General features: G+C 41.2%; 45 protein-coding genes and 2 tRNA genes (2 of these 47 cut by a window edge). 4 read left to right on the forward strand and 43 right to left on the reverse strand.

Going from position 1 to position 57,671, the window contains the following annotated elements:
- From ACWJAF_RS01550 to ACWJAF_RS01600, 11 genes are all read right to left on the reverse strand, one after another.
- Window positions 1-77 carry the beginning of a polysaccharide deacetylase family protein gene (locus ACWJAF_RS01550; protein WP_448861761.1) on the reverse strand. Its footprint begins 1,363 nt before the window's first position, so only the first 77 of its 1,440 coding nucleotides appear in the window; its start codon is at window positions 75-77; its stop codon lies off the left edge, out of view.
- Window positions 78-175: 98 nt separating this feature from the next.
- Window positions 176-1,339: a phosphoglycerate dehydrogenase gene (locus ACWJAF_RS01555; protein WP_296030954.1), complete on the reverse strand. Its 1,164-nt coding sequence runs from the start codon at window positions 1,337-1,339 to the stop codon at window positions 176-178.
- Window positions 1,340-1,341: 2 nt separating this feature from the next.
- Window positions 1,342-2,424, reverse strand: coding sequence for a 3-phosphoserine/phosphohydroxythreonine transaminase (gene serC / locus ACWJAF_RS01560; protein WP_296030952.1), 1,083 nt, complete (start codon window positions 2,422-2,424; stop codon window positions 1,342-1,344).
- Between the two features lie 39 nt (window positions 2,425-2,463).
- Window positions 2,464-4,149: a biosynthetic-type acetolactate synthase large subunit gene (gene ilvB, locus ACWJAF_RS01565; protein ID WP_448861763.1), complete on the reverse strand. Its 1,686-nt coding sequence runs from the start codon at window positions 4,147-4,149 to the stop codon at window positions 2,464-2,466.
- Window positions 4,150-4,186: 37 nt separating this feature from the next.
- Window positions 4,187-5,860 carry a dihydroxy-acid dehydratase gene (gene ilvD, locus ACWJAF_RS01570; RefSeq protein ID WP_448861764.1) on the reverse strand — a complete coding sequence of 558 codons (1,674 nt, stop codon included), beginning with the start codon at window positions 5,858-5,860 and terminating at the stop codon, window positions 4,187-4,189.
- A 38-nt stretch (window positions 5,861-5,898) separates the two neighbouring features.
- The gene (gene leuB / locus ACWJAF_RS01575; protein WP_296030943.1) at window positions 5,899-6,984 is read right to left on the reverse strand and encodes a 3-isopropylmalate dehydrogenase; all 1,086 of its coding nucleotides are present in this window, start codon (window positions 6,982-6,984) and stop codon (window positions 5,899-5,901) included.
- Window positions 6,985-7,264: 280 nt separating this feature from the next.
- Window positions 7,265-8,005, reverse strand: coding sequence for a pyruvate formate-lyase-activating protein (pflA, locus tag ACWJAF_RS01580; RefSeq protein WP_296030940.1), 741 nt, complete (start codon window positions 8,003-8,005; stop codon window positions 7,265-7,267).
- 159 nt (window positions 8,006-8,164) lie between these two features.
- Window positions 8,165-10,417, reverse strand: coding sequence for a formate C-acetyltransferase (gene pflB / locus ACWJAF_RS01585; RefSeq protein WP_296030937.1), 2,253 nt, complete (start codon window positions 10,415-10,417; stop codon window positions 8,165-8,167).
- 417 nt (window positions 10,418-10,834) lie between these two features.
- Window positions 10,835-11,140, reverse strand: coding sequence for a preprotein translocase subunit YajC (gene yajC / locus ACWJAF_RS01590; RefSeq protein ID WP_448861768.1), 306 nt, complete (start codon window positions 11,138-11,140; stop codon window positions 10,835-10,837).
- Window positions 11,141-11,230: 90 nt separating this feature from the next.
- Window positions 11,231-12,364: a tRNA guanosine(34) transglycosylase Tgt gene (gene tgt / locus ACWJAF_RS01595; RefSeq protein ID WP_296030932.1), complete on the reverse strand. Its 1,134-nt coding sequence runs from the start codon at window positions 12,362-12,364 to the stop codon at window positions 11,231-11,233.
- A gap of 31 nt (window positions 12,365-12,395) precedes the next feature.
- Entirely contained in the window at window positions 12,396-13,964 is a 1,569-nt protein-coding gene (locus ACWJAF_RS01600; RefSeq protein WP_448861770.1) for a peptidoglycan binding domain-containing protein, read from the reverse strand.
- Between the two features lie 208 nt (window positions 13,965-14,172).
- Between ACWJAF_RS01600 and aroC the strand changes: the two genes are divergently transcribed.
- Window positions 14,173-15,270, forward strand: coding sequence for a chorismate synthase (gene aroC / locus ACWJAF_RS01605; RefSeq protein ID WP_448861772.1), 1,098 nt, complete (start codon window positions 14,173-14,175; stop codon window positions 15,268-15,270).
- A 98-nt stretch (window positions 15,271-15,368) separates the two neighbouring features.
- Here aroC and ACWJAF_RS01610 read toward each other — a convergent pair whose 3' ends face one another.
- The 10 genes from ACWJAF_RS01610 to ACWJAF_RS01655 all read right to left on the reverse strand — a co-directional run bounded on the left by ACWJAF_RS01610 (window position 15,369) and on the right by ACWJAF_RS01655 (window position 25,380).
- Entirely contained in the window at window positions 15,369-17,081 is a 1,713-nt protein-coding gene (locus tag ACWJAF_RS01610; protein ID WP_296094011.1) for a nucleoside kinase, read from the reverse strand.
- A gap of 53 nt (window positions 17,082-17,134) precedes the next feature.
- On the reverse strand, window positions 17,135-17,929 hold the full coding sequence (locus ACWJAF_RS01615) for a Nif3-like dinuclear metal center hexameric protein (RefSeq protein ID WP_296094015.1): 795 nt from the start codon (window positions 17,927-17,929) through the stop codon (window positions 17,135-17,137).
- A 19-nt stretch (window positions 17,930-17,948) separates the two neighbouring features.
- Window positions 17,949-18,644 (reverse strand): tRNA (adenine(22)-N(1))-methyltransferase, encoded by a 696-nt coding sequence (locus tag ACWJAF_RS01620; RefSeq protein ID WP_448861775.1) that lies wholly within the window; start codon window positions 18,642-18,644, stop codon window positions 17,949-17,951.
- A gap of 14 nt (window positions 18,645-18,658) precedes the next feature.
- Entirely contained in the window at window positions 18,659-19,768 is a 1,110-nt protein-coding gene (rpoD, locus tag ACWJAF_RS01625; RefSeq protein WP_296030918.1) for an RNA polymerase sigma factor RpoD, read from the reverse strand.
- A 39-nt stretch (window positions 19,769-19,807) separates the two neighbouring features.
- On the reverse strand, window positions 19,808-21,583 hold the full coding sequence (gene dnaG, locus ACWJAF_RS01630) for a DNA primase (protein WP_296094020.1): 1,776 nt from the start codon (window positions 21,581-21,583) through the stop codon (window positions 19,808-19,810).
- A gap of 125 nt (window positions 21,584-21,708) precedes the next feature.
- Window positions 21,709-21,793: transfer RNA gene (locus ACWJAF_RS01635), tRNA-Leu, on the reverse strand.
- Between the two features lie 45 nt (window positions 21,794-21,838).
- Window positions 21,839-21,923 (reverse strand) — tRNA-Leu (locus tag ACWJAF_RS01640).
- A gap of 144 nt (window positions 21,924-22,067) precedes the next feature.
- The gene (locus ACWJAF_RS01645) at window positions 22,068-22,613 is read right to left on the reverse strand and encodes a DUF5662 family protein (RefSeq protein ID WP_296032134.1); all 546 of its coding nucleotides are present in this window, start codon (window positions 22,611-22,613) and stop codon (window positions 22,068-22,070) included.
- A complete protein-coding gene (locus tag ACWJAF_RS01650; RefSeq protein WP_296032135.1) occupies window positions 22,573-24,330 on the reverse strand; it encodes an alpha-amylase family glycosyl hydrolase in 1,758 nt (585 codons plus the stop codon). The genes ACWJAF_RS01645 and ACWJAF_RS01650 overlap by 41 nt, the downstream gene beginning before the upstream one ends.
- Before the next feature lie 30 nt (window positions 24,331-24,360).
- Window positions 24,361-25,380: a substrate-binding domain-containing protein gene (locus ACWJAF_RS01655; protein WP_296032136.1), complete on the reverse strand. Its 1,020-nt coding sequence runs from the start codon at window positions 25,378-25,380 to the stop codon at window positions 24,361-24,363.
- Between the two features lie 142 nt (window positions 25,381-25,522).
- On the opposite strand from ACWJAF_RS01655, the gene ACWJAF_RS01660 reads away from it, so the two are divergent.
- Complete coding sequence (locus ACWJAF_RS01660; protein WP_296032137.1) at window positions 25,523-25,837, forward strand: DUF1292 domain-containing protein; 315 nt, start codon at window positions 25,523-25,525, stop codon at window positions 25,835-25,837.
- On the opposite strand, the gene ACWJAF_RS01665 is transcribed toward ACWJAF_RS01660, so the two are convergent.
- The 13 genes from ACWJAF_RS01665 to ACWJAF_RS01725 form a co-directional block, all read right to left on the reverse strand.
- The gene (locus ACWJAF_RS01665; protein ID WP_448861779.1) at window positions 25,820-27,661 is read right to left on the reverse strand and encodes an ATP-dependent helicase; all 1,842 of its coding nucleotides are present in this window, start codon (window positions 27,659-27,661) and stop codon (window positions 25,820-25,822) included. The genes ACWJAF_RS01660 and ACWJAF_RS01665 overlap by 18 nt on opposite strands.
- Window positions 27,662-27,670: 9 nt before the next feature.
- The gene (gltX, locus tag ACWJAF_RS01670) at window positions 27,671-29,134 is read right to left on the reverse strand and encodes a glutamate--tRNA ligase (protein ID WP_296032139.1); all 1,464 of its coding nucleotides are present in this window, start codon (window positions 29,132-29,134) and stop codon (window positions 27,671-27,673) included.
- A 124-nt stretch (window positions 29,135-29,258) separates the two neighbouring features.
- Complete coding sequence (locus ACWJAF_RS01675; RefSeq protein ID WP_296032141.1) at window positions 29,259-29,735, reverse strand: threonine/serine exporter family protein; 477 nt, start codon at window positions 29,733-29,735, stop codon at window positions 29,259-29,261.
- Window positions 29,735-30,895, reverse strand: a complete 1,161-nt coding sequence (locus ACWJAF_RS01680) for a GNAT family N-acetyltransferase (RefSeq protein ID WP_448861781.1) — start codon at window positions 30,893-30,895, stop codon at window positions 29,735-29,737. Before ACWJAF_RS01680 ends, ACWJAF_RS01675 begins: the two co-directional genes overlap by 1 nt.
- Before the next feature lie 194 nt (window positions 30,896-31,089).
- Window positions 31,090-32,085 carry a hypothetical protein gene (locus ACWJAF_RS01685; RefSeq protein WP_448861782.1) on the reverse strand — a complete coding sequence of 332 codons (996 nt, stop codon included), beginning with the start codon at window positions 32,083-32,085 and terminating at the stop codon, window positions 31,090-31,092.
- Between the two features lie 142 nt (window positions 32,086-32,227).
- Window positions 32,228-33,661 (reverse strand): adenylosuccinate lyase, encoded by a 1,434-nt coding sequence (gene purB / locus ACWJAF_RS01690; RefSeq protein WP_296032145.1) that lies wholly within the window; start codon window positions 33,659-33,661, stop codon window positions 32,228-32,230.
- 50 nt (window positions 33,662-33,711) lie between these two features.
- Entirely contained in the window at window positions 33,712-35,139 is a 1,428-nt protein-coding gene (gene purF / locus ACWJAF_RS01695; protein ID WP_296032147.1) for an amidophosphoribosyltransferase, read from the reverse strand.
- Between the two features lie 244 nt (window positions 35,140-35,383).
- Window positions 35,384-36,067, reverse strand: a complete 684-nt coding sequence (locus ACWJAF_RS01700) for an amino acid ABC transporter ATP-binding protein (protein WP_448861784.1) — start codon at window positions 36,065-36,067, stop codon at window positions 35,384-35,386.
- 12 nt (window positions 36,068-36,079) lie between these two features.
- On the reverse strand, window positions 36,080-36,730 hold the full coding sequence (locus ACWJAF_RS01705) for an amino acid ABC transporter permease (RefSeq protein ID WP_448861786.1): 651 nt from the start codon (window positions 36,728-36,730) through the stop codon (window positions 36,080-36,082).
- Window positions 36,731-36,838: 108 nt separating this feature from the next.
- Window positions 36,839-37,693: an amino acid ABC transporter substrate-binding protein gene (locus ACWJAF_RS01710; RefSeq protein ID WP_296032152.1), complete on the reverse strand. Its 855-nt coding sequence runs from the start codon at window positions 37,691-37,693 to the stop codon at window positions 36,839-36,841.
- Window positions 37,694-37,796: 103 nt separating this feature from the next.
- Window positions 37,797-38,579, reverse strand: a complete 783-nt coding sequence (locus ACWJAF_RS01715) for a hypothetical protein (RefSeq protein ID WP_448861788.1) — start codon at window positions 38,577-38,579, stop codon at window positions 37,797-37,799.
- Window positions 38,554-39,837, reverse strand: a complete 1,284-nt coding sequence (locus ACWJAF_RS01720) for a DUF5716 family protein (protein ID WP_296093118.1) — start codon at window positions 39,835-39,837, stop codon at window positions 38,554-38,556. Before ACWJAF_RS01720 ends, ACWJAF_RS01715 begins: the two co-directional genes overlap by 26 nt.
- A gap of 24 nt (window positions 39,838-39,861) precedes the next feature.
- Window positions 39,862-43,161, reverse strand: a complete 3,300-nt coding sequence (locus ACWJAF_RS01725) for a DUF5717 family protein (protein ID WP_296032157.1) — start codon at window positions 43,159-43,161, stop codon at window positions 39,862-39,864.
- A gap of 200 nt (window positions 43,162-43,361) precedes the next feature.
- On the opposite strand from ACWJAF_RS01725, the gene ACWJAF_RS01730 reads away from it, so the two are divergent.
- Entirely contained in the window at window positions 43,362-44,450 is a 1,089-nt protein-coding gene (locus ACWJAF_RS01730; RefSeq protein ID WP_448861791.1) for a pyridoxal phosphate-dependent aminotransferase, read from the forward strand.
- A gap of 65 nt (window positions 44,451-44,515) precedes the next feature.
- Here the strand turns inward: ACWJAF_RS01730 and ACWJAF_RS01735 are convergent, their stop codons facing one another.
- The 9 genes from ACWJAF_RS01735 to ACWJAF_RS01775 all read right to left on the reverse strand — a co-directional run bounded on the left by ACWJAF_RS01735 (window position 44,516) and on the right by ACWJAF_RS01775 (window position 56,601).
- Window positions 44,516-44,860, reverse strand: a complete 345-nt coding sequence (locus ACWJAF_RS01735; protein WP_296032160.1) for a cupin domain-containing protein — start codon at window positions 44,858-44,860, stop codon at window positions 44,516-44,518.
- 79 nt (window positions 44,861-44,939) lie between these two features.
- Window positions 44,940-46,868, reverse strand: a complete 1,929-nt coding sequence (locus ACWJAF_RS01740) for an ABC transporter permease (protein ID WP_448861793.1) — start codon at window positions 46,866-46,868, stop codon at window positions 44,940-44,942.
- Complete coding sequence (locus tag ACWJAF_RS01745) at window positions 46,861-47,628, reverse strand: ABC transporter ATP-binding protein (protein ID WP_448861795.1); 768 nt, start codon at window positions 47,626-47,628, stop codon at window positions 46,861-46,863. Before ACWJAF_RS01745 ends, ACWJAF_RS01740 begins: the two co-directional genes overlap by 8 nt.
- Before the next feature lie 130 nt (window positions 47,629-47,758).
- On the reverse strand, window positions 47,759-48,775 hold the full coding sequence (locus ACWJAF_RS01750) for a sensor histidine kinase (RefSeq protein WP_448861797.1): 1,017 nt from the start codon (window positions 48,773-48,775) through the stop codon (window positions 47,759-47,761).
- Window positions 48,772-49,446, reverse strand: a complete 675-nt coding sequence (locus ACWJAF_RS01755; RefSeq protein ID WP_448861799.1) for a winged helix-turn-helix domain-containing protein — start codon at window positions 49,444-49,446, stop codon at window positions 48,772-48,774. Before ACWJAF_RS01755 ends, ACWJAF_RS01750 begins: the two co-directional genes overlap by 4 nt.
- Window positions 49,447-49,707: 261 nt before the next feature.
- Window positions 49,708-50,373 (reverse strand): cell wall hydrolase, encoded by a 666-nt coding sequence (locus ACWJAF_RS01760; RefSeq protein ID WP_296093107.1) that lies wholly within the window; start codon window positions 50,371-50,373, stop codon window positions 49,708-49,710.
- A gap of 552 nt (window positions 50,374-50,925) precedes the next feature.
- Window positions 50,926-54,126: a carbamoyl-phosphate synthase large subunit gene (gene carB / locus ACWJAF_RS01765; RefSeq protein WP_448861801.1), complete on the reverse strand. Its 3,201-nt coding sequence runs from the start codon at window positions 54,124-54,126 to the stop codon at window positions 50,926-50,928.
- Window positions 54,126-55,196, reverse strand: coding sequence for a carbamoyl phosphate synthase small subunit (locus ACWJAF_RS01770; RefSeq protein ID WP_296093129.1), 1,071 nt, complete (start codon window positions 55,194-55,196; stop codon window positions 54,126-54,128). Before ACWJAF_RS01770 ends, carB begins: the two co-directional genes overlap by 1 nt.
- Before the next feature lie 259 nt (window positions 55,197-55,455).
- Complete coding sequence (locus tag ACWJAF_RS01775; protein WP_448861803.1) at window positions 55,456-56,601, reverse strand: transglutaminase domain-containing protein; 1,146 nt, start codon at window positions 56,599-56,601, stop codon at window positions 55,456-55,458.
- A gap of 285 nt (window positions 56,602-56,886) precedes the next feature.
- On the opposite strand from ACWJAF_RS01775, the gene ACWJAF_RS01780 reads away from it, so the two are divergent.
- Window positions 56,887-57,671 carry the 5' portion of a peptidoglycan-binding protein gene (locus ACWJAF_RS01780; protein ID WP_296032173.1) on the forward strand. Its footprint extends 481 nt past the window's final position, so the window shows 785 of its 1,266 coding nt (coding positions 1-785); its start codon is at window positions 56,887-56,889; the stop codon falls past the right edge of the window.

The raw sequence follows: 57,671 nt of genomic DNA on the forward strand, positions 1-57,671 counted from the left end.
GTAAGACACACACGTATGTTTCTTACTCTTCTCCGATGTCTTTTTTTGCGTCTTCGAATTTCTGACCATTCATCCATTATTATATCCCCCTGATTCTTATCAGCTAATATATTAAGGATACTCTAATTCGACACATTTCGCAATTAAGGCTTTCTTACAAAATTATTAATTTTAATTAACATATAACACGTACACGTAACACTTCTCCGATGCCCTTCAATTCTTCTACTACATTTTCTGTAACATCTGAATCAATATCAATCATTGTATACGCATACTTTCCTTTACTTTTATTGGTAAGGTCTGCGATATTCATGTTATCTTTTGCAAGAATTGCAGAAATCTGACCAATCATATTCGGCACATTATGATGCAATACCAGGATACGTGTCTTATCTCCTCTAAGTCCCATATCGCAATCCGGATAATTTACAGAATGTTTGATATTACCATTTTCCAGATAATCCATAACCTCTTTTACTGCCATCTTTGCACAGTTATCTTCAGACTCTTCTGTAGAAGCTCCGAGATGAGGGATTACGATAGCTCCCTTCACGCCCGCAATCTCTGGTGTCGGGAAATCTGTTACATAATGTTTTACCTTACCTGATACCAGAGCATCTACCATCGCTTCGGAATCTACCAGCACATCTCTTGCAAAGTTCAGGACGATCACGCCTTCTTTCATCAGTCCAAGAGCATCTTTTCCTATCATTCCCCTTGTACTGTCAAGTGCCGGCACATGCACAGTAATATAATCACAGTTTTCATAAATTTCATCTACATTTGTTGTATGATGAATGCTTCTTGAAAGTCTCCATGCAGAGTCAACAGATACATACGGATCATATCCGTATACATCCATACCAAGATGTGTTGCTGCATTTGCAACCAGAACTCCAATCGCACCAAGACCGATTACACCAAGTTTCTTTCCCTGCAGCTCCTGTCCTGCAAATGCTTTCTTTGCTTTTTCTGCATCTTTTGCAATGTTCCCGTCTTCTTCATTTTCCTGTACCCAGTTAATTCCACCAATGATGTCTCTGGATGCAAGAAGCATTCCTGCGATTACAAGCTCTTTTACACCGTTTGCATTGGCTCCAGGTGTGTTAAATACAACAATTCCCTGCTCTGCACATTTTTCCAGCGGAATATTATTTACTCCGGCACCGGCTCTTGCGATTGCTTTTAATTCCGGTGCAAATTCCATCTCGTGCATAGCTGCACTTCTTACCAGAATTGCATCTGCTGCTTCCGGTGTGCTGACCGGTGCATACTCCTGTGTAAATTCGTCCAGTCCTACCTGGGAAATTGGGTTCAGATTATGATACTTATACATGATTACAGATTCTCCTTTTCAAATTTCTTCATGAATTCTACAAGCTTTTCTACGCCCTCGACCGGCATAGCATTGTAAATACTTGCACGCATTCCACCTACGCTTCTGTGTCCCTTCAGATTCTCAAATCCGGCTTCTTTTGCTTCTTTTACAAATTTCGCATCCAGATCTTTATCTCCTGTTACAAACGGAACATTCATAAGCGAACGGTCTTTTGGTACAACCGTACCTTTGAAAAGTTTACTTTCATCCAGATAATCATACAGGATTTTTGCCTTTTTCTCATTGCGTTCTTTGATTGCTTCCAGGCCGCCCTGTTTTTTCAGCCATTTGAATACTTTTCCACAGATATAGATGCCATATGCCGGTGGTGTATTATATAAAGACTTTGCATCTGCATGTGTCTTATACTTCAGCATAGTCGGTGTTCCTTCTAATACATCATCTGTGATCAGGTCTTCTCTGATGATGGCAATCACTACACCTGCAGGACCAACATTTTTCTGAACTCCTCCGTAGATCACACCATACTTTGTGACATCAACCGGCTCAGAAAGGAAGCAGGAAGATACATCTGCCACCAGTGTTTTTCCTTTGGTATTTGGAAGTTCTTTGAATTTTGTACCATAAATCGTATTATTTTCACAGATATATACATAATCTGCATTTTCAGAAACCGGAAGGTCTGAGCAGTCCGGAATATAAGAAAATGTCTTATCTTCGGAAGATGCAATCACATGGACCTCTCCGTATTTTTCCGCTTCTTTTGCTGCCTTTTTCGCCCACTGCCCGGTAACGATATAGTCAGCCACTTTATTTTTCATAAGATTCATAGGAATCATGGCAAATTGCTGAGACGCACCACCCTGTAAAAATAATACTTTATAATTATCCGGAATATGCATCAGTTCACGGATATCTGCTTCTGCCGTCTCAATAATCTCCTGGAACACCGATGAGCGGTGACTCATTTCCATTACCGACATTCCACAGCCATTATAGTCTAACATCTCTGCTGCTGCTTCTTTTAATACTTCTTCCGGCAATACGGCCGGGCCTGCTGAAAAATTGTACACTCTGCTCATTGTAGTTCCTCCATTTTCCTTTAACTTTTTTTGCTATTCTTATTCTGCTTTCTTTGCTTCCAGGTCTTTTTCATCAAAAGCCTCGTTAATCGGCGCTCCAGGTGCAACCATCGGCCATACTTTATCGTCACTGTCAATCTGACAGTCAATCACAACCGGATGCCCACTCTTTAACGCATCCGCAAATGCTTTTTTGAACTCTTCCTGGGTTGCCACACGTATTCCTTCTGCTCCCATAGCCTCTGCAAGTTTTACAAAGTCTACTGCATCATTTAATACGGTAGCCGAGTAACGCTGTCCGTAGAACAGGTTCTGCCACTGGCGGACCATACCAAGTACATGGTTATTGATTACTACCTGGATCACCGGAATATTATGGCGTGTTGCAGTAGCAATCTCATTCATATTCATACGGAAACATCCGTCACCTGCAATATTAACTACAGTCTTTTCCGGTCTGCCAACCTTCGCTCCAAGAGAAGCTCCAAGACCATAACCCATAGTTCCAAGACCTCCTGATGTAAGGAGTGTTCTTGGCTCTGTATATTTATAATACTGTGCTGCCCACATCTGATGCTGACCTACTTCGGTAGAGATAATCGCTTCACCATTGGTCTGGCGGTAGATTTCTTCTACTACAAACGGACCACTCAGTACATCCGGATGATATGTCATCGGATATTTTTCTTTATAAGACATGATCTGTTCTACCCATGCCTTATGATCCTGCTGCTCCAGACGTTCATTCATCTTTTCAAGAACAACCTTCAGATCACCTACTACACCTTCTGTGATCAGGATGTTTTTATTCATCTCTGCAGCATCTACATCAAACTGTAAGATTTTCGCATTTTTTGCAAATTTTTTCGCATTACCTGTAACACGGTCGCTGAATCTGGCTCCTGCAACAATCAGAAGGTCACATTCACTGACGCCATAATTCGAAGCTTTTGTTCCATGCATTCCAAGCATTCCGGTATATAACGGATTGGTTCCTGGAAATGCTCCTTTTCCCATCAGGGAATCAGTAACCGGCGCATCTACCTTCTTTACAAACTCATATAACTCTTTGCTTGCTCCGGCTAATACAGCCCCGCCTCCGACAAATATATATGGTTTCTTTGATCCCTTAATCATCTGAACTGCTTTTTCCAGATCTTCTTCACATATGTCTTCGGATGGCTTTACTTCTTTTGGTGCCTTTGGCGTGAATTCTGCCTTATTGGCTGTTACATCCTTTGGAATATCGATCAGGACAGGTCCCGGTCTGCCTTCTTTTGCGATCACAAATGCTTTACGGATTGTATCTGCAAGATTATTCACGTCTTTTACGATATAGTTATGCTTTGTGATCGGCATTGTAACACCTGCAATATCAATCTCCTGGAAGCTGTCTTTTCCAAGAAGCGAAACTCCGACATTACAGGTAATTGCAACAACCGGTATTGAATCCATGTACGCTGTTGCGATTCCGGTTACAAGGTTTGTTGCACCAGGTCCGCTGGTTGCCAGACACACACCAACTTTTCCTGTTGCTCTGGCATATCCATCTGCCGCATGAGCAGCACCCTGCTCATGCGATGTGAGGATATGTCTGATTTCATCTTTATGTTTATATAATTCATCATATACGTTCAAAATAGCTCCGCCCGGATACCCAAATACGGTATCTACGCCCTGCTCTTTCAAACACTCAATTACTATCTGTGATCCTGTTAAGTGCATACCATTCATTCCCCTGTCATTTGTTTTTTTGACTACTTTATTTTACTTTTGGAACTTCAAGGATTGCTCCTCTGTTTCCAGAAGTAACCATTGCTGCATATCTTGCAAGATATCCAGTTGTAACTCTTGGCTCTCTAGGAGTCCAGTTTTCCTTTCTCTTAGCCAGTTCTTCATCTGATACATCCAGATGAATGGAAAGATTCGGGATATCAATCTGGATCAGGTCTCCCTCTTCTACCAGTGCGATTGGTCCGCCAACTGCTGCTTCCGGAGATACATGTCCAATAGATGCTCCTCTTGATGCACCGCTGAAACGTCCGTCTGTGATCAGTGCTACACTTGATCCAAGTCCCATTCCGGCAATTGCAGATGTAGGATTTAACATCTCACGCATACCAGGTCCTCCCTTAGGTCCTTCGTAGCGGATAACAACTACATCGCCGGCTACGATCTTACCGCCTTTGATTGCTGCAATTGCATCTTCCTCACAGTCAAATACTCTTGCAGGTCCTTCATGTACCAGCATCTCATCTACGACTGCGGAACGTTTTACAACACTTCCATCCGGTGCAAGATTACCCTTTAATACTGCAAGTCCACCTGTTGGTGTATATGGATTGTCAATTGGTCTGATAACTTCAGGGTCTTTATTTACAACACCCTCGATATTTTCTCCAACCGTCTTTCCTGTAACAGTCATACATTCTGTATGCAGAAGTCCTTTTTTATTTAATTCTGCCATAACTGCATATACTCCGCCGGCTTCATTTAAATCTTCCATATAAGTCGGGCCAGCTGGTGCAAGGTGACAAAGGTTTGGTGTCTTTTCACTGATTCCGTTTGCAAAATCGATCTCAAAATCCATACCTACTTCATGTGCGATTGCAGGAAGGTGAAGCATGCTATTTGTAGAGCATCCAAGTGCCATATCTACAGTCAGTGCATTCAGGATTGCTTCTTTTGTCATGATGTCTCTTGGACGGATGTTTTTCTCAAGAAGCTCCATAACCTTCATACCTGCATGTTTTGCAAGACGGATTCTTTCAGAATATACTGCCGGAATTGTTCCATTTCCACGAAGTCCCATACCAAGTACTTCTGTCAGACAGTTCATACTGTTTGCAGTGTACATACCTGAGCAGGATCCGCAGGTCGGACATACTTTATTTTCAAATTCGCACAGGTCTGCATCTGACATTGTTCCTGCCGCATTTGCTCCTACTGCTTCAAACATGCTGGAAAGGCTTCTCTTCTGCCCTTTTACATGTCCTGCAAGCATCGGTCCGCCACTTACAAATACAGTCGGAACATTGATTCTTGCTGCAGCCATCAGAAGTCCTGGTACGTTCTTGTCACAGTTCGGGATCATTACGAGTGCGTCAAACTGGTGTGCCATTGCCATTGCTTCTGTAGAATCTGCGATCAGATCTCTTGTTACCAGTGAATATTTCATTCCGATGTGTCCCATTGCAATTCCGTCACATACTGCAATTGCAGGGAACATGATTGGTGTACCACCTGCCATGGCAACTCCCTGTTTTACTGCATTTGCAATCTTATCAAGATTCATATGTCCCGGAACGATCTCATTATAAGAGCAAACAATACCTACCAGTGGTCTGTTCATCTCTTCCTCTGTAAGTCCGAGTGCGTTAAACAGTGAACGGTGCGGCGCCTGCTGTTTTCCTTTTGTTACTGTATCACTTCTCATTTTTTGTATCCTCCTCTTATCTGCGTTTCATATATAAATTAATTGATATTTGCTGCGATCAGATCCCCCATCTGGGCAGTTCCGATCTGTGTCTTTCCTTCGGACATAATATCAATTGTACGATATCCATCTTTTAATACCTTTGAAACTGCGGCTTCAATTGCATCAGCTTCTTTATCAAGATCAAAACTAAAACGAAGCATCATTGCTGCCGAAAGAATGGTTGCAATCGGATTAGCAATTCCCTTTCCTGCAATATCCGGTGCAGATCCACCACTTGGTTCATATAATCCGAATTTCGTTTCATTTAAGCTGGCACTTGCAAGCATTCCGATGGATCCGGTTACCATACTTGCTTCATCTGAAAGAATATCTCCAAACATATTCTCTGTAAGAATTACATCAAACTGCTTTGGATCTTTTACAAGCTGCATTGCACAGTTGTCTACAAGCATATTTTCAACAGTTACTTCCGGATAATCTTTCGCAACTTCTTCTACTACTTTTCTCCATAATCTCGAAGAATCCAGTACATTTGCTTTATCTACACTTGTTACTTTTTTACGACGCTTCATTGCAATATCAAATCCACGTTTTGCGATCCTGCGGATTTCTTTCTCATTATATGTAAGAGAATCTCTGGCAGTCATGACACCGTCAATTTCCTCTGTCTTTCTTTCTCCAAAGTAAAGACCACCTGTCAGCTCTCTCATGATCATCATATCAAATCCGCCTTCTGTAATCTCTTCTTTCAGAGGGCATGCACCTTTTAATTCATCGTACAATACTGCCGGTCTTAAATTTGCAAAAAGATTTAACGCTTTTCGAATCTTTAAAAGGCCTGCTTCCGGTCTTTTAGATGGTTCTAACTGATACCATGGCGATGTCTTGGCATCTCCTCCGATTGATCCCATCAGAACAGCATCACATGCTTTCGCCTGTGCAATTGTCTCATCTGTAAGTGGTACACCATGAACATCTATGGATGCACCTCCCATTAACAACTGTGTGTAATCACACTCATGTCCATATACCTCTGCAACTTTATTCAGGACTTTCATTGCTTCCGTTACGATCTCCGGACCAATTCCATCTCCCTTTATCACACCAATTTTAAGATTCATAGTTCTTCTTCCTTCCTTCGGTAAAAATCTATAAAACTAATATTATCGTATTTTTATACATGTTTCAAGACTTTAATTGACTAAATTGACAAATTGCTGCATTTTACATACTAAAAAATGGCTTTTTACTGTATTTCTTGTACACTTTGATGATATACAGAGAATCTGCCACCGATAGCTTCTCTTGCATACTTTGGTATAGGGAAAACTTACCACTGGCAACTTTCCCTGCATACTTAGTATAAAAATACGGAACACACGTTTTGTGTGTCCCGTATTTTTATGCATGATATTTTGCTGTCTCAAGAATCTTGTTCGCATTTTCCACGCGTTCTTTCGACGGAGGATCGATGCCTTCCAACTGATATGGGATTCCCAGTTCTTTCCATTTATATACTCCAAGTGTGTGATACGGAAGGACTTCTACTTTTTCCACATTATCCAATGTTTCAATAAAGTCATGAAGTCTTTCCAGATATTCATCTTTATCACTTCTCTCTGGAACCAGTACGTGACGGATCCATACCGGTTTGCCAGTCTCAGACAGATATTCTGCCATATCAAGAATATTCTTGTTCGTCTGGCCAGTCAGGATCTTATGTTGCTCATCATCAATATGCTTGATATCCAGCATTACAAGATCTGTCACTTTCATAAGTTCCTGGAATTTACTGAAAAATGGCTCTTCTCTTGTAAATGGATTTCCACAGGTATCCAGTGTTGTGTTGATTCCTCTTTCTTTTGCTTTCTGGAACAACTCCAGCAGAAAATCGATCTGCAGAAGCGGTTCGCCCCCACTGACGGTAATACCGCCCTTACTTCCCCAGTAAGTGCGGTATTTCCAGGCTTTATCAATCAGTTCATCTGCTGTGTAGAGAGTCCCTGAATTCATGTTCCATGTGTCCGGGTTGTGACAGAACTGGCAGCGCATTGCACAGCCGGTTGTAAATATCAGATACCGGACACCTGGACCGTCAACGGAGCCGAAACTTTCCAGAGAATGAATATATCCTTTGGTCATAGTTTTGCTCCTCTTCTTATATAATCCGCCATGCCCAGCTCGATTCCGCTTTGCTTCATCTCGCTGACGGCTGTCGCCGTATATCAGCTGATCCAGATACAGTAATTCAAGCGAGCTTGATTACTGTATCCGTCTCATCTGATGCATGGCTCATAGTTTTTACATATGATCGTGGCAAGTTCTTGCGATTACGTCTAACTGCTGTTCGCGAGTCAGGTCGATGAACTTAACTGCGTATCCAGATACACGGATTGTGAAGTTAGCGTATTCTGGTTTCTCTGGGTGTTCCATAGCGTCAACCAGTTTGTCTGTACCAAATACGTTAACGTTCAGGTGATGTGCTCCCTGATCGAAGTATCCGTCCATTACACGTGCAAGGTTTTCTTTACGCTCGTCATCTGTATGTCCAAGTGCACTTGGGCTGATTGTCTGAGTATTAGAAATACCATCCAGAGCCAGCTCGTATGGCAGCTTAGCAACAGAGTTAAGAGATGCAAGAAGTCCGCTCTTTTCTGCACCGTAAGATGGGTTAGCACCTGGTGAAAGTGGCTCTCCTGCTTTTCTTCCGTCTGGAAGAGATCCTGTAGCCTTACCATATACTACGTTAGAAGTAATTGTAAGGATTGATGTTGTAGGTACAGAATTTCTGTATGTGTGGCACTTGTTCAGTTTGTGCATGAATGTCTTAAGAAGCCATACAGCCATCTCATCTGCACGGTCATCATCGTTACCGTATCTTGGGAAGTCTCCTTCGATTTCAAAATCTGTTGTGATTCCGTCTTCGTCACGGATAGCTTTAACCTTAGCGTATTTGATAGCGCAAAGTGAATCTACTACGTGAGAGAATCCTGCAATACCTGTTGCAAATGAACGCTTAACGTCTGTGTCGATCAGAGACATCTGAGCTGCTTCATAGTAATATTTGTCATGCATGTAGTGAATCATGTTCAGTGTATCAACATACAGTTTGCTCAGCCATTCCATCATAGCATCGTATTTTTCCATTACTTCATCAAAGTCAAGATACTCAGATGTAATTGGTCTGTAAGCAGGTGCAACCTGTATTTTGTTCTTTTCATCAATACCACCGTTGATAGCATATAACAGACACTTAGCAAGGTTTGCACGAGCTCCGAAGAACTGCATCTCTTTACCTGTCTCTGTAGCAGATACGCAGCAGCAGATTGAATAGTCATCGCCCCATACTGGACGCATAACATCATCATTCTCATACTGGATTGAGCTTGTCTCTACTGAAATCAGGGCTGCAAACTTCTTGAAGTTCTCTGGCAGTCTTGAAGAGTAAAGTACTGTAAGGTTTGGTTCTGGTGAAGGTCCCATGTTCTTCAGTGTGTGAAGGAAACGATAGTCATTCTTTGTTACCATAGAACGTCCGTCCTGTCCAAGTCCACCAACTTCCAGTGTTGCCCATGTAGGGTCTCCTGAGAACAGTTCGTTGTAAGATGGGATTCTTGCGAACTTAACCATACGGAATTTCATTACCATGTGGTCGATTAATTCCTGAGCTTCTTTTTCTGTGATCTTTCCAGCTTTTAAGTCTCTTTCAATATAGATATCAAGGAATGTAGAGATACGTCCAACACTCATTGCAGCTCCGTTCTGAGTCTTGATTGCTGCAAGATATCCGAAGTACAGCCACTGTGCTGCTTCGTGAGCATCTTTCGCTGGCTGTGAAATGTCGTAGCCATATGCTGCTGCCATTTCTTTCATTTCTTTCAGAGCTTTGATCTGATCTGCGAGCTCTTCACGAAGACGGAAATCTGTTCCTTTCATTCCGTGTCTTGCATAACGCTCGAAGTCATACTGTTTTCTCTCGATCAGGAAGTCGATACCATAAAGAGCTACACGACGGTAGTCACCAACGATACGTCCTCTTCCGTATGTATCCGGAAGACCTGTGATGATCTTGTTGTGTCTTGCTTTCTTCATTTCAGGTGTATAGATATCGAATACTCCCTGGTTGTGTGTTTTATGATATTTTGTAAAGATCTCATGAAGCTTTTCGCTTGGCTGATATCCGTATGTTGTACAAGCCTGCTCAGCCATCTTGATTCCACCGTATGGCATAAATGCTCTCTTCAGAGGTTTGTCTGTCTGAAGACCAACAACCTTCTCAAGATCTTTTGTCTCTTCACTGATGTATCCCGGGCCATATGCTGTAAGACCAGATACTACTTCTGTCTCCATATCAAGAACGCCGCCTTTTGCACGCTCTTCTTTCTGCAGTTCCTGAAGTTTACCCCATAAAATATTGGTTGCTTCTGTTGGTCCTTCCAGGAAGGATTCGTCTCCCTCATATGGTGTATAGTTCTCCTGGATAAAGCTACGAACATCTACGGAGTTCACCCATTCTTTTCCTTTAAAACCAGCCCACTGCTCAAAATGTGCCATCTTTTTGTTCCCCTTTCCTATCTTTCATTTTCTTTTGCGCCGTCAGTATAACATCTCGTGAAGAAAATATCAAGCCTTATTCTGATAATCGTTTTCAAAATCGCCCTTGTATGCAATTTTGTGCAATTTGTGTATATTTATACGAACAATATAGGCTTCTTTTGTCTTTATTCCCGCACAATCCTATATATTTTATACAAATATACACTATCCCACCAAGAGCCCAATCTCATGCATTTTATAAAAACTTTCGGGATATAATTTATCTGCAGAACACGCCATCGTCAACTTATTTTGAACACATGGCGATTATACAGAGAACCTGCCACTGGCAGCTTCTCTTGCATACTTTAGCATATAAAAAAAGAAGAACCTGTACATATTAACAGATTCTCCTTTTTTATAATTTTATTCTTCTTATTCCGCAGATGTTTTTTCAACCTGGGCAATTGCTGTCTTCTGCATTGGAATACGGCAGTTTCTGTTGTGTCCAAACTCTACGACTACATCTTCATCAGTGATGTCAATCAATACACCATAGAAGCCGCTTGTTGTAAGTACTGTATCTCCAACTTCCATGTCATTGATCATGGCCTGTACTCTCTTCTGCTCTTTTTTCTGAGGTCTCATAAATACAAAATAAAAGCCTCCGAAGATTACTGCATATACTGCAATTAAAACGATCCAGCTTGTGCCGGAGCTCTGTGCTGCTAATGAAAACATTTCTTTTCCTCCTACTTATCTTTAAACACTATTGCTATCATACACAAAAACCTCGCATTCAGCAAGGTTTTTTATGTTTTTTTCATTATTTTATTGATTCTTTCCTGTTACCGCTGCAATTTTCTTTTCTTTGTATTCTTTATAACACCCCTGTTCAATGGCATCTCTGATTTCTTCCATCATTGTATTATAAAAATACAGATTGTGCAGAACACAAAGTCGCATTCCAAGCATCTCTTTTGCTTTCAGCAGATGACGGATATATGCTCTGGAATAATTTCTGCAGGCCGGACACTGACATCCCTCTTCGATTGGCTTTGCGTCCAGTTCAAATTTGGCATTGAACAGATTCAGTTTACCGTGATTGGTGTACACATGTCCGTGCCGTCCATTTCTGCTTGGATATACACAGTCAAAGAAATCCACACCTCTGTCGACGGCTTCCAGAATATTTGCCGGAGTTCCGACTCCCATCAGATAAGTCGGCTTATTCTCTGGCAGATGCGGTACTACTGCATCCAGGATTCTGTACATCTCCTCATGGCTTTCTCCAACCGCCAGACCGCCAACGGCATATCCGTCCAGATCAAGCTTCGAGATTTCATCTGCATGCTGGATACGGATGTCCTCATAGACACCTCCCTGATTGATTCCAAACAGCATCTGATGCTTATTGATCGTATCTGGAAGTGAATTCAATCTGTCCATCTCTTTTTTGCAGCGCTCGAGCCATCTGGTCGTACGTGCAACTGATTTTTCCATATATTCCCTGTCAGCTACGCTGGATGGACACTCATCAAAAGCCATCGCAATTGTCGAAGCAAGGTTTGACTGGATCTGCATGCTTTCTTCCGGTCCCATGAATATCTTTCTTCCATCAATATGGGAATTAAAGTAGACTCCTTCTTCTTTGATTCTTCTGAGTCCTGCCAGTGAGAATACCTGAAATCCGCCCGAATCCGTAAGAATCGGCTTATCCCAGTTCATGAATCTGTGCAGTCCGCCCATCTTCTTTACCACTTCATCTCCAGGACGCACATGAAGATGATACGTATTCGATAATTCTACCTGTGTTTTTATTTCCTGAAGGTCCGTTGTTGCAACAGCTCCTTTTATGGCTGCTGCCGTACCTACATTCATAAATACAGGGGTCTCAATGACCCCGTGTACTGTATGCAGCCGTCCACGTTTTGCACGACCGTCTTTTTTTATCAATTCATACATACTCTGTTATCCTCATCAATGATTATCATTTTTAATTATGAACAACAACTGGTGTTCCAGCTGAGATCAGATTAAACAGCTGTGCTGCCATTGCAGGCGGCATATTGACACATCCGTGAGAACCATTTGTCAGATATCTGCTTCCACCGAAGGTCGGCTGCCATGATGCATCATGGAATCCTATTCCGCCATTGAACGGCATCCAGTAACTAACCGGTGTCTCATATTCATATGTACCATCTGCTTTTTTTGTTCCTCTAAGAACCTGGTCTTTTGCTTTATAAGCCAGCGAATAAACACCCGCCGGTGTACTATTTCCTTTATTTGGATTACCTGTTACTACATCTGTCTCCAGCGCAATCTGTCCATCTTTTACAAAATACATATGCTGTGTAGACAGATTAACTTCTGCGTAGGTATTTCCCACGTCATTGCCCTCATGACTTGCTGCACGGCTGGAATAATTCGGCTCTCTTGTCACAGATTCCCCACTCTGAATATTCGCAATCAGCGCATTATATTCTGCACTCTGGTCGATCTTCCATCCATAACTTCCACCGGAAACAGTTACCGTATTACCACTTGCAGAAGTAAATGTTCTTTGTTTTCCTTTTGTATCATACTTATCTGCCAGAGACTGGATATACGCCTTTACAGCAGTTTCATCAAATACAACATTCATATCATCATCAACCTTCACCCACTGTGAAAGCTGTGTTGCATTTACCACTTCTGTAGTAGTTGAAAAATCATAAGTAACCGTTACACCAAGATACTTATTCATTGTATCGCATGCTTCCTTTACCTTGTCAGATTCAGATGTATACTGTGGTTCCTGATAACATCCAGCCTCTGAAAGATTAAGTTCATCGCTTAATCCATTTACTGATTCAATGACCAGATTCCGGAATTTTTCTGCATCAATCTGTGTTCCTTCTGTCTCTGGTATAATCACAAACTTGTCATTCTGGTACTCCGGATGTGCATTTACTGCTGCTACCTGATTTTCTTCTTTCATGCATTCCAGATTTGCAACCATGGTTTTCAGCGTGCTTTCATCGTATTCTACGCCAATCTTCGCTTCCACGTTCTGATTTTTGAAAAATGATTCCGGCCACAGGAACTGATTCTGATTTTCCAGTAAGTTTTTAATCTGATCGCCAGGCACGTACTTTAAAGAAATGCTTTGTCCTGTTATCTCTTCACTCTTATCACCGGACTCTTTTAAAGTAAGCTTATAATCAGCCACCTGTTTTTCCAGATAAGACTCGACCTCGTTTACACTTTTGTTTGAACAGTCAATTCCATTGATTTTTGTATTTGCAAAAAAATGTCCACTATAATACACAGCTATTCCGACATATCCGACTGCTAATACAGATACAATCAATGATAAAGCTATTGCCATTTTGTTACTCAATCTTTTCTTTTTCCGTCTTCCACGTCTGAATTTTCTTTTTTCTTTTTTCATTTTCTTTCCTGAGTCTTCTTCGTCCTCCACATCAATTTCTGCAAACCCCTCGTCTGCATACGTCTCATCATCCTGCAATTGTTCCATTGCAGCTGCGATTTCATCTTTTTGTTCATCGATCTTACTCATTTTGCCTTACTCCTCTATAGTAAATAATTCTCTTATATAAAGTTCACGCTTCCTAATTATAATATGCACAAATGGAAAAGTACAGACAAATTATAAAAAAAATCCTTTAGAATTTATGAATATTTTATGATTGCGGCTTCATTTCTTTTTCTATATAATACAATCATAGTCAATTTTTGACCAAATCTATTCTAAGGAGACAACAAACATGGCAGGATCTACATACGGAACCTTATTCACTATTACCACATGGGGAGAATCTCATGGACCGGCGCTCGGTGTTGTAATCGATGGCTGCCCGGCCGGAATTCCACTTACTGCTGATTATATACAGACATTTCTCAATCGACGCAAGCCTGGCCAAAGCAAATTCACCACAGCCAGAAAAGAATCAGATCAGGTAGAGATTCTTTCCGGTGTGCTTGAAGATATCACAACTGGAACACCGATTTCCCTCATCGTCCATAACAAAGACCAGCGTTCTCATGACTACAGCAAGATCAAAGATTGTTACCGCCCTGGTCACGCTGATTATACCTTTGATCAGAAATACGGCCTTCGGGATTACCGGGGTGGCGGACGCACTTCCGGACGGGAAACGATCGGACGTGTCGCAGCCGGTGCTGTTGCTTGCCGCATTCTTGAAACACTGGGAATCCGCCTGACTACTTATACTAAATCCATCGGGCCAGTCATGATTCCTGATAGCGCTTACGATTTCGATGTGATCAGTGAAAACCACCTGTACATGCCAAATCTGGATTATGCAGCCCAGGCCAGTACTTATCTTGAAAAATGTATCCAGGAAAGAGATTCTTCCGGTGGAATGATTGAATGCCTGATCGATGGTATGCCTGCCGGTATCGGAGAACCTGTATTTGACAAGTTGGATGCAGCTCTTGCACAGGCAGTTATGTCTATCGGTGCAGTAAAAGGTATTGAATTCGGCGATGGTTTTGCTGTAACCTCTTCTACCGGAAGTATCAATAACGATGCATTCCTTTCCGAAAACGGACAGATCCGCAAAGCAACTAATCACAGTGGTGGTATCCTGGGCGGATTAAGTGATGGAAGTCAGATTATTTTCCGGGCAGCAGTAAAACCAACTCCATCTATTTCACAGCCTCAGAGAACAGTCAATACCTCTGGGGATAATATCGAAATTGAAATATCCGGACGCCACGATCCTGTCGTTGTCCCACGTGCAGTTGTCGTTGTAGAGTCTATGGCAGCTATTACCCTGGTCGATCTGTTGATGCAGAATATGCATTCTAAGATTGATTATTTGAAAAAGATCTATCTTTAATCTTCTTACTTTGATACAAAAAACAGCAGAATATATACCGCTTTTTCTCTTAACCTTTGGTATATATTCTGCTGTTTTTATATCGTCATCACTTTGTTTCAGACGCGGAAACATCCACCTCCGATAAATTCTCTTAGCAGAGAATTCGCCGGCACATTTTCACTTCCAATTCCCACAAAATAATCCAGGAATTTTAAAAGTCTTTTTGCTTCCAGATATTCCGGGCAGTCCCGTTCAATCCCGAAAAGCAGTGCTTCCACATATGGCTTTAATACTGCCAGTTCATAGATCAGTGCTGAATTGAACATTACATCTGCTTCTTCCTGATATGGAAAAATATTACGTTCTTCCCCTTTTCTGACAGACGGCCACATCCGAATCGTCTCTTTTGCAGAAGTACCTCTTGTTCTTGCATCCCGTATAATTCTGCGGATCAGTCGTCCATCCGTTGTCGGAATCCGGTTATGTTCATCTATATTCAACTGCGTCAGTGCACTGATATATATCTTGAACTTATTTTTATCCGGCAAGTTTTTTGTCAGTTCCGGATTCAGGCAGTGTATACCTTCTATTACCAGTACTTCATTCTCTTTTAATTTCTTAGCAGGTCCCCTGAACTCCTTGTGCCCTGTCACAAAATTAAACTCCGGCATGACCACTTCTTTCCCATCCCGCAGATCCTGCAGCTGCTGGTTAAAAAGTTTGATATCTACTGCTCCCAGACCTTCAAAGTCATAATTGCCATTCTCGTCTTTCGGATTTTCTTCTCTTTCTTTAAAGTAATTATCTACCGCAATCGGATACGGACACAGTCCATTTGCACGGAGCTGAACAGACAATCGATGTGAGAATGTTGTCTTGCTGGAAGAAGACGGGCCCGCAATCAGGACAAATCTGACATCCGGCCGTTTCTTAATCTGTTCTGCAATCTGTGCAATCTTTTCTTCCTGAAGTGCCTCCTGTACCAGAACCAGTTCATTAACATTTCCCCGGGTAATCTTATCATTCAGATCTCCTACTGTTTCAATCCCTTGTGAATCTCCCCAGCTGGTTGATTCCTTTAGCACACTGAACAACTTGTTTTGTGGTTCAAATGGAGGAACCACTTCTGGATCATTCTGTCCTGGCATCTGGATTACGAACCCTTCATCATACAGATACAATTTAAAATATTTCAGGTATCCTGCGCTCGGAACCATATATCCGTAATAATAATCTTCGAATTCATTCATGCGGTAAATGTTCACGCGGGAGACCCGTCTGTAATGAAACAATCTTTCTTTATCGTGCATTCCGTGCTTTCCAAACATCGCAATCGCATCGTCCGTATGCACACTTTTTTTCTGTATCGGAAGATCCTGTTTCACCATTTCCCGCATCCGCGTGTCTACTTTATCCAGAAATTCCTGCGTCAGTTCAATCTTTCCTTCGATCGTACAATAGTACCCCTTACTGACAGAATAATGAATCCGGACTTTATCAATATTCTTATGCTCGGCCACATCGTATACGGCTTTTACAAGCATCAGGCTCATGCTTCTTCTGTACGCTTTGTATCCAAGTGGTTCTCCGGTTGTAACAAATTGCATCTTGCAATTCTGATCCAGTGTTTTGAATAATTCCTGTAGTCTTCCATTTACAAAAGCAAGCACAATATCATGTGGATAGTCTTTCTGATATGCTTCTGCTATCTCCCGGTAGCTTGTTCCTTCTTGGAATTTTCTGCTTTCATTATTCACTTCTACGGTATAGAATTTTCTGTCTGCTGTGGTTTCTTGTTGGATCTGCTCTTCATAATTCTGGTTCTTCATAAGCTCACCTCATTTTCACTATATTCAGCTTCTGTAGCACTTATGTCCTTTCACTACACAATCAGAAACGGATGACTGATTGGTGCTGCCACCACGTCTACCTGTTGCAGATTCTTTTCCAGATACTGACGCATATCTTCAATAAATATATGCTCAATACCATAATGTCCGCCATCTATGATTGCCAGCCCCTGTTCCACAGCATCAATACCTTCATGATGACCAATATCTCCTGTAATCAATACATCTGCCTTTTTCTCAAGCGCTGTCCGTATCACACTTTTCCCTGATCCCGGACATATTGCAATGCGTTTCACCTTCTGTTCCAGATTCCCAAAGACTTTTACGGCTCCCAGATGAAATGCCTCTTTGACATCTTCACAGCACTCTCTAAGCGTCATCGGTTCTTCAAGATCAGAAACTCTCCCAATTCCTTCCGGTTCATCTTCTTTTCCAATATCACCTTCGCTGGTTACTTCCAGGATCTCTGCATCCCGCATATTCATCTTGTCGCCGGAAAGATCCGCCATCCCAAGCACATCGTAATTCGTATGCATTGCATAGTAAGAAATATCATTCTGGATCAGCTTCAGAATCCGGCCGCCGGTAAAATCAAGATTATTTATCTTTTTAACCGGTGAAAAAAGCATCGGATGATGTGTGATCAGCATATCTGCCTGCACACTGATTGCTTTTTCAATCACGTCATCCGTTGCATCCAGTGCGATATAAATCCGTTTTACCTCTTTATCATCTCTTCCAACCAGGAGTCCTACATTATCCCAGTCAAGAGCATAACTAAGAGGATACTCTCTTTCAATCACGTCCATTACTTCTTTACATAACATACTGCATACTTCCTTTCTTTTACTCGTAATATTTTAATGCCTGTTGTGTCAGTACGATTTCCTTTTTTACTTCTTCCATCCGTTCCATTGCACTTACACTGTTCTGATGTCTGAACAACTGATGAAATACACTTTCTTTTACCGCCATCTCTCGATCCAGATACTTTTTCAGTACAGGATGCCGGTCTTCCAGCAATTTTTTTCCATATATATATTCACATTGTGAATATACTTCCGGTTCTGCATGTACCACTTTCATCATCGGATAGAACTTTCCATCTTCTTCTACCATATCTTCTTCTATGATCTTCAGATGTTGTTTCTGCAAAAACCGTCTTACTCTTTCAATCTCCGACTGCGGCTGCAAGATCATCGTATCCAATGTCTGTACGACTTCATGACCTTCCATCAGTATCTTAATAACGAGGCCTCCACCCATTCCGGCTGCGATCATTGTATCTACTTCTCCGGGTTCTACTTTTTCAAGTCCGTCCGAAAGTCTCGTTTCTATTTTCCCTTTTAATCCATGCCCGACAATATGCATCCTGGCTCTTTCCAGCGGGCCTCTGTTGATATCCAGCGCAATCACTTTTTGGGCAATATGCTTCTCTACCAGATAAATTGGTATATATCCGTGATCCGTTCCGATATCTGCAACAGAGGCGCCCTCTGTCACCAGATCTGCAACTGCCTGCAGTCTTTTTGATAGTTCCATAGGCGCCTCTTTTCTTAATCTAAATAATCTCTTAATTTTCTGCTCCGGCTTGGATGACGTAATTTTCTCAGCGCTTTCGCCTCGATCTGACGGATACGCTCACGGGTAACATCGAATTCTTTGCCGACTTCTTCCAGTGTACGTGCACGTCCATCATTCATTCCAAATCTGAGTCTTAATACCTTCTGCTCTCTCTCTGTCAGAGTATCCAGCACTTCATCCAGCTGCTCTTTTAACAGTGTCTGTGCTGCTGCCTCAGCCGGAACCGGTACGTTATCATCCTGAATAAAGTCTCCCAGATGACTGTCCTCTTCTTCTCCGATCGGAGTCTCCAGAGAAACCGGTTCCTGAGAAATCTTCAGAATTTCTCTTACTCTTTCTACCGGCATATCCAGTTCTGCTGCGATCTCTTCCGGCGTAGGTTCACGTCCCAGTTCCTGCAGTAACTGTCTGGATACACGGATCAGTTTATTGATCGTCTCTACCATATGAACAGGAATACGGATGGTTCTTGCCTGATCAGCAATTGCTCTTGTGATTGCCTGTCTGATCCACCATGTAGCATAGGTACTGAACTTAAATCCTTTGTGGTAGTCAAATTTCTCAACAGCCTTAATAAGACCTAAGTTTCCTTCCTGAATCAGATCCAGGAATAACATTCCTCGTCCGACATATCTCTTTGCAATACTTACTACCAGACGTAAGTTTGCCTCTGCCAGACGTTTCTTGGCATCCTCATCTCCTTCTGCCATTCTCTTTGCCAGATCCACTTCTTCTTCTGCAGTCAGAAGTGGTACTTTACCGATTTCTTTCAGATACATACGGACCGGATCCTCAATACTGATTCCATCCGGCACAGACAGATCTATCTTTTCAACATCTATGTCATCCTCGTCTGATACGATAATATCATCCGGAATGTCATCATCGTCATTACTGATTCTGAGAACATCAATATTATTTGCTTCCAGATAATCAAACACTTTCTCCATCTGATCCGAATCCAGATCCATATCAGAGAAGAAATCATTGATCTCCTGAATCTCCAGGATACTTTTTTTCTTTTTTCCAAGTGATACCAGTTCTCTTAATTTTTCCTGGAATTTTACGATATTTTCATCCATGTAATGTCCATCCTCTCATTGCTTGTTTATATTTTATCCTTAATTAATGGAAATATGCAGTGCCCTTAGATCCTGCATTTTTCTTTTTTCATTCATCAGACGCTGCAGCCCTTGAATATCCGTCGGATCCAGATTCTTCGTTGCCTCAGCAATACTGTGATCCTTTACTCTTAATATCGTTTCCTGCAATGCCTTCTCCTGTTCCTTCACTGTAGTCAGTTCTTTAATCTTTGTATGGAACAGGCTCGCAACCTCCCGGTGTTCTTCCTCATCTGTAAAATGATTCATAATCTGCGCCGGGTTCACCTCATGCTTTTCATATTGCTCATATAAAAGTTTTGCGACTTTGCGGTATAAATCTCCCGAGAAGTCATCCGGTGTAATATACTTTTCAATCTGCCGGAATATGTCTTCACTTTCGATCAGCCATGTAAGAAGAATCTTCTGTGATACCAGTATGCCATCTTCTTTATTCTTCTTACGGTTTAATGTCTCACGTGGTTTTACAGCTGGTTTTGCAAGTCCTGTCTGCACAGCCATCCGTCCCACAAGCTTACGCAGGTCTTCAAATCCTACATGATAGCTTTTTGCAACCGCTTCTATGTAATTATTACGTTCAATCTCTTCTTCGAACTCTGTCAGTCTTCTGGCGGTCTCTTTCATGAATTCCGTCTTACCTTCCGGTGAATTCATATCATAATTTTTCTCCAGAACTTCCAGACTGTACATGAATACATTTCTGGCACTTGCAATCCTCTGTTCAAACGCCTCAGCACCAAGATTCTTTATAAATTCATCTGGATCTTTATAAGGTTCCATACGGATAATCTTCGCTGTAATACCGGCTTCCTTCAAAATCGGCATTGCACGAAGTGCTGCTTTTGTACCTGCCCCGTCGCTGTCATACGTCAGATATACTTCCTGTACATAACGCCTGATCAGTGAAGCGTGTCCCGGCGTAAGCGCTGTCCCAAGAGACGCTACTGCATTTGTAAAACCTGCCTGGTGAAGCGATATCACATCCATATAGCCCTCACACAGTAAAAAGTATGGTTTCTTGGTACGTCTTGCCCGGTTCAGTCCATAAAGATTACGACTTTTATCAAAAATCATTGTCTCCGGTGAATTCAGATATTTTGGTTTGGCATCTCCCATTACACGACCGCCAAATCCAATCACCCGGCTGTTCACGTCCATGATCGGGAACATCACCCTGTTCCAGAACTTATCATACACGCCATGCTTTTCATCAACGGAAATAAGTCCTGCCTTTGCGATCATATCATCTTTGTAGCCTTTTGACTTCAGATAACGGTACAGATCATCACTGTATTTGTTCGAATACCCCAGACCAAATGCACGGATCGTCTCATCACTGAGCTTTCTTTTTTTGAAATACTCCATTCCGATCGCTCCCTGACTGCTCATCAGCTGCACATAATAATATTGTGCGGCAAGCTTATTAATCTCAAGCAGTACAGCCCTTGTGTCTGCCCGTTCTTTTTCCTCTCTGGAATATTCTTCCTCCGGAAGATCTACACCTGCACGGTCGGCCAGATATTTTAACGCCTCTACGAATGTGTAATTCTCATATTCCATCAGAAAGGTAAATACATTTCCTCCTGCGCCACATCCAAAACAATAATACATCTGTTTTTGTCTGCTTACCGAAAAAGAAGGGGACTTTTCATTGTGAAACGGACAAAGTCCAAAATACGAACTTCCTTTTTTCTGTAATTTTACATATGTTGATATCACGTCTACGATATCATTTCTAGATCTTACTTCTTCTATAATCTCATCAGAATAATACATATAAAATCTCCTCATATATATTATTCGACAAAACTTTTCTATTTCCTTTATTTTTTCAAATCTTTTTTCCAGCTTATTTTTTACAAATGGGTAGAAAAAAACCTCAGCTATTTACTGAGGTTTACTGCGGAAGATGGGACTTGAACCCACACAAGCGCAATGCTTACAAGATCCTTAGTCTTGCTCGTCTGCCAGTTCCGACACTTCCGCGTTTACAATATGTATTTTTATTACACCTTTCATTTGAAAGGTTACTGCGGAAGATGGGACTTGAACCCACACAAGCGCAATGCTTACAAGATCCTTAGTCTTGCTCGTCTGCCAGTTCCGACACTTCCGCATTTCGTCTGCTGTTTTATCTCAGCGACAAGATATATAATACAGGATGATCCCTGATCTGTCAACAGGTTTTTTGAAATTTTTTAAAATATTTCAATTTTTTAAAAAACTTACGCAAAACCCGTCTCCAGACCACCTTTGTACTCTAATATGTTTTCTCTCTTAAGACAACCTTCCTGATATATTCAAACGTCTTCTGTTCCCCATCCTCTGCCAGCATCTTTAATAAATAATGTAACAGTCTTGCAGTATCCGGATGAATCATCTTCCCAAGCCTTGCTGCACCTTTTTCGTAATACTCTAATGGATGGCAGTCCTGATACGCATCCCCCTGATAAGTCTTTGATGCCGCAATACGATCCATGAACATCTCTACAACATATCTGACCGGCATCTTAAGCCCGATGATTCCCTCTTTTGGATCTGTACTGTAATCAATCCAGTATTCATAATGATGTTTGTTGCGTCCTTTATGATGCAGCCATGCCTTTGAATAGCCTGTCTTTTCTCTTTCTGCATTGTTCGGACTTCTGTTTCCCTGGTAATATCTGCATCCCACCAGGAACTCCGTCGGCGAATACTTCGACATATCATGAAGCAGTCCCTGCCTGTATAATCCTACAGCAAAGCATTCTTTCATTACAAGATATTTATGATGATTTATGGTCTTTAGATGTTGTATTGCTTTCATTTTTCTTCACCTTGGCCTCCACAATACGATCCGCAGTCAGAACTGCTACCGTCCTCTCTTTTAACTCCACTTTTCTTTGATTTTTTAACAGTTTTGGCTCATTCATAATTCCGTCCTGTGTCGTCGCCTTCACATACCAGCCATATCCTTTCGGAAGAGCCGGTAAAGCAAATGTGTGTGTTAACCAGTGCATATTATATGCCACATAGCAGTCTGCACTTTTCGTCTGCGCACCGCTGTAATACACACCCAATTGTCTACTGGAGACTTCCTCCGGAACCTGCCACGCTTCTTCCCCATGATAAGACACATCCGGAACACCGCAGCACGACAGATCAATTCCCTGTACTTCCTGTTCCGGTGTCAGAATTGGATGATTTTTCCTGAACGCTATCAGCTTCTTTACAAATTCATACAAATCTTTTTTCTTTTCCAGTCCCCTCCAGTCGGTCCATCCGGTCGGATTGTCCTGACAATAGACGTTATTATTTCCCTTTTGTGTATTTCCAAACTCATCTCCAGCCAGAATACAAGGTGTCCCCTGCGCCAGAAGCACCAGAAAGAATGCATTTCGTATCTGATGTTTTCTAAGTTCTGTAACTGCCCTTTTCCGACTTGGTCCTTCCGCACCACAATTCCAGCTGAAGTTATAATCCGGACCATCCTGATTATTTTCGCCATTCTCTTCATTGTGCTTTGCGTCATAAGACACCAGATCGTTCAGTGTAAATCCCGTCTGATCTGCAATATAATTAAAAATACCTTCTTTTTCAGAATGATGTTTCAGCCAGTAAATGACATCATGTACCATTCCTTCATCACCTTTTAAGAACCGGCGCATAACCGTCTGGAATCCAAGTTGGTGTTCCATAATCTTCGTACATTTTAACACCGGATCCGCCTGTACACTTTCCATCGGCGCAATCAGTGGATTCAATATAAATCCATCTATATGATACTCCATCACATAATGGCGGAGACATTCTAACATCATCATCTTATCTGTCCCCTGTACAAAAGGCATCTCCAGTACAATTTCTATCCCCGCCTTATGATATGCTTTTACCATATCTTTCAGGCTCTTTGCACCATCTCCATCTGCTGCATAGGCACTCTTAGGAGCGAAGAAATAGCCATCCCCGTATCCCCAGTAATTTCCATAACGGTTGCACTCGTCGAATTCATATACCGGCATACAATGGACCTGATTGATTCCAAGATCTTTCAGATACGGAAGTTTTTCCTGCATCCCCTGAAATGTTCCCTTAGCTTTTACTTTTGAAGATGAATGTCTGGTATATCCACGTACATGCAGGCTGTATGCTACCACTTCGTGATAAGTCAGCTGCAATGGCCGGTCTCCCTCCCAGTCATAAGACTGATCTACGAACCTTCCTCTGACTTCATGTTCCTGGACGTCTTTTTTTACGCCCCAGCGCTCACGTCCCGCCAGCGCCTGCGCATAAGGATCCACCACAATTTCATCACCGATCATATAATTATATTCATATTTTTCCGGATCAATATCCTCAAGAGCCAGACATCTGACTTCACCTACGGTTTGTCTCATTTCAAACTGCTGGCACGGATGCTTTCTTCCTCTTCGATATATCAACAGCCTGCATGCCTTTCCAGCCGGAGCTGCAATTGAAAAATTTATCTTATCGTTATATATCTTTACCCCAAGCGGCAATGGATACCCCTGCACTTCTTTCATGTCTATTCCTTCCCGATGTCTGCCGGATGCTTACTGCCATCCGTCTGCCCCATACATCTCCACATTCTCTTTATTAATCATAAACACATCCATATATGTTTCTTTTTCAAATTCTTTATCTTCCAGAACAGCCAGCGCTGTTGTTACTGCTGTTTTTCCTATGTTGATTGGAGATTGTGCTACCGTTCCCGCAATCTGATTGTCTGCTTTTTTCAGTTCTTTTTTTATATCCGGCGAACCATCTACGCTGTATACGATTGTCTGATCGTTTCCCACAAGATTCAGTGCCGTCTTCGCTGCCACTGCAATCTGGTCATTTCCACACATAATTGCAGTAATATCCGACTGTTCATTCAATATCTTTTTTGCCGCCTCTAATGCACTGTCAAATGTTCCATTGGTATCTTCTCTTGCGATCACTTCAAAACCTTTTTCTGCTTTTGCAATAGCCTGTTCAAATCCGGTAATTCTTTCATTGATCGAATTCTGTGCCGTTGCTTCCAGAATTGCTACATTTCCGCCATCCGGGCATCTCTCGATCATATCATTTCCACAAAGCTTTCCTGCCTCTGCATTATTGGATCCGATATATGCATCAATATAATCTGTATCTTTTACTTCTGAATCCACGTTGATGATCTTTACCCCCGCTTCCTGAAGGGCCTGTAAAGAAGGCGTGATCTTTTCCCAGTCCACCGGACACAGGAAGATCGCATCAATCCCTTCATCGATCATTTCCTGGATCTGTTCAGCCTGTGTATCCGCATTACTTCCCGGGTCTTTCACGATCATCGTACATTCTTCTTTGTCTACTACCTGCTGCGCAGCTTCTTCCAATGTAATAAAGTACGGATTCTGCATATCAATCACCGAAAAGCCAAACTTGAATTTTCCCACATCTTCCGTCTGATCTGTATCCTCTGAATCATCTGTTGTATCCTCACTGACAGCATTGTCCACTGGCTTTCCAGCTTCTTTTTTACATCCGGACAATGCGAAAATGCCTACGAGCATCATAACGATCACTCCTAACATTCTCTTTTTCATCATGTCATATTCCTCCTTATTATTGCATTACATACAGATGTATTTTACAACATTTTTATCTGTTTGGCTACTAGCATCTTGCTTTTTATATCTTTCTTTGATAAAGTAAAAGCAACTTATAATATTTAATAAAGGAGACTATGCTATGGGTGACACAAAGGAAACTGAAGAAAGCTACACAACAGTAGAATTAACCCTCGACAATGACGAAGTACTGGAATGTGCAATTCTTACCGTATATGAAGCTGCCGGTCAGGAATATATCGCTTTACTTCCACTGGATGAAAATCTTGAGCCAAACGAATCAGGCGATGTATACCTCTATCAGTACAACGAAACCGAGGACGGAGAACCAGACCTCGGTAACATTGAAGATGATGAAGAATATGAAATTGCTGCAGAAGCATTCGACGACTGGATGGATTCACAGGACTTCGATGATTCAGACATCATAGAGTAATTCGGAAACAAAACGGGAAGGAGTCATATCTTTTCCGTTTTTTTCTTTTACATAACAAACGGTCAGTTTTCTTTTTGCTCTTGTCATTGCCACATAAAAGAGACGACGTTCTTCTTCAATCTCTTCATCCGACTGCGCTTTCTTGTAAGGTGTACTTCCTTCATTTCCTTCTATGATAAATACCGTATCAAATTCCAGACCTTTCGCTGCATGCATCGTCATCAGGCTGACTCCTTCTGCGTCCGCTTTTTTCTGATTTTGTTCTTTCAAAAGCTCTCTGTATTTTTCTACATGAGTGAACCATTCCCCGATTGTGCGGTATCCTTTGGAATTCTGCCATATTTCTTCCAGAATAGTCATCAGATTTTCTACATCGAGTTTGCGATATGCTGCATATTCTTTTAAAAATTCATCATATCCCATGCTTTTGCGGATATACTGAATTGCCGCGTATGGTGTTTTATCTTTGATCATCTTCATATCCCATTCAAGCTGATCGATCCGGTTAACCATCCAGTCCTTCTCTTTATAAAACTTCCTAAGCGAATCATATGACACCTTTCCCCCTGACATACTTTCCCGTGAAATATATCTTTTCGGCCGGTTGGCAACCTGCAGGAAATATCTTCTTTCCAATTCTCCCTGCGACAAATGAAAATAGCACATCAGATCCTGCGCAATAAAATGATCATAAATATTATTCAGCTGTTCTTTCATAGTAAATGGAATCTGATACTCCATCAGCTTTTCAGACAGAGCTCTCGCATCCAGATTCGTCCGGTACAATACTGCCATCTGCGTATAGGGAATATTCTTTTCTTTATATTCTTTGATCTTTTCTAATACATAATCTGCTTCCTGTGGCGGATCTGTAACCTCCTGCACATGAACCGTCTCTTCGTTCTTTTTGAAGGCCTCAATCTTTTTTTCAAACCGCATATGATTGTTCGATATCACACGCAGGGCTCCTTTTACAATATATCCAGTAGATCTGTAATTGACATCCAGAAGAATCTGCTTTGCCTGCGGATAATCTTTCATAAATTCCATCATGATCCCAGGTTTCGCTCCCCGGAATCCATATACTGACTGATCATCATCACCTACCACAAACAAATTGTTCTGCGGCGCTGCCAGCATACGCACTACATCATACTGCGCCTGATTCACATCCTGAAACTCATCAACCAGAATATATTTGAACTTCTGCTGCCATTTTTCCAGTATATCCGGTCTGCTCATGAACAATGATCTACAGCTGACCAGCATGTCTTCAAAATCAATTTTCCGGTATTGCTTCTTCCGCTCTTCATATATAAGATACAGCTTTTGAAACAGACTTTTTGTATACTTGACCGGTTCATATTGTTCAATATCCAGGCAGTTATTTTTCACATTTCCAATCTCGATTGCCAGTTCCTGAAGATAATCTTTTTCTTCATCCGCTTCCGGCTCCTGATCCCATTCAATCTCTGCAAGGATCTGCCTGAGCATCCGGTATTTTTCTTCATCTGACAGAAGATTCGACTGATCCAGATGATATGCCCATTTTAAGATTCCATAATAAATACCATGAAACGTCCCAAATGTAACAGCATAAGAAGCCGGGCCGCACACGCTGCGCGTACGGTTTTTCATCTCGTTTGCTGCATACTTAGTAAAGGTAATGACCAGAATTTCTTCTGGCCTTACCTTATGCTTCATGATCAGATATTCTATTCTTTTTGCAATGGTTAGAGTTTTCCCCGAGCCGGGGCCGGCAAGGACCATACAAGGTCCTTCGTTGTGGGCGACTGCCTCTGTCTGAGCATGATTTAAACTCATAGAATCCCCTTACTTGCTTAACAGTTCAATTCCGTCTTTGATTCGTTTTACAGACTCTTCTTTTCCAAGAATCTCCATAATCTCCGTTGCTCCGCCCGGAGTGCTCTGTTTTCCAGATACAGCTGTACGGATTGGCCACATTACATAACCAACTTTCACACCTTTTTCTTCTACATATTTCTTAAGAAGAGCAAACAGTGCATCATTGCTGTAATCTTCCTGTGCTTCCAGAAGCGGCAATACTTCTTTCAGAACTTCCAGAGAATTTTCTTCATTTGTCTTCATCTTCTTATGGCAATACATTGCTGTGTCATATTCCGGAACAGACTCAAAGAAGTCAATCTGTTCTGCGATATCCGGGAAGATCTCGATTCTTGATTTTACAAGTGCTGCAATCTTCTTCAGATCATAATCTTTTGTGATCACCTCACGGATATAACTTTCTGCTCTTTCATAGAACTTGTCAAAGTCCATAGCTTTGATGTATTCACCATTCATCCATTTCAGTTTTCCAATATCAAAAACTGCAGGCGACTTGTTCATACGGCGGTAATCAAATGCCTCCACAAGCTCTTTCAGAGAAAAGATCTCCTGATTGCCTTCCGGTGACCATCCAAGAAGTGCCACGTAGTTTACAACTGCCTCTGTTACGAATCCCTGCTCGATCAGGTCTTCATAAGAAGAATGTCCACAACGCTTGCTGAGCTTTTTGTGATTCTCATCTGTAATCAGCGGGCAATGAACATATACCGGAACATCCCATCCAAACGCTTCGTAAATCTTATTATATTTTGGTGCAGATGAAAGGTATTCATTTCCACGTACGACATGTGTAATTCCCATAAGATGATCGTCGATTACGTTAGCAAAATTGTATGTCGGATATCCATCAGATTTGATCAGGATCAGATCATCCAGTTCTTCATTCGGAACTGTAATATCTCCATAAATCTCATCGTGGAATGTAGTTGTTCCTTCTGTCGGCATATTAAAACGGATAACATGAGGTTTTCCTGCTGCAAGGTTTGCCTCGATTTCTTCCTTGCTCAGATGCAGGCAGTGTTTGTCGTATACAACGATTTCTGTACCACCATCTTCATCTGAAACTTTGCTTTTTAATGATTCCAGTCTTTCTTTGTCACAGAAGCAATAATATGCATCTCCCTGTTCGATCAGCTGTTCAGCATATTTCAGATAAATCCCCTGTGCATTACGCTCACTCTGAACATATGGTCCAACGCCGCCATCTTTATCCGGACCTTCGTCATGAACCAGTCCTGTTTCTTTCAAAGTACGATAAATAATATCCAGTGCTCCCTCTACAAAACGCTCCTGATCTGTATCCTCAATTCGAAGAATAAAATCTCCGCCTGCATGTTTTGCGATCAAATACGTATACAGTGCTGTTCTTAAGTTTCCTACATGCATTCTTCCTGTAGGACTTGGTGCAAATCTTGTTCTTACCTTACTCATAACTATCATTATCTCCTGTTTTATTATAATCGTGTAATAGTAATAATCTATGTATCTCTAAAATATACTAGAATATCGCCCGTTTTCTTATTGTAGCACAAATCAATTGCCATCAGCAACCTTTCTACTGCATCTTCTTTTGTTTCCTAGATAATTTTCTGTCTTTCCAGTAATCTTTCTGGAACACTTCTCTTGGTATGGATACAATACAGACAATACCAAGTACAATTGCAAATGCTACTTTTACAGCCCCAAGACCTTTTGCTGCGGCCATCGCCAGCTGGTTTGTCACAAGATAATAGGCCGTAAAATATATGCCCGCTCCAGGCACCAGTGTAATAATTCCCGAAATAAGAAATATTGTGATTGGACATTTCAAACGTACCGTCAGAAGTCTTGCGACCAGCACCGTACATATTGTTCCTAAAAAGGAAGCCGTTGCCGCAGAACAGTGCATGGAGAAAATCTTATATACCATCCAGCCCGTAGAACCGGTAATCCCGCATCCGATATAAAAACGTCTCGGCACCTGGAACATCACCGCATAGGCAATCGTTCCTACAAAGGAACAAACCAGGTTTGCAATCATCGTTATAACCATTATAACACACCTCCCAGCACGCTATGATAAAAGCCAAGGGCTGCGCCCACCCCGATCGCAATATATACGAACACCATGATCGCATCAATCATTTTTACAGTTCCCGCCAGATAGTCACTGTCTGCCAGATCCCTGATCGCATTCACAAACGCAAGTCCCGGTACCAGTGGCATAATGCCTCCGGTTACAATTCCTTCCATCCTAAGCGGATCCAGCAGCGGAATCTGCATTGCCACAAGTGCCAGTGCCGCAATAATGATACCACCTACAATATGCACCAGAATTTTGGAAATGCCATGTCTGCCGGCAAAAAGCGACCATGAAAATACGCCGCATCCAACCAGAACGGCAACCAGCGCTTCTCGCGGTGTTCCTCCCAGAAGATAGCCAAGTCCACCTGCACTTAATCCAGAGGCAATGATCTGATATGAAATCTTCTTTGTCGGCATTTTATTAATTTCTTTTAATTTTTTCTGTGCTTCTTCTATGCCTACATTTCCCGCTGCAATCTCTCTTGAAAGATCGTTCACTTCTGCTACGATTCCAAGATGTGTGGAAGAAAGCGGAACCTGTTTTACCCTCGTATGCAGCTTTTCTTTATCATTACCGGCACATATAAAAAGACCATGGCTTAATGTAAAAAGATCCACATACTTTACGCCAAATCTGTGACAGATCCGCATCATTGTCTCTTCAACCCTGAATATTTCTCCTCCATTCTTCAAAAGAAGTCTTCCCGCTTCCATCGCAAGATTGATTACTCTTTTGATGTCAATCTCTGACATCAGTTCTTTTTTCAGATATTTTTCATCATCCTGTACAAATCCACATTTTTCACAGAACTCCATGATGCCTTCACATCGTTCTTTTTTCATATAGACCCATTCATACTGTCCGCAGTAATGCTCACAGATATAATGAATCATATATCTTCCGTATCCTTTTCCTCTGTCTTTTTCATGTGTTACGATATTCTTTATTTCGCATCTTTTCTCTTCCGAAAAGATTGCCGCACATATCGTTCTGATCTTCCCGTGTTCTTCCAAAAGGAACAGGTCACCCTCTTCCAGAACCCTCCGGATTCTGCTTTCATCTGCATCCCCCTCGCGCAGAAGTTCTATATAGGCTTCTTTGCCATCTGTTACCTGTCGAATATTCATGTCTCTCCTCCAGCTCTTTCTTACGCTTTGTATATCTTTTCATCGACCTTGCCTATTATAACACCTGCATTTCAAAAATCCTAGAGTGTGTCTAAAAAACCTTTTTCCCTTTTTTACGGGTGCTCAGCAATACAGAGAACCTGCCACTGGCAGCTTCTCTTGCATACTTTGGTATCTAAAAAAGGATGTGCACATTACACATCCTCTTCGCGCCCAGCCGGATATACTAACACATTTCCGGCACGATCATATAATATTCCTTCTATACTTTCGTATTCTGGATTTTCTTCTGCCACTTCAATATAAATCAGACTGTTTAATTTTTCAAAAGCTTCTGTTTCTATATAAGTAATATTCGCCGGAATATAGACTTCCATCACTTCTGATACTTTGATAATCTCATCAAAAGCCGCTGCTCCGATTCCAGTACATCTTTCATCTGTCGGAAGAATTACCGTATCATCTACCGATGCCGCATATGAATCTATACATTTTTCGATAATACCATCTTTATTCACTGCAAAATTTCCAATCGTTACCAGTCCCGTCAAATGCGCCTCATTTGTATCTGCATCATCTTTCGGTATTACATCTGTACTTTTGCCGTCCGTAATCGTGGTGTCTGCAACCGTTGTATCTGCAACCGTTTTCTCCAGATTTCCGTCCACAGCAATCACATTATCTGCAATCATTCTTTCACTTTCTTCCGAAGAAATCCCCTCTGATTCTCCACCCGCTTTTATCCAATGAACATCCGGTACTGACATCGTTTTCCGGGAAACAGGTATTTCCTCCACAACCGGCAGTTCCTTTACTGCCATCATTCTTTCCAACTTTGTTTCTGTCAGATTCTTTACCATCTTTTCCACTTCTGCATTCTGCGCAGCACAAAGCTTTCCAATTCCGGTTTCATGTGTATCTGTTAATTTCATATAAACACTTTCTGCAGCGATTCTATTCACATTACTATATCTTAACTGTAATCCGGAAACATTAACCAATAACTGTGCGCCGACCAGCACGGACACAACAACCAGATCCTGTTTTATATATTTTCCTATATATTTTCCTATATATTTACATCCAGTAGGTTCTCTCCGCTTCTGCGACAGATTCTCTTCCAGCTGTCTGATTTTTATATACTTACGTTTGCCTCCCCTGTCCATTCCTTCACGCTCCTTCTTTTGCATCCTGCCATGATTCCTTTACCTTTATGCATTCCATTATAAAGCGTCCGCATAAGAAAAGAAAGTGGCGTCTTGACACACTCAAGATACCACTTTCTTTTTTCCACACTGTTCTTATACTTCAAAACAGTTCTTTATTTTATTTTTATACGTTAATCTCAGCAGTTACACCTAAGATTTCTTTGTTTGCTTCCAGCATTGGATTTACTACATTTTTCAGATAAGCTTCTACCTGAACCGGTGCACGTCCTACATATTTTGCAGGATCCATTGTCTTCTGTAGTTCTTCCAGTGAAAGATTAAATGCAGGATCTGCTGCAATCAGTTCCAGAAGGTTATTGTCCAATCCTTTTTCCTTAACATTACGTCCTGCTTCCATAGAAAGTTCACGGATTCTCTCGTGAAGTTCCTGTCTGTCTCCGCCGGCCTTTACAGCATCCATCATAATATTTTCTGTTGCCATAAATGGAAGTTCTGACATCAGTCTCTTCTCGATAACCTTTGGATATACAACCAGTCCATCTACTACATTCAGGCACAGGTCAAGAATTCCGTCGATTGCAAGGAATCCTTCCGGAACACTGAGACGTTTGTTTGCGGAATCATCCAGTGTTCTTTCAAACCACTGTGTTGCAGATGTGATCGCCGGATTCATTGCATCTACCATTACATATCTTGAAAGGGAAGCAATTCTTTCACTTCTCATCGGATTTCTCTTATATGCCATCGCTGAAGATCCAATCTGTGTCTTTTCAAATGGTTCCTCAATCTCTTTCAGATGCTGAAGGAGACGGATATCATTGGACATCTTATGTGCACTTGCTGCGATACCGGCAAGAACATTTACCACTCTTGTATCAACCTTACGTGAATATGTCTGTCCGGATACCGGATAACAGGTCTCAAATCCCATCTTCTTGGCAATCATCGGATCGATCTTATCAATTGTCTCCTGATCTCCATCAAACAGTTCCAGGAAACTTGCCTGTGTTCCAGTTGTTCCCTTGGATCCAAGAAGTTTTAAGCTTCCTTTTACATATTCCAGATCTTCCAGATCCATCATGAACTCCTGCATCCACAGTGTTGCTCTCTTTCCTACTGTTGTTGGCTGTGCCGGCTGAAAATGTGTAAATGCAAGCGTTGGAAGATTCTTATGTTCGTCTGCAAATTTTGCAAGTTCTGCGATCACATTGATCAGTTTTTTTCTTACGATTTCCAGTGCTTCCGACATCAGGATAATATCTGTATTATCGCCTACATAACAAGATGTTGCTCCCAGATGAATAATACCTTTGGCCTTCGGGCACTGTTTTCCATAAGCATATACATGAGACATTACATCATGACGTACTACTTTTTCTCTTTCTTTTGCCACATCATAATTGATGTCATCTGCGTGTGCTTTCAGTTCTTCGATCTGTTCTTCTGTAATATCCAGTCCCAGTTCTCTCTCTGTCTCCGCAAGTGCGATCCAGAGTTTTCTCCATGTACGGAATTTCTTATCTGGTGAAAAAATATACTGCATCTCTTTGCTCGCATATCTTTCTGAAAGTGGGCTTGTATATCTGTCGTTACTCATATTAATATAATCTCCTTATTATAGTCTACCTGATTATTGTAACCTCATTCTTACTCAAATGCCAGAGAAATATCTCTTCCCGGCACCTCCATAGGGTAATTTCCTGTGAAACATGCATCACAGTATCCCAAGTCACCGATCATATCTTTTAATTTTTCAACTTCCATATATCCAAGGGAATCTGCTCCGATCATCTCACGGATCTGTTCTGTTGTATGTGAATGTGCAATCAGCTGTTCATTCGACGGCACATCTGTTCCAAAATAACATGGATGTAAGAACGGTGGTGAACTGATACGTACATGCACTTCTTTTGCGCCGGCTTTTTTCAGCATCTTAATAATATTGGCACATGTGGTTCCTCGTACGATAGAATCATCTACCATGACAATTCTCTTTCCTTTTACCACTTCTTCAATTACATTCAGTTTAATCTTTACACTGCTTTCGCGCTGGCTCTGTTTTGGCTTAATAAAGGTTCTTCCCACATAACTGTTCTTATGAAATGCCATTCCATAAGGAATTCCGGACTGTTCCGAATACCCCTTTGCTGCCACAAGTCCTGAATCCGGCACTCCGACAACCAGATCTGCATCCACCGGATACGATTCCGCCAGAGCTTTTCCTGCAACAATTCTCGCATGATAAACATTTACCTTATCGATCACGCTGTCCATTCTTGCGAAATATATATATTCAAAAATACATCTTGCCTGCTTTTTCGGATCAATTACCATGGATTTATCGGATTTGATTCCATGCTTTGTAAAGCTTACAATCTCTCCCGGCTCTACATCTCTTACAAACTCAGCCCCTACTGCCGCAATTGCACAGCTTTCTGATGCAAGAAAATAGGTATTATCTCTCTTTCCGATACAGAGAGGTTTCAGTCCAAACGGGTCTCTTGCTCCGATCAGCTTTCTTGGAGAAGTTACTACCAGGGCATATGCTCCTTTGATCTTCTTCATCGCATTCTTCACGGCATCCTCAGCTTTTTTTACATTCAGACGTTCTCTTGCGATATGGTACGCAATCACTTCTGAATCAATTGTTGTCTGGAAAATAGCGCCTGTATACTCCAGTTCATGGCGAAGTTCAATGGCATTCGTCAGGTTACCGTTATGTGCGATTGCAAGGATTCCTTTTACATAATTGATAACCAGCGGCATCGCATTTTCCGCTCTGGATCCTCCTGCTGTAGAATATCTTACATGACCTACACCCAGATTACCCTTCAACTCCTGCAGCGAGTCTTCATCAAACACCTCGTTGACAAGTCCAAGTCCTTTCTTGGAATGTACTTTTCTTTCACCATATGTATCCGTCACTGCGATACCACAGCTTTCCTGTCCTCTGTGCTGCAATGCAAAAAGTCCATAATAAACGGATGGTGCAACATCTCCGCCATCCATATCATATGCTCCAAATACACCGCATTCTTCACCCAGTCCTGTTGTTACTTTTTCAAATTCACTCATAAATGCAGACTCCATTCTTTTCAAATTTTTCATTTGTCAAAACTGTCTTTAAAAAGCATTTTGCTATATCAGTATAATACAAGGCAGACGGAAAAGCAATATTTCCACCTGCCTTGTACTTACTGTGATACATTATTTATAGCGCATCTTTTTAATAAGTTCAGCTTATATATGTGTTTTATTCATTAGAATTATGATATCTACAAGATCTGCCACATGCAAATTCTTTCGAATACATCACGATTTAATCATTAAATTTTCCGAGAAATTCTTTCATTCTTTCATTCGACGAACCGAACACTTCATCCGGAGTTCCTTCTACTGCGATTACTCCTTCATCCATAAAAATTACATAATCCGATACATTCCTTGCAAAATTCATTTCATGCGTAACGATCACCATCGTCATATGTTCCATGGCAAGCTCACGGATAACTTTCAGGATTTCCGCAGTCAGTTCGGGATCAAGCGCAGATGTCGGCTCATCAAAGAACAGGATATCCGGATTCAGTGCAAGAGCTCTGGCAATCGATACACGCTGCTGTTGTCCTCCTGAGAGCTGGCATGGATACGCATCCTCCTTATCGGAAAGTCCCATCTTTTTCAAAAGCTCTCTTGCTTCTTTGTATACCTCTTCTTTTTTTCTTTTCTGTACCTTGATCGGCGCATCCGTAATATTCTTCATGACTGAATAATGTGGAAATAGATTAAAGTTCTGGAACACCAGTCCAAAAGTCCCATCATAATTAATCACTCCCGCATCAGCAGTCTCAAGTCCTGTCGCACATCTGAGAAGTGTAGATTTTCCAGATCCGGAAGGCCCGATAATACCAAGCACCTCTCCTTTTTCCACCTTAAGAGATATGTCTTTTAGAACTTCTACTCCGTTAAAACTTTTTTTAATATTTTTCATTTCAAGCAGACTCATGATCCATTCCTCCTAGTGGTAATAATTCAGCTTTTCTTCTATTCTTTCCATAATCATCGCAACAAGCAGGTTGAATACATAATAGAAAATACCTGCTGCAATATACGGAACCATAGAAGTCTGTGCTGCTGCAATCTGTTTTGCCATTGTAAACATCTCTGTTACTGCCAGAACAAATGCAAGAGACGTATCCTTTACCAGTGTAATAATCTCATTCGTCACAGCCGGAAGAATATGTTTGCAGACCTGCGGAAATATAATACGGAAAAATGTCTGGCTTTTCGAATATCCTAATACTTTCGCCGCTTCATACTGTCCTACCGGAATTGCTTCGATCCCGCCTCTGTAGATTTCGGCAAAATATGCCGCATAGTTGATTGCAAAACCAATCAGGACTGCCGTCATACGATATCCCGTAGAAATACGCATTCCAAACAGATAATACGGTCCAAAGTATACCACCATAAGCTGCAACATCAGTGGCGTTCCTCTCATAACCGATATGTATAATTTTGAAATCCATCTGATTGGTGCAACTTTTGACATTCTTCCAAAGGCAACCACCAGACCTAACGGCAGGGAAAAAAGTAATGTCAAAACAAATATCTCAGCAGAAATCCACATTCCTCCGCCTAACTCTCTTAAAAGTGTTCCTATCTCCATTTTTTGCTTATCCTCCAGTTTCTCGACATACAATACGGCAACAAAAGGAGCCAGTCCCCTTCATGGTTGGCCCCTTCCATTCATCATCCGATGATTATGCCTTATTTATTACTGTTTTTGTCCAATGCACAGTGCACCCGGAACTCCATAATCTGCATATTTTTCGGCGATCTTATCAATTGTTCCGTCTTCTGCCATCTCATCCAGTGTCTTTTGTACTTTATCTTTCAGATCTGTATTTCCTTTTTTGAATCCGACTGCATACTGTTCTGAAGAAATCTCTTTATCAAGGATCTTATAATCATCCGGATTCTTTCTTGAATTTACCTGATAATTGGCAACTCCGATATCCATCGCAATCGCATCACATGCTCCGGACTCCAGATCCATAAAAGCTGTGTTATACTCTGCAACCTGGTTCAGATCTGCAAATGTATCTGCAAGATCTTTCTGATCTCCTTCCAGTGCTGCAAGTGCAGAAGAATCCGTCTGTACTTCTACATGCTTTCCTTTCAATCCTGCAAAATCATCAATGCCGGAATCACTTCTGACTACAACAACCTGTTTATTGTCGATATATGGATCTGACCATGTATAATCATCTTCACGGCCATTCATGGTAAATCCGTTCCAGATACAGTCAATTGTCTCGGAATTCAGTTCTGCATCTTTTGAATCCCAGTCGATTGGCTGTTTTACGAGTTTCCAGTTATTTCTGTCACATACTTCCTGTGCCAGATCAAGGTCAAATCCTACATACTCTCCACTGTCATCTTTAAAACCATATGGTGGAAACGAAGCATCAAATCCTACGATAAATGTATCATCATCATTTTCTACTTTCGCTTCTTTTGTAGATTTTTTCCCACTGTCAGACGAACCCGAATCTTTACTTCCACATCCTGCCATCACCGTTGTAGCCGCCATTGCCGTAACAAGGAGCAGTACTAATTTCTTTTTCATAACCATATCCTCCTGTATTCCTTTTACGTGTGATCCATAGCCGCTACACTCTTTTACCAGTTTAGCAGTTGATTACTTTACCACACTAAATTTCTTGGTTATATTAGCATATTCCCTGCTGTTTGTCAATCCTGCGGTAGTCCTTTTTCCATTCTTCCAGCTTTTCTTCCGGAATATCCAGCCCTATCTCCTTTTTTGTCCGCTCAATCTGTTCCTTTAACTCTGTATTCAGATCAGAAAGGACCGGATTGCCGGAAATCAGTTTTTCATATTCTTCCTGTGACATTGCTCTGTAGCAGCTGTATAAATACGCCTTCAGAAGCTCCTGCTCTTCACAGATCTTATAAGCCTCATGATAAGCTTTCGCTGCTTCTTCATATAAGAACTGATGACCGTACGCCGCTGCCATGCTTGCATACACTCTTCCATAGAATTTTGAATCTACTGATTCGTCTCTTTCTTTGTTAAGAATCGCCTGATATACCAGTATTGCTGCCTCATATTCTTTGCTGTTCTGAAGACTGTCGGCTTTGTATTTTTCTTTTTCCACATTTTTCTGTGACTGCAGCTGTTCCAGAACATTTTTCATTTTATTGATTTCGGCTGCTGTATAGATTTCTGATTTTCTCAAAATCGTGAGGATAAAGTCCTCCATCGAACAATCCTCTCTTAATTTTTCTCTCAGTTCATCTGCCATCTCTATAAGTTCCAGTTCGTCTGCAAGCCACTTGCACAGTCTGTCATTTACAATGGTATAATCTATCAGATACAGATTATTACAAATATAGTAACACAATTCCTCTATCGTATAGATTCTCATATGAATCCTGGATATTTCAAAAGGTCGTCTGGCCCGTTTTTTATGACAAAGAATTAAACTGCCCATTGATACCTCCCAAATGTAATTCCTTTTCTATCATGAAATCTGATGCCGGATAAAATTCACCAAATCCCATATCCTTAAACCGGAGCATGCAGGTCTGCTCATCCATGAACATCACTTCAATCTGTAATCTCAGGGAATAATCATTTCTCTGCGGAAGTCCTTCCAGCGGAATACTCTCTACCCTGAGTTCTTCTCCGGTAAGTGTCTCTATATGGATTTCTATATCTGATGTATCTTCCAGCAGCACTTCCCACTGTCCGTCTGCTTCATACCAGTGTGTTCCCCATGAAACAATCGGATACCATCCTTCCTGTCCGGCAATCCGCATCCGCAGGGATATCTGTTCTGTCAGCTTTGTTCCATCCAGATAGATTGGTCCCTCATCGTATTTCTGTGCATAGCGCATAGATGAATAACATGCACCTTTGCTATATAAATTATTGCCGATAAATGCTCTTCGTCCATTGCATAACACCCTAAGAGAGTTCGGATACCAGTTATTCTCGAATCCCTCTCCAGTAAGATATACCGATGATACCACCTTTTTATCGAATACATTCTGAATGAAAGATTTGAAACTTTCATCTGCATCCTTCGCCTTATCTTCATTCAAAACTGGATAAATCGCTTCCAGTTCCTTCATATGGGCATTGGCCACTTCCTCTACGGTAACAAACATATCACTTCTTCTTCCGCCTGTTGTATTCAGCCTGCGCAGCATGTAGGCACGTATCTCCTGTGCGTCACAGTAAAAAAGTGCTGATTCGTACTGCCATAATTCTTTTGGCTGGTAGAACATGTACTGACAGAAGCTTTCTTTATAATCCTGTACGTATACACGCTCTCCAGGTACACCTATATGCCTTCCGATCCCTTTTAACATCTTCGACATATCTACATTTGTATACGGAACAGAAAATGTAATACAGTCGATTTCTTCAAAATGCTTTAACGTAAGACTGATGAATTTTGACAGCAGCCAGACTCCGTCATGAATCTTATCTCCCACCTGTACTTTTTTTCTCTTTACTGCTTTCTGGAACAGATCCGTAATCATATTACCTTCTCCGAACTCCATCAGCTGTTTTGCTTCCTGTCCATATACCCAGTGATCTTTATAATAGCCCAAAATCAGAGGAATCTGATAATTATCTGATGCCACTTCCATCGTCTCCGGTTCTTCCATGTTCTCGTTGTAATAACTGATCTGACAGTTTTTTTCATTCAGATCATATCCAACAACACATCTTTTTGTCATTACCATCTCCTCCTTTCCATTTCTTTAATATACTTTAAATATCTGATCTGCCATACGTTCTTCTTCTTCAAAATCCAGCATGGTCTTTAATTTTATCGCCGAAGTATTCATTGCTGTCAGTTCATTCAGTCTCTGATACTTTCCAACCGGCTTACGGTTTTCTATCGGCTTTAAGTCCTTTTTCTCTGTTGTCATCACCTTATTATCTTCCGTCTCCTGGAAATAATAATTGACTGACTCATCGTGATAAAGGATGAACTGTTTGACATACAGACATTCATACATCGGCAGCATAGCTTCTGCATGATATCCCAGTTCTTCCCGTTCTCCCTGCTTCATTTTATAATAAAGCTTCACTTTCTTTCCTGGTTTACACCGGTAAAGCACCATCACTTTATTATAAAGCTGCACTTCTCTTAACCATTCTTCCTTATATCCAAGATATGCTGGGAATACCATCTGCTTTTCACACATTTCCCGGAGAAGCTGATGCAATATCACTTCCATATCTTCCGAATAGTCTTTATCCGAATAATAGATCAAAAGCGCAATTTTGCAGATATCCGGAAGTTTTTCTTCCTGTTCGAACTCCTGTGCAATGATCTCAAATACACATTTGTCTAATTTTCGTCCGCCTACTACATATTCCCTGGAAACATAAGCAAGATATGCCTGCTTCAGACGGAAATATACAATGTCCGACATATAATAATCTTCAAAAATATGCTCTTCTTCGAACAGCGTCTCCGAAAATACCATCTGTGTAATCAGTCTCTCACTAACCTTTTCCGAAGGTATGCCATACTGTTTCAGCACTTTCCATAGACGTTTCATATCACTGATCGGTCCACAGTAATATTCCGCCAGATACGTAAGTGTTACTTTATCGTACTGGCCGCGGTCAAACATCTCAAATGTAAGAGCACTCAGGAAATCTTCCTCTGTATAATTTTCTTCCCGTATTCTCTTACTGCACAGCATGAACAGATCTTTATCATCAAAATTTTCTATATCTTTGCTTTCCTGCAGTTTTTCATAATCCGGCTTTTCTTTTTCTGGTTCCGGATCCCAGATTCCATTCGATACCGCATATTTTCTGCACATATCTACGAATTTTGGTTCATAGAATAACCGCTTTGTTTCATACGGAATAGAATCTGTGTAATGGCGTCCTTCTACTGATTCCCATACAATTCTTGACTCTTTATCGTAGAGATAGATGATTGCTCCATCTACATCATCGTATGGAATTCTCTGCCGCACGGCACCATCTTTTTCAATTACAAGAATACACTTCATATTCGGGACTTTGGTTCTGACCTCATATGAATAGCAGACATCCCGCATCGCCTGCATCCGTTCTGCAAGCATCTCATCTTCTTTACAGAATCTCTTATACAGGATACGAAGTGATTCTGTGATATGCCTTTTCATCAGCTGATCCCATGTAAATGCAATCATCTGTTCTTTGTAATTTTTAAAGATTTCGCTTTGCGATTCTTCATATGTCAGTATATTGGCATACAGATATGCTGCTTTTTTATAATTCAGCGAATTGCCATGCATAAAATATAATACCAATGGCTTTGGAAGCTGGCCATGCGCCCGCTCCTCATCAAGCGTCATCATATAATATTCATACAGCTGCGCAATCCTAAGCTCTGCATCAACCGCTTTTTTATACCATATGAAATATCTCTTCTGCGTCTTATTTCCTTTGATCAGCAATGTACAGATAGTATTCAGAATCATCGGCTCATCATATGTCTTATAGATACGTTCCAGTATTCTGAACAGCTTACTGCTGTAATTTTTCTGCTGGCTTGCAAAATTTGAGACATACAGCGCAAGTTCTTTTGTCATCATGCGGTATTTTGTCGCAAAATTCAGCACCTGGATTTCAAATACCCCAAGCTTTTTTAATAACGCCGGCTTTTCCTTATAGCACAGATAAGCTTCCATATAGAACAATACCGAATGAATACCGTATTCAAACTGCTCTTCCAGCAGTTCCAGACGTTTATACGGATTCTTATATCTCGGATCCAGGTTCAGGATCATTGCAAGGATCCACCATGAATCCTGATGTCTCATATATGTCTTACCAATCTCATCCAGTACCCGGTCTTCATAATCTTCATCACCACGGATTTTAGCTGTCAGATAAAGGTAATAACAATTCGTAAGCGGATCTTTTCCGATTGCAAAACGGTTATAATTATAATTTTCCAGAATCCACTTTGCTTCTTCTACTTTATTCCCGATCAGATAGATATTTGCTAACATCAACTGATAGATTTCATTCATCGGCTCCATCTTCCGGAGTTCGACGGCTCTTTCAATGGCACTTTCCACCCAGTTTTCCAGCTTTATCCTTCCAGCCACATAACCTACATATTCCTTAATGATCTGTGCCATTAAAAGTTCTGCCATACGGTGGTCTTCATCATAATCCTGATTCTGCACTACTTCCACTTCATATGTCAGCGTCTCATATGGCGTCACAAGCTTCAGCGCACCATAATTACGGCCACCATGAAGCTTCTCCGTTCTTATAACGTACTCGATTTCATGTGTATTACCCACAAAATCTTCCGTACTGATCTCTGGTCTTGAAACCTTCAGGAAATCACCGACTGTCACAATCCTGATCGGCATATACCCCCACGTATTCTTCATAATCGTAAGAGTTCCCTTTGTAGATTCTGTCAGATCTTCAAACAGCATTCCTTCTCCCTGTAACGTCAGGAAAATACATTCTTTCTGTTTGATACCGACCATGAATTCCTCCATAGCCTGCTCTCCAAGAGACCATTTGCGCATATTATCATAGAGGTAAAACGTTCTCTCATTTTCATATTTTAATATTTCATAGAATTCTTTTGACCGGAACAGTCTTCCTGCTTCCGAAAAATCCTTAATCGCCAATTTGCGGAAATCATCTGTTCCCTGTACTTTTCCATATGAAGTCATTACATATGGTTTTTCTATAATTGCCGTAAATGTCAGTTCGTATTCCCCTCCGGTACATACGACTGTAAATTTTCCTTTTTCGACATGTCCAGGACGAAGGCCGCGTCCGTCATAAGTAAATTCTACTTTTGTCGGATTTCCTTCAAATCCCTGATCTTTAAAATGAACACGAAAAGAAGACGAGTATACCAAACCTCGTATTCTGCCTTCATTATTCGCTCGCATGGTAAAACTTCCTCTGTATACTTCCCCTTCTCCTATAATGAGAACAAGATTGGTTTCATCGAATATCACATCCGGCCGTACCAGCTGAAAGTCACCCTTCGAAAATTTCTGGATTTTATTTTTCAAGTCCTACACCTGCTTCTTTCGTTGCTTTTTTCTTAAAACATACTATAATAAATTATAGCATTGTTTGTCAACTGCTGGCAATGCCGTAAACTGAAAATCTTAAAATTATAAAAAACGTTGCTGCAGTCCAAAGATGAGCATCTTTCAAGTCCTGCTTTTCAAAAGAACCGCAGCAAACTGTTATGATAGGATGGAATGCTATGAAAAACAAACCAGAATTTCACGGAAGTGATCTTGAAAAAATTGCAAATTATTATCATCTTGATAAGGAAAAAATTGTCCTTTTCGGCGCAAATGTAAATCCTCTCGGATTATCTGACCAGGTAAAGAAAGATCTTGCAGAGCACCTTGACATCATAAGCAGCTACCCGGACCGCAACTATACAGGCCTAAAAAAAGCCATTTCCGAATACACAGGTACGCAGCCTGAACACATTGTTGTAGGCAATGGTTCTACGGAACTGATCTCCCTTCTTATTAACCAGCGTGCTCCCAAAAAAGCTCTTCTTCTCGGACCAACTTATTCTGAATATGCAAGAGAACTGAATCTGGTCGGCGGTACATTGGAATATTATAATTTAAAAGAGCCGGATCATTTTCAATTAGACCTTCCGGGCCTGACTGCCACTCTTGAAAGTGATATCGAATTACTCATTATCTGTAATCCGAACAATCCGACTTCATCTGCCATCAGCACCGATGAGATGAAGCAGATTTTAAGCATCTGTAAGTCTTTGAATATCTTTGTCATGATTGATGAAACCTATATTGAATTTGCACCAGAAGATGCAGTCCTTTCTGCCATTCCACTGGTGTCTGAATTCGACAATTTTATGGTCATACGCGGGGTATCCAAATTCTTTGCAGCTCCGGGACTTCGTTTTGGTTATGGTATTACCAGCAATCAGGAATTTTTACAGACACTTCTTACCCACCAGAATCCATGGAGCCTTAACAGCGTCGGAGCCTATGCCGGTGAACGTATGTTAAAAGATACCACATACATTCAAAAAACCTGGAAGCTGATTGATTCCGAACGTACCCGTATGTGTAAGGAGCTCTCCCAACTGGATACTGTAAAAATCTATCCGGCTTATGCGAATTTTATACTGGTTCGTATCTTAAAAGAAGGGGTTACTTCATTTGATGTCTTTGAAAAAGCAATTCATCAGAATCTTATGATCCGCGACTGCTCTTCTTTTGAAAGTCTTGACGGGGAATATGTACGCTTTTGCATCATGATGCCGGAAGATAATGACCGGTTATTGGAAGTATTCCGGAATTTATAATCTTTTGAAGATAACAAGAGGAACATATGTCTGGCATATGTTCCTCTTGTTATTTTCTTTGCATACTATTTTTTCAGAATCAAAGCCATGAAAGTCATCTCTTCATCACCGGTATTTTTAATACCATGTCCGTCTCCGTCTTTGCATAAGAACAGATCTCCAGGATTCGCCGGCTGTTTTTCTCCATTATCATCGTATGTTCCGTGTCCTGTAAGAATGAAATAAGATTCTGTCTCTCCGTGATGTTCATGATATCCAACTTCGCATCCAGGATCCAGGTGAATTCGTGCATACATTCTACAGGCTTCTCCTACTTCTTCTGAAGTCACCATTGCTTCTCTTATAATATATCCGTCACCACCATTTACATGTTCTACTTTTACTAAATTTCTTTCGCCGTCTTTTGTCATTTTTTCAGTTCCTCCTTGATTCGCAAAACGTTCTAAGAAAACAATACAACCTGACGGATACAAAGTCAATGAAAATTAATTAATTCACGATCCGGTAATATTCTTTTGCGGTTATACTGTAAACGATAATATAGAACACTGCAAAAACACCTATCGTTATTACTGTACAACCTGCAAATAATGGTACATTTGTAAGATTCAACACTCCCAGGATTTTTGTCATGACTTTAAAAGCCACAGCAACATGGATTACCGCTACAATCAAAGGCATGAAAAATACACTCAGCACCTGACTTCTAATCGAACGTTTCACTTCTTTTTTGCTCATACCGACTTTTTGCATGATCTGATAACGTTCTCTGTCGTCATACCCTTCTGATATCTGCTTATAGTAAATGATCAGAACCGTCGCCATGACAAACAGACTTCCCAGATAAATGCCAATGAAAAACAGTCCTCCGTATAATTCATAGAAAGAAGAGCGGCTTAGCATACGGCTTTCCATCGTTCCTTCCGGAATCTGTTCATAAAATTCTTTTTCTATACGTTCCAGAGCTTCTTTTTGTTTTTTCTCTTCTCCTTTCAGGTTAAATTTATCCGCATAAGAAAATGGCTGAATCCGTTCAATCTGTTCTGCGTCTGCAAATACAAGATATAATGTCTTATACATTTCAGTCGTGCTTTTTGGCTGACTTTTCATCTCTCCTGGTTCTTCTTTCACCTGATAGGTCTGATCTGCGATCGTAATCTTGTCTTTTCCGTGTGTACCATTCGTACAGTAAGCCAGTATCTCATCTTCATTCAGTGAAATATGCTTCTTTTCTATCCGGTTATACTCTTCCTGTGAAAGCATCTCTACATAATAAAAGTTTTTATCTGGATAGTATTGTTCTACCTTCTCCAGGTTATTCCCCTTTAAAACAGCATTTATGCTTCCATATCTGTAGCTCACCCTGTCGGTGATCTTTACATTACTTTTCTTACATTGCTCTTTTATAAGCCTGTCGATCATTTCTTCATTGTCTATATCTGCCTTATTGCAGACGATGGAAACATCTCTTGGAAAACGGGAGTCCAGAATGTCTTCCATTCCGGCATACAACGATACGGTTGTAGATACCATGACCAGCACCATCGTACTGAGCACACAGATGTTTGCAAGGCCTGCTCCATTTTGCTTCATGCGATAGAGCATCCCGGACACACTTGTAAAATGCTTTGGATTGTAATAATATGCTTTATTTTTCCTGAGTATTTTCAAAACCACAATACTTCCGGCAATAAAAAGTGCATATGTTCCTATGATCACACAAACCACAGCAACGAAGAATTTCAAAAGTGCCTCTAATGGGGCTTCTGTTGTAAGTGCAATCCAGTATCCGCATCCAAGTGCTGCCACACCGATCACTACGAGAAGCCATCTGCTTTTTGGCTCTTTTTCGCCCTGGTTGCCTCCATGCAGAAGTTCGACCGGATTCACCAGCTGTATCTGCAGGACATTATACACATAGGTCAGAAGAAAAATCACAGCAAACAAAAGTACCGTATGTCCGATTGCAGTTCCATTAACCGAAAACTGCATATCCACACTATTATGCATAATCTTAAGAAGCAGCAGGTACATCAGTTTCCCAAATATGATCCCGGACAGCAGTCCTCCGAGAATACTGATCCCGGCAGTCAGAATCGTCTCTACTGCCATCATCCGCGCAATATGGCGTTTTCCCATTCCCAGAATATTATATACGCCGATCTCTTTTTTCCGTCGTTTGATCAGGAAGCTGTTCGTATAGAACAGGAAAATCACAGCAAATACGATGATCACACCAGTTGCATACTGCAGACATATCTGCAAAGTATTCATCGCCACTCCTTTTCCTCGGCTCAGCGCATCTATCATATAAAACATCATAACGGTGAGAACTGCAGTGATAATATACGGCACATATGTTTTCCGGTTATTTTTCAGATTCGTGACTGCAAGTTTTTCATATATAAAACTATTCATCACTCTCACCTCCTACCACCAGGACTTTTAAGGTATTTGCAATCTTCTGGTACATCTCTTCATTCTTAAGATTGCCTCTGAACAGCTGATGGAACACTTTACCATCTTTGATAAACAGAACTCTTTTTGCACTGCTGGCTGCTTTTACACTATGTGTTACCATAACAATTGTCTGGCCATCTTGATTAATTGTTGCAAACAAGTTCATCAGATTGTCTGCTGCCTTTGAATCCAATGCTCCTGAAGGTTCATCCGCCAGGATTAGCTGCGGATTCGTGATCAGCGCTCTTGCAATCGCTGCCCTTTGCTTTTGTCCTCCGGATACTTCATAAGGATATTTATCAAGAAGCCTCTCTATTCCAAGCTTTTCTGCAATCGGCTTTAATCTCTGCTCCATCTCCGGATATTTTTTTCCAGATAAAACCAGCGGCAGAAAGATATTATCCTTTAACGAAAATGTATCCAGCAGATTAAAATCCTGAAATACAAATCCCAGATTCTGTCTTCGAAATGCCGCAATCTCTTTTTCTTTTAATTTTCCAAGATCCCGTTCTTTCAGATAAACCTTCCCTTCTGTCGGTTTATCAAGTGCCGCCAGGATGTTAAGAAGCGTCGTCTTACCGGATCCGGACTCTCCCATGATCGCCACATATTCCCCGCGCTCTACGGTAAAGCTTACGTTTTTTAATGCTTCTACCTGATTGCTTCCGAATCTTGTGGTATATATTTTCTTCACATTTTTTACTTCTAATAATGCCATAACATTTCTTCCTTTCTTTTTTCAGATCTCTCATTTACGATCTCTATTATAAGAAAAGAGGAAATGCGCTGCCATCGAAGCAGGTGACATTTCCCCTGTCTAACCTTACATTCCTGTAAGGTTCCATTCTTTATTCCGGATCCCAGTCTTTTCTGGACAGATCAACATATACACAGGTCCCGTGCCCGATATCTGATTCTATCCAGATCCCGTGTCCTAACCTTTTCATGATCTTTTTACATAAATATAATCCTATTCCGGTTGATTTTTTATCTGCCCGGCCATTATAACCGGTAAATCCTTTTTCAAATACTCTCGGCAGATCTTCTGCCTGTATCCCGATTCCGTTATCTTCTATTATCAGAAGCATCCTGTTATCTTTTTCTTCCTTATATATCCTGATCACACCAGCACTTCTGATATATTTTAATGCATTAGAAAGGATCTGTTCGATAACAAATCCCAGCCATTTTTCATCCGTTAGCACATTCTGACCTGTCGGCTGGTATTCCAGACGGATCTTTTGCAATATGAACATCTGCGAATACTTCCGCACAGACTGCTTCAGTATCTTATCTAACGGAACCTGCTCTATCTGAAGATCCGAAGACATATCCTCCATCCTGAGATAAGTCAGCACCATCTCTACATACTGTTCCATCTTAAAAAGCTCCATCTTAATCTCTTTTATCTTTGTAAGCTCCGGATATTCCGCTTCCATTCCCTGAAGCAGTATATGCATTGCCGCAATCGGCGTCTTGATCTGATGCGCCCACATTCCATAATAATCTGCAAGATCCTGTCTGGCAATCTGATCTTCGGATTTTATCTCTGCCAGTTTTTCACTTAGCATTGTTATTATTTCCTGATAATCAGCTTCCAGGAGATTTCTGTATTGCGGAAGATTATCCGCACATTCCTGCGGTACTTTCCTTAAGCTTTCCAGAATCAGATGCTTCTTCCGGAACCGGCAGAACTCCGTTGCTTCATAAAGCAACAGCCATACAGCCACCAGAAGCAGTGCATATCTTAATTCATCTATCCGGATATTATAAAGGAAAGCTACAACGACAAAGATTCCCACCGTCCCGGCATATAAACTGATTTCTCTTCCTTTGTCTTTTAAAAATGCTGTTATTAATTTCATGCTTCCACCATATACCCAATTCCTTTTTTGGTTGTAATCTTCTCTCCCAGCCCGATCTGATCCAGTTTCTTACGAAGTCTTGCCACATTTACCGTAAGTGTATTATCATCAATGAATTCATCGCTGTCCCAAAGTCTTGTCATAATCGTCTCGCGGGTTACAATCTTTCCTGCATTTTCCAGCAATATCTGTAGTATCCGGAATTCATTTTTCGTAAGATTCAGTTTCCTGTCCTGATATAATAAAGTTGTATCTGACAGGTTAAGAATCGCACCATTCCACTCCATAACATCGGACGTTCCTCTGAATTCATAAGTCCTTCTAAGTACTGCCTGTACTTTGGCCGTCACCACATTCAGGTCAAATGGTTTCTCTATAAACTCATCCCCACCCATATTCATTGCCATTACAATATTCATATTATCGTTTGCAGAAGACAGGAATATGATCGGAACTTTTGATATCTTCCGAATCTCCTGACACCAGTGGAATCCATTAAAAAAAGGAAGTACGATATCCAGAAGTACAAGCTGTGGATCAAATGCTACATATTTTTCCATGACGTTTCTAAAATCAGTTATGCATTCCACCTGATAATTCCATCTTTCCAAATGTGTTTTCAATCCGCCTGCAATTGTCTCTTCGTCTTCCACGATTAATATTTTATACAATTTTTGTTCCCCCGACACCTGTTCATTTTATATTTCATATCTCTGCCAACGGCTGCTGTTCCTTTATGCATTGGCATACAAAAAACGTCCATCCCGACAACTTCTCTTACATATGATAAGAGGGCAAAAGCCAATCTGATGCTTTTGCCCTCTCATCGTAATACATTTTTTATATGCTTGTCAATTCTGGTTTTCTTAAGATTTCTTTCGAATTTTCCCGTAAGAATATACCCAGATCCGACATTCTCTTTCACAAAATAATTAATGGAAATAATGTGCTCCGATCTTCATTCCGGAACCACCCTGGTCAAAATACAGGCAGCTTCCAATCGGATTCGAACCGTTCAGTGCATCGATCGCAGCCTGCATGGCCGTCTGTGTATAACCGGCTGAATTTCTGACTTTGTTAAGCCATCCGGTAGCAACCGGTGAAAACTGGCCAGATTGATAGATGACGCCTTCTATTGTATTTGGAAATGTCCCGCTTTTTACACGGTTCATAATAACCGCTCCTACGGCAACCTGTCCTTCATATGACTGATTTCCCGCCTCGCAGAAAATGATGGATGCCATCAGTTCCTGATTCTGTCTTACATAAGCCTCCTGCGCTTCTCTTGCTTCACGTTCCGCCTGTTCTCTCGCTTCCTGCTCTGCTTTTTCTCTTGCGAGACGCTCTTCCTCTTCTTTTTTTGCTATATTTTCTTCAATAATCTGCTGCTGTTCCTGTGCCATCTCCTGAGTGGATGCAATCAGATCCTGTGAGATTGCCACAGCTGCGGCATGTGTATTTGTATCTTCCTCTTTTGTATCTGTGATAGTTGTAACTTCTGGCTGTCTAGAGGCTGCCTGGCTTGTGAATCCAGTTGCTGTTACTGTACATGCTACAAGGAGCACGAACATATTTCTCAGTCTCTTAGCTTTTAACATGATAATGATACCCTCCTGATTTGTTTCAATGATTTACATTTCTTTTAATAAATTATATTCATTTTTTTCAATATTATTACGTTTATTACAGAAATGTTACACATAACGATTGGTATCATATCATGTTTATTTCGTTTTGTCAACTTTTTTATTTCCAGATGCCTTGTGACACACATTACAGACGGCTTTTTCTGCTGTTTTTTCTCCTTTCATCATCATTTTTGCAATCCATTTTTTACATTTTTTACGATCTTGAAATTCATCCGTAACATTTTATTAATATTCCTTTTTACAATAACTTACCAGTGCCAGAATGACAAATAATGGAATACTTATACCTGCTGCAATTACGATGATATATGGTATCCAGTGATAACCACTTCCAATCTTCACAAAGATTCTTTCGAATGTCCGGCAACAAAAAAAGCAGCATACCGCAAGTAATCATGCTGTATGCCACTTTTTATTTATATTTTTACAAACATTACAAATATCAATTTTTCAAATTCTGTTGCACAAAATTTATTTACACCAAATCCGATTGTCCAAATTCTATTTGATCTTGGCGATATCAATCAGTGTCAGTTTCTGGATATCTGTATTCTCAAGACTGGTGATCAGAGCTTTTGCTGTATCGATCGCTGTCAGTACATTAACACCTGTCTCGATCGCATTTCTACGGATCACGAATCCGTCTCTTGAGTGATCAGCTCCCTGCGGAGGTGTGTCGATAACCAGATCGATCTTATGTCCAAGAATCAGATCCATAAGGTTCGGTGATTCCTGCTCGATCTTATTGACTGTCATCGCTTTTACGCCTGCATCTGTCAGAACCTTTGCAGTTCCTTCTGTAGCAAAGATCTTGTAACCGATCTTCTCAAATCTGCGTCCGATCTCTACTGCTTCATCCTTATCTTCATCACGAACTGTCATGATCATGTTCTTGTGTTTTGGAAGCTTGATTCCGGCACCGATGAATGCTTTATAAAGAGCTTCATCAAATGTCTTGGCAATTCCCAGACACTCTCCTGTAGACTTCATCTCAGGTCCAAGGCTGATATCAGCACCACGGATCTTCTCAAATGAGAATACCGGCATCTTGATTGCAAAGTAATCTGCTTCCGGCTGTAATCCAGGTGTATAACCAAGTTCTTTGATCTTGTGTCCGATGATCACCTTTGTTGCAAGTGGTACGATCGGAATACCTGTTACCTTACTGATGTATGGAACAGTACGGCTGGAACGAGGGTTAACTTCGATTACATATACATCCTCGCCACATACGATGAACTGGATGTTGATCAGTCCGATTACGTGTAATGATTTTGCAAGTCTTCTTGTATATTCCGCAATCGTCTCTTTTGTCTTCTGAGAGATGCTCTGTGCAGGATATACAGAAATACTGTCTCCGGAGTGGATTCCGGCACGCTCGATATGCTCCATGATACCTGGAATCAGGATATCTTCTCCGTCACATACGGCATCGACCTCAATTTCTTTACCCTGTAAATATTTATCAACCAGGATTGGGTGATCCTGTGCGATACGGTTGATGATTCCGATGAACTCATCGATATCATGATCGTTGATCGCAATCTGCATTCCCTGTCCACCAAGTACGTAAGAAGGTCTTACCAGCACCGGATAACCCAGTCTGTTCGCTACTTTCTTAGCTTCTTCGGCTGTAAATACAGTTCCACCTGTCGGTCTTGGGATCTCGCACTGCTCAAGAATCTCATCGAACAGCTCACGGTCTTCGGCTGCATCTACATTTTCAGCAGATGTTCCAAGGATCGGGACGCCCATCTTCATTAGAGACTCTGTAAGCTTGATCGCTGTCTGTCCACCAAACTGTACAACTGCTCCGTCTGGTTTTTCCAGATCTACGATGCTTTCTACATCTTCCGGTGTCAGAGGCTCGAAGTACAGCTTATCTGCGATATCGAAGTCTGTACTTACCGTCTCAGGGTTATTATTTACAATAATTGTCTCGTATCCTTCTTTGGCAAATGCCCATGTACAATGTACAGAACAGAAGTCGAACTCAATACCCTGTCCGATACGGATCGGTCCGGAACCAAGTACCAGTACTTTCTTCTTGCCGGAAGTCTCAACTACTTCGTTCTCACTTCCGAATACAGAGTAATAATATGGTGTCTCTGCTGCGAACTCAGCTGCACAGGTATCAACCATCTTATAAGAAGCTGTAATGCCATTGTCATGACGAAGATCATGGATCTCACGCTCTGTCTTTCCTGTCAGTTCTGCAATTACATTATCCGGGAATTCTAAGCGTTTTGCTTCTTTTAATGTCTCTGCTGTTAATTCTTCTGTCTTTAGTTTCTGTTCCATCTCTACAAGAATTGCGATCTTATCGATGAACCAGTTGTCAATCTTTGTAATTCTGTGAATATCTTCATAGCTGATGCCCTGGCGGATTGCTTCTGCGATCTTCCAGATACGGCGGTCATCTACAACTTTCAGTTCTTCTAACAGTTCTTCTCCTTTTAAGTAAGAGAAATCATAAGACATAAGGCTGTCTACATGCTGTTCCAGAGAACGGATGGCTTTCATAAGTGCTCCCTCGAAGTTATCACAGATACTCATAACTTCTCCAGTCGCTTTCATCTGTGTTGTCAGTGTACGTTTTGCACTGATGAACTTATCGAATGGAAGTCTTGGGATCTTAACAACACAGTAGTCAAGCATAGGCTCGAAACTTGCATATGTCTTCTTTGTTACTGCATTCTTGATCTCATCCAGTGTGTATCCAAGAGCGATCTTTGCTGCAACCTTGGCGATCGGGTATCCTGTTGCCTTAGATGCAAGAGCAGAAGAACGGCTTACACGAGGGTTAACCTCAATTACACAGTACTCAAATGAATCCGGATTCAGCGCATACTGTACGTTACATCCACCAGTGATATTCAGCTCGCTGATGATATTAAGAGCAGATGTACGGAGCATCTGGTACTCTTTATCACTCAGTGTCTGGGAAGGTGCTACTACGATACTGTCTCCAGTATGTACACCTACCGGGTCTAAGTTTTCCATATTACATACGGTAATGCAGTTACCATTGCTGTCACGCATTACTTCGTACTCAATCTCTTTCCATCCTGCGATACAACGCTCTACCAGAACTTCTCCAACACGTGAAAGACGCAGTCCGTTTTCCAGGATCTCTACGAGTTCTGTTCTGTTATCAGCGATTCCACCACCGCTTCCACCAAGTGTGTAAGCCGGACGAAGTACTACCGGATATCCGATGCTTTCTGCAAATTCAATACCTGCCTGTACATCTTTTACGACTTTAGAAGCTGCACAAGGCTCGCCGATCTTTTCCATTGTCATCTTGAATTCCAGACGGTCTTCGGCCTTTTTGATTGTCTCAGAAGTGGTACCGATCAGACGTACGTTATTTCTTTCAAGGAATCCATTTTCATCCAGCTCCATAGCCAGGTTCAGTGCTGCCTGTCCACCAAGTGTAGGAAGGACACTGTCTGGTTTTTCCTTTAAGATCAACTGCTCTACTACTTCAACTGTCAGAGGCTCGATGTATACGCGATCTGCGATATCTTTATCTGTCATGATCGTAGCCGGGTTAGAGTTCAGAAGAACTACTTCCAGACCTTCTTCTTTTAATGAACGGCAGGCCTGTGTACCTGCATAGTCAAACTCCGCTGCCTGTCCAATGATAATAGGACCAGAGCCAATTACTAATACTTTCTTAATATCTTTAATTCTAGGCATTATTTTGCTCCTTTCATCATATCCATAAATCTGTCAAACAGGTATCCGGAATCCTGTGGTCCAGGACAAGCTTCCGGGTGGAACTGAACTGTGAAAATGTTCTTTCCTTCGTATGCAAGTCCTTCGTTGGTTCCGTCGTTAACATTGATAAACGCTTCTTTTGCCACTTTCGGGTCAATTGACGTACCGTCAACTGCATAGCCATGATTCTGTGAAGAAATGTAAACTCTGTTATTGCTCAGATCCTTCACCGGATGGTTACCGCCACGGTGTCCATATTTCAACTTATAAGTCTTTGCGCCATTTGCAAGTGCCATAAGCTGATGTCCGAGACAAATTGCAAAAATAGGAATATCAGTATTGTATAACTTCTTGATCTCTTCAATAATAGATACGCATGTCTCCGGATCTCCAGGCCCATTAGACAACATAATGCCGTCCGGGTTAGCAGCAATGATTTCTTCTGCTTTTGTACCTGCCGGATAAATTGTTACTTCACAGCCACGCTCATTTAAAGATTTGGCAATGTTCTTCTTCGCACCGAAGTCCATAAGGGCCACTTTCGGTCCATTGCCTTCTAAGACATATTTTTCATCACATGTTACTTTTGATACCACATCACCAACTGTGTATGCTTTCAGTTTTGGAAGAATCTCATCTAAATTGTAATTCTCATTTGTGGTGATCATTCCGTTCATGGTTCCCTTTTCACGAAGAATCTTCGTAAGGGCACGTGTATCAATTCCTGCAATTCCAGGAATATCCTGCTCTTTCAGAAAATCCTGAATTGTTCCTTCACAACGGAAGTTGCTTGGCATTCTGGAAAGTTCTCTTACGATATATCCATCCGGCCATGCCTTCCTTGACTCCATATCCGGTGTGATGCCATAATTTCCAATCAATGGATAGGTCATTACTACGGCCTGTCCCGCATAAGAAGGGTCGGTTAATACCTCCAGATAACCTGTCATTGAAGTATTAAACACTATCTCGCTAATCATGTCTCTTGTCGAACCTATGCTGGTTCCGGTAAAGACAGTCCCGTCTTCTAATATAAGAAATGCTTTCATATATTCACCTTTTCCCTTCTGTGTTTCTTTTTCTTTTTTCATGAAGTCATACCGCCATTTCCGTGGATTTTTCTATATCTGGGCAAAAAAAATTCGTTGTAACAAGGAATTTTTCTTAAAAATATAGAACAAAAGGCAGTTTGTGCAAGCACAAAACCGCCTTGTTTTTGATCCATCGATACCAGACAATTTATGTCTTCACAAATTGTAAAAATTATACTACATAATCCGGCGATTTTCAACGGATATTTTTGTTTTTTTATGAATACTGCCAAAATATTACAATCTTGTGCAGTCTCGGGTCATCGATGTATTGATACTTTACCTGCGCAAGACCATAGGCCTGCGCCAGGTTCTTTGCCGCTTTTTGCAGTTGATTCTGGAAAATGTCATCGTGTGCCTGCTGGTACAGATCCTCGTCTGCGAATTTAAACGTTGTTGATGATTCCTTATTCCAGACTGACTGATTCATCGCATTTAATACCTGTTCTCCGTCATACTGCTGATAATACATTCCATTTACTACATAGTAATTCGCATCCATCTTACTGCATGCCGGAAGTACGGTCTCACTATCCGGCACATGCGTCTGCAATAGTTCTGTGTCATCACAGCACATATAGTCATAACTGATATTCTGATCCGCAGATGTCTCTTCTCCTTCTGCTTTCTGGAATACGGGATCCCCCCAGGTTGTATCTAGATAATAATAGTCTCCGTTACATTTCACCAGATTCCATGCATGACTTTCTCCTCCTGTCGTCTTCCCCGTTACATAAGTACAGAAGACTCCCAGTTTTTCCAGCAGATACTGCGTCGCTCTCGAATATCCCGCACAGACGGAACGGTGATTTACAAATACACTGTAAATATTCTGGTTATCTGATGCTTCCGCATCATAATCTACCATATCAACAATCTTTTCATATACATAAAGGATCTTATGATAATCATCCGCATCATTTTTCAGATCTTTCAGCCATTCATCCACCTGCTGTTCAATCTCCTGACTCATGAATGAACTTTCTCCGGCATCATATATATACTTGGGTTTTAATACTGTATAACTTTCATTTCCTTTGTGTGAAACTGCAGTTGCCGTCCCATCGCACCAGAAAACATCCGGCTGGTCCTTGATAATATCCTGAAAAATCTGATTCGCCTGGTTTGCATCCGACGCATGTACATAGATCTCTTCCGTATGGTTTCTGACTCCTTCTAAGATTTCCTGATAGATCTGCTTTTCCTCGTCTGCCAGCTGTTCATAATAATATTTGTCCGTGGCATTCTCCATCTCTCCACTCGTCTTCTGATAGGGAATGCTGCTTTTTTCCTGATCTGTTCCTTTGTTCCAGTTCACAACTCTCTGCGCACCTGCAGCCCCGGTCAGAATGACACAAAACATGAGCAAAACTGCAAAACCATGCTTTCTTTTTTTATATTTCCTTCTTATCATACATTCCTCTCTATTATACATCTTTCTCTATATTTTGCTCTTTGTCGTTCCATTATACATTTTTCTTTGTACCTCTGCAATTCCGCCAAAGACCATCTCAGATAAAAATCAGATGCCGTTTTCTTCCTTGCCACCTGCAATGATGATTGCATTTTTATCTGGCTTCTCCACAATGCACATAATTACTTTCTTCGCATATTCTTTCAATGACAGAATCTTTTAAGAGGTATTTTCATGAATGGATCACTTCCAAATCCTCAGGACACACCTGACAAAGGCCGTCTGCAGGTCAATATCGTTTCCGATATCACTGCATTTCCAATCGCAGATGCTAAGATCTCCATCTCTTATACCGGAGTTCCTGACTCAGAATTAGAACAATTGGAAACCGATTCTTCCGGACAGACCGAAACCATCGATCTTGCAGCTCCTCCTGTGGAATATAGTCTGAATCCAGAAAACGAACAGCAGCCTTATTCTGAATATACGTTACAGGTAACTGCTCCGGGATTCGAATCCATCAGCATCGCAGGTGCCGAAATTCTTTCTGATGTTACCGCCATTCAGAATATACGTCTGAAACCAATCGATAATCCAAACGCAGACGAAGATGTCTACGTAATTCCAGCTCATACATTATATGGTAATTATCCGCCGAAAATTCCAGAAGACGAGATCCAGCCAGTACCGGAAAGCGGCGAGATCGTATTAAGCCGGGTTGTGGTTCCGGAATATATTGTTGTACATGACGGAAGTCCCCGGGATTCCACCGCAACAAATTATTATGTGAAATATAAAGACTACATCAAAAATGTCGCCTCCAGTGAAATCTATGCCACATGGCCGGAAAATACAATCCGGGCAAATGTACTGGCGATCATGTCCTTTACACTGAACCGGGTATATACGGAATTTTACCGGAACAAGGGATATGATTTTACCATCACCTCCTCCACTGCATTCGACCATAAGTGGATTCCTGAGCGAAATATATTTGATACGATCTCAATTATTGTGGA

This window comes from Dorea sp. (genome assembly GCF_977044405.1).

Coding starts and splice junctions, on each gene's coding strand:
- ACWJAF_RS01775 (WP_448861803.1), bottom strand. CDS start 56,601: ATGTTTTGTGTCATTCTGACCGGGGCTGCAGGTGCGCAGAGAGTTGTG.
- ACWJAF_RS01655 (WP_296032136.1), bottom strand. CDS start 25,380: ATGATGAAAAAGAGAATGTTAGGAGTGATCGTTATGATGCTCGTAGGC.
- purF (WP_296032147.1), bottom strand. CDS start 35,139: ATGAGTGAATTTGAAAAAGTAACAACAGGACTGGGTGAAGAATGCGGT.
- ACWJAF_RS01615 (WP_296094015.1), bottom strand. CDS start 17,929: ATGTTATGTAAAGAAGTAATGGACGTGATTGAAAGAGAGTATCCTCTT.
- ACWJAF_RS01645 (WP_296032134.1), bottom strand. CDS start 22,613: ATGAAAGCAATACAACATCTAAAGACCATAAATCATCATAAATATCTT.
- ACWJAF_RS01760 (WP_296093107.1), bottom strand. CDS start 50,373: ATGTTAAAAGCTAAGAGACTGAGAAATATGTTCGTGCTCCTTGTAGCA.
- ilvD (WP_448861764.1), bottom strand. CDS start 5,860: ATGAGAAGTGATACAGTAACAAAAGGAAAACAGCAGGCGCCGCACCGT.
- yajC (WP_448861768.1), bottom strand. CDS start 11,140: ATGTTTTCATTAGCAGCACAGAGCTCCGGCACAAGCTGGATCGTTTTA.
- ACWJAF_RS01610 (WP_296094011.1), bottom strand. CDS start 17,081: ATGAAGAACCAGAATTATGAAGAGCAGATCCAACAAGAAACCACAGCA.
- ACWJAF_RS01770 (WP_296093129.1), bottom strand. CDS start 55,196: ATGAAAGCATTTCTTATATTAGAAGACGGGACTGTCTTTACCGGAACC.
- ACWJAF_RS01705 (WP_448861786.1), bottom strand. CDS start 36,730: ATGGAGATAGGAACACTTTTAAGAGAGTTAGGCGGAGGAATGTGGATT.
- serC (WP_296030952.1), bottom strand. CDS start 2,424: ATGAGCAGAGTGTACAATTTTTCAGCAGGCCCGGCCGTATTGCCGGAA.
- ACWJAF_RS01720 (WP_296093118.1), bottom strand. CDS start 39,837: ATGACAAAAAGATGTGTTGTTGGATATGATCTGAATGAAAAAAACTGT.
- ACWJAF_RS01745 (WP_448861795.1), bottom strand. CDS start 47,628: ATGGCATTATTAGAAGTAAAAAATGTGAAGAAAATATATACCACAAGA.
- rpoD (WP_296030918.1), bottom strand. CDS start 19,768: ATGGATGAAAATATCGTAAAATTCCAGGAAAAATTAAGAGAACTGGTA.
- ACWJAF_RS01620 (WP_448861775.1), bottom strand. CDS start 18,644: ATGGAACTATCAAAAAGACTGCAGGCAGTTGCAGATCTGGTGACAGAG.
- pflB (WP_296030937.1), bottom strand. CDS start 10,417: ATGGCACATTTTGAGCAGTGGGCTGGTTTTAAAGGAAAAGAATGGGTG.
- aroC (WP_448861772.1), top strand. CDS start 14,173: ATGGCAGGATCTACATACGGAACCTTATTCACTATTACCACATGGGGA.
- ACWJAF_RS01750 (WP_448861797.1), bottom strand. CDS start 48,775: ATGAAATTAATAACAGCATTTTTAAAAGACAAAGGAAGAGAAATCAGT.
- ACWJAF_RS01710 (WP_296032152.1), bottom strand. CDS start 37,693: ATGAAAAAGAAATTAGTACTGCTCCTTGTTACGGCAATGGCGGCTACA.
- dnaG (WP_296094020.1), bottom strand. CDS start 21,583: ATGTATTATTCTGATGAGATTATAGAAGAAGTAAGATCTAGAAATGAT.
- ACWJAF_RS01735 (WP_296032160.1), bottom strand. CDS start 44,860: ATGACAAAAGACGGCGAAAGAAATTTAGTAAAAGTAGAACATGTAAAT.
- ACWJAF_RS01740 (WP_448861793.1), bottom strand. CDS start 46,868: ATGAATAGTTTTATATATGAAAAACTTGCAGTCACGAATCTGAAAAAT.
- ACWJAF_RS01600 (WP_448861770.1), bottom strand. CDS start 13,964: ATGAGTAAGATCGATGAACAAAAAGATGAAATCGCAGCTGCAATGGAA.
- ACWJAF_RS01680 (WP_448861781.1), bottom strand. CDS start 30,895: ATGAATATTCGACAGGTAACAGATGGCAAAGAAGCCTATATAGAACTT.
- ilvB (WP_448861763.1), bottom strand. CDS start 4,149: ATGCACTTAACAGGATCACAGATAGTAATTGAGTGTTTGAAAGAGCAG.
- ACWJAF_RS01700 (WP_448861784.1), bottom strand. CDS start 36,067: ATGAGTCTGCTTGAAATGAAAAATATTAAAAAAAGTTTTAACGGAGTA.
- ACWJAF_RS01685 (WP_448861782.1), bottom strand. CDS start 32,085: ATGCAAAAGAAGGAGCGTGAAGGAATGGACAGGGGAGGCAAACGTAAG.
- ACWJAF_RS01555 (WP_296030954.1), bottom strand. CDS start 1,339: ATGTATAAGTATCATAATCTGAACCCAATTTCCCAGGTAGGACTGGAC.
- leuB (WP_296030943.1), bottom strand. CDS start 6,984: ATGAATCTTAAAATTGGTGTGATAAAGGGAGATGGAATTGGTCCGGAG.
- ACWJAF_RS01675 (WP_296032141.1), bottom strand. CDS start 29,735: ATGGTTATAACGATGATTGCAAACCTGGTTTGTTCCTTTGTAGGAACG.
- carB (WP_448861801.1), bottom strand. CDS start 54,126: ATGCCTAGAATTAAAGATATTAAGAAAGTATTAGTAATTGGCTCTGGT.
- ACWJAF_RS01730 (WP_448861791.1), top strand. CDS start 43,362: ATGAAAAACAAACCAGAATTTCACGGAAGTGATCTTGAAAAAATTGCA.
- pflA (WP_296030940.1), bottom strand. CDS start 8,005: ATGACCAAAGGATATATTCATTCTCTGGAAAGTTTCGGCTCCGTTGAC.
- purB (WP_296032145.1), bottom strand. CDS start 33,661: ATGAGTAACGACAGATATACAAGCCCACTTTCAGAAAGATATGCGAGC.
- gltX (WP_296032139.1), bottom strand. CDS start 29,134: ATGAGTAAGGTAAGAACAAGATTTGCACCAAGTCCTACAGGAAGAATG.
- ACWJAF_RS01665 (WP_448861779.1), bottom strand. CDS start 27,661: ATGAGTTTAAATCATGCTCAGACAGAGGCAGTCGCCCACAACGAAGGA.
- ACWJAF_RS01715 (WP_448861788.1), bottom strand. CDS start 38,579: ATGGGCAGTTTAATTCTTTGTCATAAAAAACGGGCCAGACGACCTTTT.
- ACWJAF_RS01660 (WP_296032137.1), top strand. CDS start 25,523: ATGGGTGACACAAAGGAAACTGAAGAAAGCTACACAACAGTAGAATTA.
- tgt (WP_296030932.1), bottom strand. CDS start 12,364: ATGTATGAATTGATAAAAAAAGACGGTCGTGCAAAACGTGGACGGCTG.
- ACWJAF_RS01650 (WP_296032135.1), bottom strand. CDS start 24,330: ATGAAAGAAGTGCAGGGGTATCCATTGCCGCTTGGGGTAAAGATATAT.